The 54580-nt window shown below is 51.4% G+C and carries 63 protein-coding genes and 5 pseudogenes (2 of these 68 only partly in view); 20 read left to right on the top strand and 48 right to left on the bottom strand.

Annotation, left to right across the window (positions count from 1 at the left end):
* The 13 genes in view from ACT3IC_RS22815 to ACT3IC_RS22875 are tightly spaced (at most 58 nt apart) and all read right to left on the bottom strand, a layout consistent with a single transcriptional unit that may run on beyond the window.
* On the bottom strand, nt 1–190 hold the 5' portion of the coding sequence (locus tag ACT3IC_RS22815) for a hypothetical protein (RefSeq protein WP_473479621.1). It extends 107 nt beyond the left edge of the window; only the first 190 of its 297 coding nucleotides appear in the window; the start codon lies at nt 188–190; the stop codon falls past the left edge of the window.
* Complete coding sequence (gene traW / locus ACT3IC_RS22820; RefSeq protein ID WP_473479785.1) at nt 187–807, bottom strand: type-F conjugative transfer system protein TraW; 621 nt, start codon at nt 805–807, stop codon at nt 187–189. Before traW ends, ACT3IC_RS22815 begins: the two co-directional genes overlap by 4 nt.
* An 11-nt stretch (nt 808–818) precedes the next feature.
* Entirely contained in the window at nt 819–1235 is a 417-nt protein-coding gene (trbI, locus tag ACT3IC_RS22825) for a type-F conjugative transfer system protein TrbI (RefSeq protein WP_473479624.1), read from the bottom strand.
* Nucleotides 1232–3832 (bottom strand): type IV secretion system protein TraC, encoded by a 2601-nt coding sequence (traC, locus tag ACT3IC_RS22830; RefSeq protein ID WP_473479627.1) that lies wholly within the window; start codon nt 3830–3832, stop codon nt 1232–1234. The genes trbI and traC overlap by 4 nt, the downstream gene beginning before the upstream one ends.
* Entirely contained in the window at nt 3829–4395 is a 567-nt protein-coding gene (gene traV, locus ACT3IC_RS22835; protein WP_473479629.1) for a type IV conjugative transfer system lipoprotein TraV, read from the bottom strand. The genes traC and traV overlap by 4 nt, the downstream gene beginning before the upstream one ends.
* Nucleotides 4396–4453: 58 nt before the next feature.
* Entirely contained in the window at nt 4454–4849 is a 396-nt protein-coding gene (locus ACT3IC_RS22840) for a hypothetical protein (protein ID WP_473479632.1), read from the bottom strand.
* Between the two features lie 30 nt (nt 4850–4879).
* Nucleotides 4880–5341, bottom strand: coding sequence for a hypothetical protein (locus ACT3IC_RS22845; RefSeq protein WP_473479634.1), 462 nt, complete (start codon nt 5339–5341; stop codon nt 4880–4882).
* Complete coding sequence (locus tag ACT3IC_RS22850) at nt 5335–5775, bottom strand: hypothetical protein (protein WP_473479636.1); 441 nt, start codon at nt 5773–5775, stop codon at nt 5335–5337. Before ACT3IC_RS22850 ends, ACT3IC_RS22845 begins: the two co-directional genes overlap by 7 nt.
* A 10-nt stretch (nt 5776–5785) precedes the next feature.
* Nucleotides 5786–7189: an F-type conjugal transfer pilus assembly protein TraB gene (gene traB, locus ACT3IC_RS22855; protein ID WP_473479639.1), complete on the bottom strand. Its 1404-nt coding sequence runs from the start codon at nt 7187–7189 to the stop codon at nt 5786–5788.
* On the bottom strand, nt 7186–7926 hold the full coding sequence (gene traK / locus ACT3IC_RS22860; RefSeq protein ID WP_473479642.1) for a type-F conjugative transfer system secretin TraK: 741 nt from the start codon (nt 7924–7926) through the stop codon (nt 7186–7188). Before traK ends, traB begins: the two co-directional genes overlap by 4 nt.
* Nucleotides 7927–7937: 11 nt before the next feature.
* A complete protein-coding gene (locus tag ACT3IC_RS22865; protein WP_473479644.1) occupies nt 7938–8522 on the bottom strand; it encodes a TraE/TraK family type IV conjugative transfer system protein in 585 nt (194 codons plus the stop codon).
* Nucleotides 8523–8527: 5 nt separating this feature from the next.
* The gene (traL, locus tag ACT3IC_RS22870; protein ID WP_106995147.1) at nt 8528–8830 is read right to left on the bottom strand and encodes a type IV conjugative transfer system protein TraL; all 303 of its coding nucleotides are present in this window, start codon (nt 8828–8830) and stop codon (nt 8528–8530) included.
* Nucleotides 8831–8832: 2 nt separating this feature from the next.
* A complete protein-coding gene (locus ACT3IC_RS22875; RefSeq protein WP_473479647.1) occupies nt 8833–9186 on the bottom strand; it encodes a type IV conjugative transfer system pilin TraA in 354 nt (117 codons plus the stop codon).
* A gap of 196 nt (nt 9187–9382) precedes the next feature.
* Here ACT3IC_RS22875 and ACT3IC_RS22880 point away from each other — a divergent pair, with 196 nt between their 5' ends.
* A complete protein-coding gene (locus tag ACT3IC_RS22880) occupies nt 9383–10024 on the top strand; it encodes an Arc family DNA-binding protein (protein WP_473479650.1) in 642 nt (213 codons plus the stop codon).
* Nucleotides 10025–10062: 38 nt separating this feature from the next.
* On the opposite strand, the gene ACT3IC_RS22885 is transcribed toward ACT3IC_RS22880, so the two are convergent.
* Nucleotides 10063–10449: a relaxosome protein TraM gene (locus tag ACT3IC_RS22885; protein WP_148569912.1), complete on the bottom strand. Its 387-nt coding sequence runs from the start codon at nt 10447–10449 to the stop codon at nt 10063–10065.
* Between the two features lie 611 nt (nt 10450–11060).
* Between ACT3IC_RS22885 and ACT3IC_RS22890 the strand changes: the two genes are divergently transcribed.
* The gene (locus tag ACT3IC_RS22890; protein WP_473479653.1) at nt 11061–11600 is read left to right on the top strand and encodes a lytic transglycosylase domain-containing protein; all 540 of its coding nucleotides are present in this window, start codon (nt 11061–11063) and stop codon (nt 11598–11600) included.
* Between the two features lie 27 nt (nt 11601–11627).
* On the opposite strand, the gene ACT3IC_RS22895 is transcribed toward ACT3IC_RS22890, so the two are convergent.
* On the bottom strand, nt 11628–12449 hold the full coding sequence (locus tag ACT3IC_RS22895; protein WP_394854202.1) for a DUF932 domain-containing protein: 822 nt from the start codon (nt 12447–12449) through the stop codon (nt 11628–11630).
* Nucleotides 12450–12460: 11 nt separating this feature from the next.
* Nucleotides 12461–12898, bottom strand: coding sequence for a hypothetical protein (locus tag ACT3IC_RS22900; RefSeq protein ID WP_473479656.1), 438 nt, complete (start codon nt 12896–12898; stop codon nt 12461–12463).
* 420 nt (nt 12899–13318) lie between these two features.
* Here ACT3IC_RS22900 and ACT3IC_RS22905 point away from each other — a divergent pair, with 420 nt between their 5' ends.
* The gene (locus tag ACT3IC_RS22905) at nt 13319–13522 is read left to right on the top strand and encodes a hypothetical protein (protein ID WP_473479658.1); all 204 of its coding nucleotides are present in this window, start codon (nt 13319–13321) and stop codon (nt 13520–13522) included.
* A 7-nt stretch (nt 13523–13529) separates the two neighbouring features.
* Here ACT3IC_RS22905 and ACT3IC_RS22910 read toward each other — a convergent pair whose 3' ends face one another.
* The 5 genes from ACT3IC_RS22910 to ACT3IC_RS22930 all read right to left on the bottom strand — a co-directional run bounded on the left by ACT3IC_RS22910 (nt 13530) and on the right by ACT3IC_RS22930 (nt 15903).
* On the bottom strand, nt 13530–13868 hold the full coding sequence (locus tag ACT3IC_RS22910) for a hypothetical protein (RefSeq protein ID WP_473479660.1): 339 nt from the start codon (nt 13866–13868) through the stop codon (nt 13530–13532).
* A 42-nt stretch (nt 13869–13910) separates the two neighbouring features.
* Entirely contained in the window at nt 13911–14711 is an 801-nt protein-coding gene (locus ACT3IC_RS22915; protein WP_473479663.1) for an N-6 DNA methylase, read from the bottom strand.
* A 39-nt stretch (nt 14712–14750) separates the two neighbouring features.
* A complete protein-coding gene (locus tag ACT3IC_RS22920; RefSeq protein WP_104652329.1) occupies nt 14751–14897 on the bottom strand; it encodes a succinate dehydrogenase flavoprotein subunit in 147 nt (48 codons plus the stop codon).
* Nucleotides 14898–14984: 87 nt separating this feature from the next.
* The gene (locus ACT3IC_RS22925) at nt 14985–15446 is read right to left on the bottom strand and encodes a hypothetical protein (RefSeq protein ID WP_473479666.1); all 462 of its coding nucleotides are present in this window, start codon (nt 15444–15446) and stop codon (nt 14985–14987) included.
* A 64-nt stretch (nt 15447–15510) separates the two neighbouring features.
* A complete protein-coding gene (locus tag ACT3IC_RS22930; protein WP_473479668.1) occupies nt 15511–15903 on the bottom strand; it encodes a hypothetical protein in 393 nt (130 codons plus the stop codon).
* Between the two features lie 548 nt (nt 15904–16451).
* On the opposite strand from ACT3IC_RS22930, the gene ACT3IC_RS22935 reads away from it, so the two are divergent.
* Nucleotides 16452–16694: a DUF2767 family protein gene (locus ACT3IC_RS22935; protein WP_473479671.1), complete on the top strand. Its 243-nt coding sequence runs from the start codon at nt 16452–16454 to the stop codon at nt 16692–16694.
* A gap of 272 nt (nt 16695–16966) precedes the next feature.
* On the opposite strand, the gene ACT3IC_RS22940 is transcribed toward ACT3IC_RS22935, so the two are convergent.
* The 12 genes and pseudogenes from ACT3IC_RS22940 to ACT3IC_RS22995 form a co-directional block, all read right to left on the bottom strand.
* Complete coding sequence (locus tag ACT3IC_RS22940; RefSeq protein ID WP_225988692.1) at nt 16967–17089, bottom strand: Hok/Gef family protein; 123 nt, start codon at nt 17087–17089, stop codon at nt 16967–16969.
* A pseudogene (locus ACT3IC_RS22945) lies at nt 17037–17186 on the bottom strand (DUF5431 family protein); the annotation flags it as partial. The pseudogene ACT3IC_RS22945 and the gene ACT3IC_RS22940, both read right to left, overlap by 53 nt.
* 196 nt (nt 17187–17382) lie before the next feature.
* A complete protein-coding gene (locus ACT3IC_RS22950; RefSeq protein ID WP_473479673.1) occupies nt 17383–18114 on the bottom strand; it encodes a plasmid SOS inhibition protein A in 732 nt (243 codons plus the stop codon).
* Complete coding sequence (gene psiB / locus ACT3IC_RS22955) at nt 18111–18545, bottom strand: conjugation system SOS inhibitor PsiB (protein WP_473479676.1); 435 nt, start codon at nt 18543–18545, stop codon at nt 18111–18113. The genes ACT3IC_RS22950 and psiB overlap by 4 nt, the downstream gene beginning before the upstream one ends.
* Nucleotides 18546–18582: 37 nt before the next feature.
* Nucleotides 18583–20595: a ParB/RepB/Spo0J family partition protein gene (locus ACT3IC_RS22960; RefSeq protein ID WP_473479678.1), complete on the bottom strand. Its 2013-nt coding sequence runs from the start codon at nt 20593–20595 to the stop codon at nt 18583–18585.
* Nucleotides 20596–20662: 67 nt separating this feature from the next.
* Nucleotides 20663–21028 carry a hypothetical protein gene (locus ACT3IC_RS22965; protein ID WP_473479681.1) on the bottom strand — a complete coding sequence of 122 codons (366 nt, stop codon included), beginning with the start codon at nt 21026–21028 and terminating at the stop codon, nt 20663–20665.
* 61 nt (nt 21029–21089) lie between these two features.
* Nucleotides 21090–21308: a hypothetical protein gene (locus ACT3IC_RS22970; protein ID WP_473479788.1), complete on the bottom strand. Its 219-nt coding sequence runs from the start codon at nt 21306–21308 to the stop codon at nt 21090–21092.
* 769 nt (nt 21309–22077) lie between these two features.
* Nucleotides 22078–22275 (bottom strand): hypothetical protein, encoded by a 198-nt coding sequence (locus ACT3IC_RS22975; RefSeq protein ID WP_473479684.1) that lies wholly within the window; start codon nt 22273–22275, stop codon nt 22078–22080.
* Between the two features lie 53 nt (nt 22276–22328).
* Nucleotides 22329–22760: an antirestriction protein gene (locus tag ACT3IC_RS22980; RefSeq protein WP_234115809.1), complete on the bottom strand. Its 432-nt coding sequence runs from the start codon at nt 22758–22760 to the stop codon at nt 22329–22331.
* Between the two features lie 356 nt (nt 22761–23116).
* Nucleotides 23117–23539 (bottom strand): DUF1380 family protein, encoded by a 423-nt coding sequence (locus ACT3IC_RS22985; protein WP_473479687.1) that lies wholly within the window; start codon nt 23537–23539, stop codon nt 23117–23119.
* A gap of 51 nt (nt 23540–23590) precedes the next feature.
* Nucleotides 23591–23812, bottom strand: coding sequence for a hypothetical protein (locus ACT3IC_RS22990; protein ID WP_148569892.1), 222 nt, complete (start codon nt 23810–23812; stop codon nt 23591–23593).
* Nucleotides 23809–24501 carry a DNA methylase gene (locus ACT3IC_RS22995; protein WP_181726290.1) on the bottom strand — a complete coding sequence of 231 codons (693 nt, stop codon included), beginning with the start codon at nt 24499–24501 and terminating at the stop codon, nt 23809–23811. Before ACT3IC_RS22995 ends, ACT3IC_RS22990 begins: the two co-directional genes overlap by 4 nt.
* Between ACT3IC_RS22995 and ACT3IC_RS23000 the strand changes: the two genes are divergently transcribed.
* From ACT3IC_RS23000 to ACT3IC_RS23020, 5 genes and pseudogenes are all read left to right on the top strand, one after another.
* Nucleotides 24500–24631 carry a hypothetical protein gene (locus ACT3IC_RS23000; protein ID WP_262364825.1) on the top strand — a complete coding sequence of 44 codons (132 nt, stop codon included), beginning with the start codon at nt 24500–24502 and terminating at the stop codon, nt 24629–24631. The genes ACT3IC_RS22995 and ACT3IC_RS23000 overlap by 2 nt on opposite strands.
* A 424-nt stretch (nt 24632–25055) precedes the next feature.
* Entirely contained in the window at nt 25056–25955 is a 900-nt protein-coding gene (locus tag ACT3IC_RS23005; protein ID WP_473479691.1) for a hypothetical protein, read from the top strand.
* Between the two features lie 320 nt (nt 25956–26275).
* Nucleotides 26276–27253: a bacteriophage abortive infection AbiH family protein gene (locus ACT3IC_RS23010; RefSeq protein ID WP_473479693.1), complete on the top strand. Its 978-nt coding sequence runs from the start codon at nt 26276–26278 to the stop codon at nt 27251–27253.
* A 226-nt stretch (nt 27254–27479) separates the two neighbouring features.
* Entirely contained in the window at nt 27480–28976 is a 1497-nt protein-coding gene (locus tag ACT3IC_RS23015; RefSeq protein ID WP_473479696.1) for a YaaC family protein, read from the top strand.
* A 308-nt stretch (nt 28977–29284) separates the two neighbouring features.
* Nucleotides 29285–30444: pseudogene (locus ACT3IC_RS23020) on the top strand (IS30 family transposase).
* A gap of 154 nt (nt 30445–30598) precedes the next feature.
* Here ACT3IC_RS23020 and nikR read toward each other — a convergent pair.
* The 4 genes and pseudogenes from nikR to ACT3IC_RS23040 form a co-directional block, all read right to left on the bottom strand.
* A pseudogene (gene nikR, locus ACT3IC_RS23025) lies at nt 30599–30832 on the bottom strand (nickel-responsive transcriptional regulator NikR); the annotation flags it as partial.
* A 185-nt stretch (nt 30833–31017) separates the two neighbouring features.
* Nucleotides 31018–32241, bottom strand: a complete 1224-nt coding sequence (gene zigA, locus ACT3IC_RS23030; protein ID WP_473479699.1) for a zinc metallochaperone GTPase ZigA — start codon at nt 32239–32241, stop codon at nt 31018–31020.
* Between the two features lie 416 nt (nt 32242–32657).
* Nucleotides 32658–32888: a hypothetical protein gene (locus ACT3IC_RS23035; RefSeq protein WP_473479702.1), complete on the bottom strand. Its 231-nt coding sequence runs from the start codon at nt 32886–32888 to the stop codon at nt 32658–32660.
* A gap of 187 nt (nt 32889–33075) precedes the next feature.
* Nucleotides 33076–33276, bottom strand: a pseudogene (locus tag ACT3IC_RS23040) (ABC transporter permease subunit); the annotation flags it as partial.
* 1063 nt (nt 33277–34339) lie between these two features.
* Here ACT3IC_RS23040 and ACT3IC_RS23045 point away from each other — a divergent pair.
* From ACT3IC_RS23045 to ACT3IC_RS23055, 3 genes are read left to right on the top strand one after another with little or no spacing between them, the layout of a single operon-like run.
* On the top strand, nt 34340–34999 hold the full coding sequence (locus tag ACT3IC_RS23045; RefSeq protein WP_473479704.1) for a metal ABC transporter ATP-binding protein: 660 nt from the start codon (nt 34340–34342) through the stop codon (nt 34997–34999).
* Nucleotides 34996–35871, top strand: coding sequence for a metal ABC transporter permease (locus ACT3IC_RS23050; RefSeq protein ID WP_473479706.1), 876 nt, complete (start codon nt 34996–34998; stop codon nt 35869–35871). The genes ACT3IC_RS23045 and ACT3IC_RS23050 overlap by 4 nt, the downstream gene beginning before the upstream one ends.
* Nucleotides 35871–36749 (top strand): metal ABC transporter substrate-binding protein, encoded by an 879-nt coding sequence (locus tag ACT3IC_RS23055; RefSeq protein WP_473479708.1) that lies wholly within the window; start codon nt 35871–35873, stop codon nt 36747–36749. Before ACT3IC_RS23050 ends, ACT3IC_RS23055 begins: the two co-directional genes overlap by 1 nt.
* 222 nt (nt 36750–36971) lie before the next feature.
* Here the strand turns inward: ACT3IC_RS23055 and ACT3IC_RS23060 are convergent, their stop codons facing one another.
* The 5 genes from ACT3IC_RS23060 to ACT3IC_RS23080 all read right to left on the bottom strand — a co-directional run bounded on the left by ACT3IC_RS23060 (nt 36972) and on the right by ACT3IC_RS23080 (nt 39585).
* Nucleotides 36972–37487: a hypothetical protein gene (locus ACT3IC_RS23060; RefSeq protein ID WP_473479710.1), complete on the bottom strand. Its 516-nt coding sequence runs from the start codon at nt 37485–37487 to the stop codon at nt 36972–36974.
* A gap of 231 nt (nt 37488–37718) precedes the next feature.
* On the bottom strand, nt 37719–37922 hold the full coding sequence (locus tag ACT3IC_RS23065; RefSeq protein ID WP_148569878.1) for a hypothetical protein: 204 nt from the start codon (nt 37920–37922) through the stop codon (nt 37719–37721).
* 27 nt (nt 37923–37949) lie between these two features.
* Nucleotides 37950–38213 carry a hypothetical protein gene (locus ACT3IC_RS23070; protein ID WP_148569877.1) on the bottom strand — a complete coding sequence of 88 codons (264 nt, stop codon included), beginning with the start codon at nt 38211–38213 and terminating at the stop codon, nt 37950–37952.
* Between the two features lie 12 nt (nt 38214–38225).
* Nucleotides 38226–38624: a plasmid partitioning/stability family protein gene (locus tag ACT3IC_RS23075; RefSeq protein WP_375148022.1), complete on the bottom strand. Its 399-nt coding sequence runs from the start codon at nt 38622–38624 to the stop codon at nt 38226–38228.
* A gap of 4 nt (nt 38625–38628) precedes the next feature.
* Nucleotides 38629–39585 (bottom strand): plasmid segregation protein ParM, encoded by a 957-nt coding sequence (locus ACT3IC_RS23080; protein WP_473479714.1) that lies wholly within the window; start codon nt 39583–39585, stop codon nt 38629–38631.
* A gap of 239 nt (nt 39586–39824) precedes the next feature.
* On the opposite strand from ACT3IC_RS23080, the gene umuD reads away from it, so the two are divergent.
* Nucleotides 39825–40256, top strand: a complete 432-nt coding sequence (gene umuD / locus ACT3IC_RS23085; RefSeq protein ID WP_473479716.1) for a translesion error-prone DNA polymerase V autoproteolytic subunit — start codon at nt 39825–39827, stop codon at nt 40254–40256.
* On the top strand, nt 40256–41527 hold the full coding sequence (locus ACT3IC_RS23090; protein WP_473479717.1) for a Y-family DNA polymerase: 1272 nt from the start codon (nt 40256–40258) through the stop codon (nt 41525–41527). Before umuD ends, ACT3IC_RS23090 begins: the two co-directional genes overlap by 1 nt.
* Nucleotides 41528–41871: 344 nt before the next feature.
* Here ACT3IC_RS23090 and ACT3IC_RS23095 read toward each other — a convergent pair whose 3' ends face one another.
* From ACT3IC_RS23095 to ACT3IC_RS23105, 3 genes are all read right to left on the bottom strand, one after another.
* The gene (locus ACT3IC_RS23095; RefSeq protein WP_473479720.1) at nt 41872–42831 is read right to left on the bottom strand and encodes a ParB/RepB/Spo0J family plasmid partition protein; all 960 of its coding nucleotides are present in this window, start codon (nt 42829–42831) and stop codon (nt 41872–41874) included.
* The gene (sopA, locus tag ACT3IC_RS23100; RefSeq protein WP_473479722.1) at nt 42831–43997 is read right to left on the bottom strand and encodes a plasmid-partitioning protein SopA; all 1167 of its coding nucleotides are present in this window, start codon (nt 43995–43997) and stop codon (nt 42831–42833) included. Before sopA ends, ACT3IC_RS23095 begins: the two co-directional genes overlap by 1 nt.
* A 694-nt stretch (nt 43998–44691) precedes the next feature.
* Nucleotides 44692–45552, bottom strand: coding sequence for a RepB family plasmid replication initiator protein (locus ACT3IC_RS23105; RefSeq protein ID WP_148569870.1), 861 nt, complete (start codon nt 45550–45552; stop codon nt 44692–44694).
* 538 nt (nt 45553–46090) lie between these two features.
* On the opposite strand from ACT3IC_RS23105, the pseudogene ACT3IC_RS23110 reads away from it, so the two are divergent.
* Nucleotides 46091–47211, top strand: a pseudogene (locus ACT3IC_RS23110) (IS3 family transposase).
* A 183-nt stretch (nt 47212–47394) separates the two neighbouring features.
* Here ACT3IC_RS23110 and ACT3IC_RS23115 read toward each other — a convergent pair.
* Nucleotides 47395–48171, bottom strand: a complete 777-nt coding sequence (locus tag ACT3IC_RS23115; RefSeq protein ID WP_473479725.1) for a MipA/OmpV family protein — start codon at nt 48169–48171, stop codon at nt 47395–47397.
* Between the two features lie 103 nt (nt 48172–48274).
* Here ACT3IC_RS23115 and ACT3IC_RS23120 point away from each other — a divergent pair, with 103 nt between their 5' ends.
* The 3 genes from ACT3IC_RS23120 to ACT3IC_RS23130 all read left to right on the top strand — a co-directional run bounded on the left by ACT3IC_RS23120 (nt 48275) and on the right by ACT3IC_RS23130 (nt 50386).
* Nucleotides 48275–48961: a response regulator gene (locus ACT3IC_RS23120; protein ID WP_473479790.1), complete on the top strand. Its 687-nt coding sequence runs from the start codon at nt 48275–48277 to the stop codon at nt 48959–48961.
* Nucleotides 48958–50145: a sensor histidine kinase gene (locus ACT3IC_RS23125; RefSeq protein WP_473479727.1), complete on the top strand. Its 1188-nt coding sequence runs from the start codon at nt 48958–48960 to the stop codon at nt 50143–50145. Before ACT3IC_RS23120 ends, ACT3IC_RS23125 begins: the two co-directional genes overlap by 4 nt.
* Nucleotides 50146–50233: 88 nt before the next feature.
* Nucleotides 50234–50386, top strand: coding sequence for a hypothetical protein (locus ACT3IC_RS23130; protein ID WP_473479729.1), 153 nt, complete (start codon nt 50234–50236; stop codon nt 50384–50386).
* Between the two features lie 23 nt (nt 50387–50409).
* Here the strand turns inward: ACT3IC_RS23130 and ACT3IC_RS23135 are convergent, their stop codons facing one another.
* Together ACT3IC_RS23135 and ACT3IC_RS23140 are read right to left on the bottom strand one after the other, a co-directional pair.
* A complete protein-coding gene (locus tag ACT3IC_RS23135; RefSeq protein WP_473479731.1) occupies nt 50410–51300 on the bottom strand; it encodes a GNAT family protein in 891 nt (296 codons plus the stop codon).
* Nucleotides 51301–51328: 28 nt separating this feature from the next.
* Nucleotides 51329–52747 carry an efflux transporter outer membrane subunit gene (locus tag ACT3IC_RS23140; protein ID WP_473479734.1) on the bottom strand — a complete coding sequence of 473 codons (1419 nt, stop codon included), beginning with the start codon at nt 52745–52747 and terminating at the stop codon, nt 51329–51331.
* A gap of 228 nt (nt 52748–52975) precedes the next feature.
* On the opposite strand from ACT3IC_RS23140, the gene ACT3IC_RS23145 reads away from it, so the two are divergent.
* On the top strand, nt 52976–54079 hold the full coding sequence (locus tag ACT3IC_RS23145) for an efflux RND transporter periplasmic adaptor subunit (RefSeq protein ID WP_473479737.1): 1104 nt from the start codon (nt 52976–52978) through the stop codon (nt 54077–54079).
* Nucleotides 54076–54580, top strand: partial view of an efflux RND transporter permease subunit gene (locus ACT3IC_RS23150; protein ID WP_473479740.1) — the 5' end (the start) only. It continues 2558 nt past the right edge of the window; 505 of the gene's 3063 nt are visible here — the first part of the coding sequence; its start codon is at nt 54076–54078; its stop codon lies beyond the right edge, outside the window. Before ACT3IC_RS23145 ends, ACT3IC_RS23150 begins: the two co-directional genes overlap by 4 nt.

Genomic DNA, 54580 nt, shown 5'->3' on the forward strand with positions numbered 1-54580 from the left:
CACTGAGCCACCGGAACCAGGCCTGGGTGGCGAACACCGGATTCCATGATTCAATCTCCGGATACAGCGCTTTCAGTCTTTCCGCCGTCCCCCGTCGGGTAATTCTGTTACCGGGTTTTCGCTTCTGGTCATTGCCAGGGGCGGCGTTGCGCATTTCGGGGAACAGGTCACCCAACGTTGTTGATGTCATTTTTTCGCTCCTGATACCGGAATTTCTTCTACTTTCAGCACGCGTCCGTCGCGGGAGATACGGGCGGGGATATGTTCAAAGCCAAACTTGCGGGTCAGCACACCGGCCTGATCAAAGAAGATGCGCTCATCCAGTGCATCGCTGACGTCTTTGATATTGCCGTTCACCAGGATCACCTTAAAATTCGTCTGGCCGGCGATCTGCTTCTTCACCCACGCCAGCTGCTGTTTATCATCGCCATCGATAAAGATGAGCACCTGGCTGTAAGGCACTTTGTCCAGCGGGTTCACCTGGTCACCCTTACGGGCAATCAGGTTGCCTTTCGTATCGGTGATCGTTTCCCTGACCGTAAAGGTCGGGTCAAACGAAAACCCACGGTAGTCTGTCGCGAGCGACAGGCCTTCCACCGGGGCCGGGCGGACGGCATGCTTTTTTACCCGCTCCGTTGCCTCTTCCCTGAGCCTGTCCAGTTCACCGGACTGTTCCATGCCCTTCAGGCGGTTCTGGATAAATAACAGCATGTCCTGCTCGGCGGGTTCAAAGACGTTGCCCCAGGTACCCAAATCTTTCGCCCCACTGCTGACAGACAGCGTCAGCAGCGCAAGGGCAGTCAGCATCCGTTGTGCTTTCACTGCCCCTCCTTCACCCGCCGGGCGATATCCTGCTGAATCTCTGCCGTGATATCCGTCTGGGGACTCATGACCGCCGGTTTCACCAGGATGATGGCGTTATGTGCGGACTGCCACGCGTCCAGACTGTCCGTCAGCGCCGCATTAAAACGTGTCGTCAGCAGCCTGGCCTTGCTCTCATCCATCTGCAGCTGAGCCGACTGCTGCATAAACAGGTCTACCGTGCCCTTCATGTCGAACACCACCATCTCCTGTGTGGTGTTTTTCATCACCACGCAGGCGATCCCGGTCAGGACTATCTGGGATACCAGCACATATGCGGCCATCTTTATCCCTCTGGACGGCAGTCTGCGGGTCAGTTTCACAGCCGCCTTACCGGCTGTTTCGTCGTATTGTTTCTGGTCGTTGTCTGTCATGCCGCTTTCACCCACTCTTCCAGTTCACGAAGCTCATCACCGAACTTCTTCTCAGCCAGCAGATACGCGGCCTCCTCTGACGTGGCACCGGCCTTCTGCGCGTTCTGCATGTAAGCGAAGTCCTCACCACGCGAACTGAACATGGCGCGAGTAATGGGGTCGACAAACAGGCGGTGGAACGAGCTGAACTCACCGGCACTGATCAGCAGGGAGCTGTAACCGGTCTGCAGGGCGGGCTGGAAGCCACGGATAACCTCTTTTTCCATGTCCGAGAACTGATCCGGGTTGTCGGAGAGGTACTGCTTGAACGCCCTCGCATCCTGCAACAGCGTGATTTTGGTTGAGCTGTTGTTCCAGGCGGCTTCCGCTTCCTTACTGGCGGTGAAGTCCTTGATACCCTGGGTGATCGTGATAAACGAGCCGCGGTGGCGGCGTACGGTGCGGTAGCCGGTTTCGATAAAGCGGGCGGCGTGCGGGTTGGAGCCGCCGAGCAGTCGCCAGGCCTCGTCGATAATGCAGACTTTCTTCAGGTCACGCGGGCTGTGGTACATCTTTTCCTGAATCGCCAGGATGAGCGAGAACAGGATGGAGGACAGCAGCTTCGGTTTATCCTCAAGGCTCAGCAGCTCCAGCACCGCAAAGCGCGTTTCGCCATCAAGCGTCGGATTGTCCGCGTTGAAATATTCGCCGTCCGGACCCCAGGTGCAGTAGGTTTCCAGCAGCATGGCGAGTTCCGCCAGGCGGCTGATGATGGTCGGCTTGTCGGAAAACGCGCCATTCACATCCGGATGGGTCAGGTAGTTGTGAACGTCATCAATGCGCGCGCCCTGTTGCTTTTTATCCCAGGCATCCATCACCGCCTTCTGCAGGATGGCCTCACACACCCCGTCAAGCGGCTCAGTGGGGCTGGCCAGCACCGTCAGCAGGCGAACAATCCCCTCAGCGGAGTGCTTGATGTCTTTGACGTTGGCGAACGGGTTAAACCGCAGCTTCGCCCCGTCAAGGTACACACCGCCGGCCTGCTGACAGTAGTTCTTGTAGCTGTCGCCCATGTCGATAACCCAGGCGAAACCGCCGGCGTTCAGCACGTCGCGCAGAATGCCCTGCGTCAGGAATGACTTACCGGCCCCGGAGGTCCCGGTCACCGCAATATTGAAGTTGGTACTGCCGTTCTCTTCCCCGAACATATCAAAGAAGGCCACCTGGTTGCGGTAGGTTGGCAGCGGCATACCCACGTGCGACAGCTGGCGCTCAGCCACCACCGGCATCAGGTTTACGGCATTCCACGATTTGCAGCGCAGCGTCGCGCCGGTCATTTTCATGTCCTCCCACATCCCCTCCTGCATCATAAACGGGAAGCCGGCCAGCCAGTTGCGCATCTGCTGGTACTGCACAGTCACCATCTCCAGATCGTTCTTACGGAACACGTTCACGGCGGCCAGTTCACAGGCCTGCGCGTCCGTATTGTTATCGGGGGTGAACAGCGTGAGATTAAGGTAGGTCCGGCAGAAAGCGATCTCATTGCTGGACAGCTGTTCGCGGTTGCGCCGCCACTCATCCGCTGCACGTTTGGTGCCCGGGAACAGCTGGCCGTAAGCTGATGCGGCCTTCTTGGATAAATCCATGTCCTTGCGCAGCGCCTCGTTCTGCGTGGCGGTCTGCTCCTCAAGCTCCGTGGTCCAGGTGAGCATAAACGGACAGGGGATACCCAGATCCGGGAAGCGCAGGTTCTGCAGGTTATCGGCCCCCTGCCACAGGGCAAAGCGCCGGGGGTTCTTATTGAGCTGCATATTGATCACCCGGCAGGCTGAAGCAGGCAGTCGCGCCCCTCCGGCATCAATACTTTCAGGCAGTTCAAGGCGAATATGCGACGGACGCACCCGCACGTCGATGGACGGGTCGACAACCTGGCGGTTGAGCTTTTCGTCCTCGTTATACTCACCGCTGGACATCATGACCTGGTCCTGACGGTAGTTCAGCATTTCGCGCATGGCGGACAGGAAGGCGTTAACGTCCGTGTTCATGGAGTCGATACGTGCTGCGCTGAGTGACACGCGGATGGTGTTACGCACCTGCACCAGGTCATCCATGATCTGCTGGGTAAAGCGCTTCGCGGGCTTACCGTACACAATAAAGATGCGGTAGTTTCGCAGATACAGCGGATATTCGCGCTCGTTGGCCAGTCCCTTCAGCGCCGAGCGCTCCCAGAACGCCCGGGTGATTTTATTAAGGTGATCGGCCATCCCGCCTTTCCACATGTCGGTGCTGACGCCACGGGAAATTCGCTCCCCGACACACTTACTGGCCAGCAGAATGACGCTGACCGGCGTTTTGCGCGGCAGCTTCTTGCGCAGCATATCGTCGAGGGCGGCGATCACCTGCTCGTTCGCCCCCGGCAGCGGCGCGGCTTCCAGAATAAACCCGGCGGTACCGGCATTCACGAACAGCTCGTTGGCCTCATCGTAATAGCGGTACGGCAGGGCGGCGACCAGGGACGGATAACCCCATGTCTGCTGAAGGTTAGCCCGGGCCACTGCGGCCCCGTCCTCCTGCTTCCTGCTTCTGACCAGATCCATCAGGCTGTCGACGACGTTCATTCCCCGCCCTCCCCGATCACGCGATAGCTCTCATCCCAGTGGGATTTGTTGCGGACAAACTCGACCACTGAAGGCTGGTGAAAGTTGTCATCGGTGTCCACCCAGGGGGCGATCCACAGGCGCTGGGTTGCATCCGGAATACGTTCGGCTGTTACGCGGCCCGCCGTGTTGGCCTGTGTTACTGCTGTCACCGGGGTGACATAGCCAGACGTGACCCGTGGTGTGCCGGTAAGGCCCGCATCACCGGAAGATACAGTGGTCAGAGGGCGCGGTGCGATCGGCTTCGCGGATGGGGTTCCGGTTGCTGCGACAGAAACAGGACGCCACGGATTAACAACGGGAGCCGTGTTACGCAGTGCCGGCAGGGTTTCACCCGCAGGCTTTTTTGCCGCTTTCTCTGCTGTCAGGTCATCCAGACTTTTACCCTGTGCAGCCAGCTTGTTGGCTTCACCGGTCGTCAGGCACTGGTCGGTCGTGGTCTTGTTGCAGTCGAAATCAGAATTCATACCGGCGCAGCCGGTCAGCGCGCTGCACAGCAGTGCAGCGCCCATCAGGGTTTTCATGGGGTAACTCCGGTTTTAATTTAAGGGGTATTCAGGGAGGGGTAATGCTCAATACGGATTAACTGTCGATGCAATGCACAACAGTGAAAAGTGCCTGCAAAAAAGTGCTTCCGAGCACGCCGACAAAAAATAAGTCCAGCGTCAGAAAGTTCAGGTTCATCTGGATGAAGCCATAAACACTGGACAGTATCAGCATCACGACCCACGGGATGACTGAACCGAACATAAGGAACAACTCATCGTCTTTTTCAAAGGCAGAGCCACTAAAGACCACGAGGAACACGCTTAAGAGCAGGAATACTCTCCAGTAGACCCAGCCTTTATCACCCAGGCCTTTAAGATTGAGTGTTGCCCACACGGTTAGCTCGATGGTGAATACCAGTGCAGGAATAAGGGCATGGCGATAGTTATACAGGATTTGCTTCAGTGACAATTTTCTGACAGTCGTTGTCATTTCATCTCTCCAGCGCTAAACATACGTAAGTCACTCAACCGACCTCACAGCGCCTGACTGCTGGCGAGTGGCTAACGGCCTGGAGTGCTGCTCCCGGTTCAGATAAATGTCCCCTCTGGCTTGCGAAAGGTTTTCTTCCTGCCACAAGCGCTGGTCGTCACCCTTGCCCTCTAAATTGCCTTCCTGTCTTAAGATGACAAAGGCATCCACGATCCTCCCGAGGTAGTCATCAACAGAATATGCATAGCCCCGTGCCGGGCTGTCATAGTTCTGCGTTAAGGGCATATAGGCATCGTGGAGAAAATGTCTGAACTCCTGTTGCGCCTTCCAGGCCGGATAGTTCCCGGCATAGAAATAAATATCGTTAACAAATTTCGTGTAAGAATTAAGAACCTGTTTCAGTTTCGTGTGTTCTTCACGCGCCCTTTCCAGTTCGTCCTGAGTCACGCCTCCCAGGGCGTTAATCAGTAATCGTCTGACCCGGTTCAACACAGCTCCCCCCTTAACTGTTCAACCTGAATGGCTGGCCCTGCGCTGGTTTCAGCATCCAGCCATGCCCGCAAATCGTCCTGCCGCAGCTCGCCGTTTGACAGGATGTTCATGCATAAACGGTGATACGCCCCGGTGTCCTGCGGCCGGTAGACCTTTAGCTTTTTGCCGATGACCACTGGCCAGTCGGTAGATGAAAGCAAAGCCATTGCGAATGCCGCGAGTCCAACCAGTAGCGTAATGAGCCCGAAAATAAACAACGCCTTCTGGTTAGCCGACAGCTCAGCGAAGAAGACAAGCCAGGCACCGGCCAGTATCATTCCCCCGCTGAAATACCGGCTGTATACCCCGCCCTGTTCACTCCCGGACCAGGTGCGCCAGTCATTCTGAATCGCCTGCAGCAGCGCCCTGTTTTCAGGGCTGTCTGTCACACTCATCTGATGCTCCTCAATTGATGGTATCCCCGAGGCGCAGCTGGCTGGCCTGACGCAGGACGTCATCCGGGTTGATATTGCCGACGGAGGTGGTGCTGGTTGTGGTCTGGCTGACGGGCTCCGGGCCGACAGCGTTCTGCGCGGCGGTACCGGCTTTCTGCAGTTCCTCTTTCGCCTTTTCTTCCTCAGCATCTTCCAGCGTTTCAAGGCGGAACCCTTCCTGGAACACCACTGTGACGCGGTTGCCCGCACCAATATCAATCACCGGATGGTATTGCTCAGCGCGCTTAATCCAGTACTGGCTGAGGGTGTCAGCCGCCTTGCTTGCTCCGCCCCCGAGACCCTGTTTGAACACATCACCGGCGCTGACGTCTGCCGTGGCACCCAGCCCGACGGAAGGTGTGGCAGCAGACTTGATGCCTTCCCCGAAGCCGGACAGCAGGCCGGCGGCACCGGCATAGCCGACAATCATACCGTTACGCATGACAGGCTTCCCACGAATGCCCCCTTTACCCTGGTAGCTGACGTGGCCGTTGAACGCCATGTCGACGTGCTTGCCGTTCTTCAGCACGCAGCTGATGGTTTTCGTGCGTACCTCACCGCGTTCACTGGAAATATCACCCCAGATTTCACCCACCACAAAGCAGCCTTCTGCGCTGTACTCTTTGTCGTTTGGCATCTGGATACTCCCCAGCAGGCGGAACGTCACCGGGCGGGTATTCTGCTTGCCGGTGACGCTGGCGTTGGCGTCCGCCCCTTCAATCATGATGGCGTCAGAGAAGGAGCCGGAAGGTATCCAGGGTAACTTCGTGGGTTTCTTTTTGAGTCTGTCGTAGCTGAACGTGGCGGTTGTCAGCCCTCCGGTCATGCGCTGCCCGCTTCCCCCCGGATAGAACGCTGTGCCCTGCCCCCTGTTCAGCGTACCAGTGGCGGCCGGTGTGCCTGCGGGAGTGACGGTGTATGCATCGGGCCGGGCCTGGCCGGCAGCAACCGGTCCCGGCAGAGGTATGCCACCAGGACCGGCAGGTGGTGTCTGCTGGCCGGATGATGACGTGCCCGGGGAGGTTCTCTGCAGCTGGTCAGTCAGGCGCTGAATTTCCGCATCCTTGTCTGCCAGCTTTTGTTCGGTGGTGAGTTTGTTCTGGTTGACCTGCTGTGAAAGCATGCTCAGTTGAGACTCAAGCGCGGATGTTTTTGCCTGCTGCTGCGCCAGCGCGGACTCCGCGACCTGCTCATTAAACGCGGCGGTAACAACGCCCGCCATGTTGGGGGCGGCAACGGGTGCGGCCTGCTTCTTCTGTTCCTGGTGGTGTCCGTACCACATCACTCCACCGGCAGTGGCGGCCCCGGTAAGGATAAGGCCCGCCAGAATGGCGAGCTGGGTACGGCGGGTTTTCAGGTTTTCATTCAGACTCATGAGTGTGGTGCTCCGTCATCTGAGAAGACAATCCAGGCATACCCTTCTCCACCCGCGTACAGCTGGTTTTGCGAAAGCATGACTGCCCTGACGCCCCTGAGCCAGAAATCGCGTTCGCGCAGGCTCCGGGTCACGTTGCCAGGGTTGGTCATGCGAAAGCGCACCACCCGCAGATGGTGACCCACAAACTGGCGTTCCGGCGTGAGGCGAACACTGGTCGCAGGTGAGTAGGCTTTCATACGGCTGACCGGGTATTCCGTATAGTCATCCGGGACCTGGCCATTGGCGACGCTACGGGCCAGGGAAACCAGCGTTTTTTCGTAGGTCTGCCCTTCTTCCCAGGTTTTCGCGTCGTCGTTCTTACGCACGGGAGGCGATAAAGGCGTAAAACGCAGCGTTTTGCCATTCCCTGGCTGGGGCCTGACATTCAGGCTGAGTGATGAACCGTGATCGGTCTGGATAAACAGTGTGAAGTTCTGCCCGACAAGTGGGGACAGAATGAGGGCACCCTCTTCGGTGGTGCTCTGGTCATAGGCACCGGAGGGTCCGCTGATGCTGGTAATCAGTTCCCCGTCGACAACGACTTTATTGGGACTGTTATTGCTGAGACTGACATTAAAGGCGGCATCATTCTCAAACGGGATGGCAGCAGGTGCAGAAGCGGCCCGAAGGCCGCTGGTAAAAAGTCCTGTTGCCAGTAACACAGCAGCAGCTGCCGGTGAAATGCGGTGATTCATGGGCAGTCCTGTCAGTTAGTGGTGGTGACCTGTTGCAGCTCCGAGAAGTCCAGAAGGTTAACCTGGCCGTTCTCGTAGCGTATTTTGAGTCGGTAGCGTTTGTCCTGGTCGGCCAGTGAAGTGGTAATGGCTCCGTTGGTGGTGGACGATTTCAGCGTACCGCTGAACTCGACCACACCAGGCTCTGCCATTACACGGATTTCACGGGTATCGAACCGGGTGGTAATGCCTCCTTTTTTGATGCGCTCTGCTTCAATATCCAGTGCCTTTTTGAGGGGGTCACGTTCAGCGGAAGGGACAAACCCGAGCAGCATCTTCTGGTTGTTGTCGATGTTTTCCGGACTCACATTCAGCCGCCAGTAAATAAAGGAGGAGGCAAACATGGTCATGCCGGAAGCATCGGCACCCGAAGAGTCGGAAGCGAAAGGCTGGTTATATGACATCGGGGTGGTAATGGTCTTCTGGGTGGTGGCGAAATACCATGCCAGAGACCCCGTCAGTACATTTCCCGCCCCCAGAAGAAAGACTAAGGAGGAGAGCCCAATAAACGCATAACTGAGTTGTTTATCGCGCTCACCTTTAACCTGTAACTTCATGGTATTTACGACCTCCAGTGTCGGAAACTGGAATCAGGTATCTGGCGAAAGGCGACTTTAAATAACAGAGTTGGAAGATACCAGTAGCAAAAATTCAGCAACCAGTATGACCCCTGCCCTTTTTTCAGATACCTGACCAGGGCCCACAGCAGGCCCGCAATTATGGTTAACTCAGTAGACATATCATTGAGTACACCGAGCAAAATCAGTGGCGCCACAATAATAAGTTCATCGAGAGGCAAGCCTAAATAACGGTCCTGCTGATTGAGCGTTTCCGGGAAGTAGTATTTATCTTCTTCCCCGCTCATTATTAGCTCGCAATGCCAAAGGCAACGCGAGTAAAGATAATTGCCATAACAATACCGACAAACACCAGAGGAGAGCGGGCTTTAATATAAATAAACAGGCCCATGATGATTTCAGCAATATAGAACCACTTCACCAGGGAAGAACCGGAACCGAAAGTATTGTTCACGGTGGTGTTCTGGGTTGCCAGTAAATCCGTTCCCGCAGCCAGGATCGGGTGAGCGACCATAAGTGAAATTAAAACCAGACCGCCACTTTTGACGAATTTCTTTAACTGGCGATTTTCGCGCGCCTTGCGGAATAAAGACGCTACCGCCCGTCCCTTCACGATGTTAAGGGCATTACCTTTGATGAACATGCTTGTTTTCTCCGAAGTAAACAAAAGTGATCTGCGCAAGTGTTTGTTTACGCAGGCGTTATTGTCCCATGACCTCAAAAAAAAAAAACTGTGACGCATGTCACACTTTTGGATATCTTTCGGATTTATCTGAATATATAAGTGAGTAGTCTTGTTTTTCCTGAAGGCGGTGGGTTTGCAATGGGGATCTATAGCTATGAAAGTTAAAGAGAAAATGTGGGAAGGTCGTGGCCGTCCCCGCAAGTTTCAACCGGGCGAGGCGGTGGAATGGCGGTTACGTGCGCCGGATAATTTGCTGATGGAACTTAGAATATGTGCCCGGGCTGGTAAAAGAAGTGTCAATGAGGAAATTATTGCCCGCCTTTTATTGTCCCTTAATTACCACCCTGATGTGCCATTAATAAAAACGGCGGACGCTGAAAAACTGATTTCTCTGGCAGTGAAATTTGAGTTATGGCTTGAGCAATTGCTTGATACCGGCGGGGGTGATAAGGACGGTAAAAATATATCTTCAGTGCATGAGGAGGTGCTCTGGATGTGGCGAGAGGGTGAGAGAGTTTTACTTCCGGGAAAAACGACAGGTTACAGCATGCGTATTCCTGAAAATCTTGCGGATGAGGTCAGGGTAATGGCCAGGGTGCATCACCGCAGTCTGAATGACGAAATGCTGACAAGGTTGATGAATACGCTGGGTTATTTCACCGCCCGCGTTCTTGACCAGAACGAGGATGCGCAGGCCCTGAAAGTGCTGTGTATGGAGTTTGAGGTCTTCTTAAAAGAAAAAATATCTGACGCGGAGAAAGGCGGGCTTCCGTGGGATAAAGACAGCCCTCAGTGATCGATGGCGGCCGGACTGATTCGGCCGCATGTATTTTTCTACTTAGATACAAAATGCTGATTACCTGCATTATCCTCTGCATCGTTGATGGCGCTGATACTCTGATTAATCAGCTCATCCAGTGACCCTCTGTATTGCTCACCTTTTACAGAAACAAAAATTTCAGACACAAGAGCGGTTAAAATCATAATTCCTTCCCGGGATCCGGATACTTTTTGTATCAGGTCCCGACGGAACCCCTCAAGGTCAAAGACTGATGCTTCATCTTTTGATTTGTAGACCATCAGTCCCAGGCGAACAAGTTCATTAACCATAGAAGAAAAGTTCATGTCTGAGGATGTAGCCCCCTTCTGAATCTCAATATCGAGAATATCCTGTATTTCGCGATCTATCTTATCTTTGAAGTAGATGTTCTTGCGTGGCATCTTATTTTCCTGTGGTTTTCACGCAGTGCCTGATGCAGCACTGTAAGGTTATAATTTGTAAGTCAGCTGCTGTGCCTTATCAGTCCATTGAAAACAACAGAGCTAAAATAATGTGTGTTAATCCGGCACTGCTGTGTGTGCTAATCCAGCACCATGAGGTGTGGGGATGCAGCACTGTTACGTGTGGGGATCCGGCACTGTTGCATTTTAAGTTACTCTAATTATTAATTACACACAATCCCCACACTTTGCAGTGCCGTTGCAGGCACTGTTATGTGTGTTAATCCGGCACTGCAATGTGTGGGGTATAACACACCTTTTAGCCTCATACACTCAATCCCCGCATTATTGGTTAGTTTATGCCACTGAATTTAAAGATAAAATCTGCAAGACAAAGTCTTGCGTGGGGTGTGATGTTTTAAATGGTTAGTAAAGAGCGGCTCTGATATACCTGCTCCGGTCTGGTTTTGTTTATTGTGGGAGGTTGGTAAACATGTCACTAAAAGCGCTTCCGCGCGTTTGTAGGGAATTAACTTGATTCCGGTGATCTGCCGGGGTATTTTTTAGAACACCTTCCACAGCGCCTTATATAAAGCTTAACAGGCATAAACATGAAAATATTGTTGTTCCCCTCAGTCCTGCTGATGATGTCATTGTCTGCGGGTGCGGCTCCTCAGATGTGCTTTGACCAGGCAGGCAAGGATTACCAGATTGACCCGCTGTTGCTGATGTCAATTTCTATTAAAGAAAGCAGACTGAAACCAAAGGCAATCAATGGATCGAATCGCAACGGCACAGAAGATGTCTGCGGTATGCAGGTAAACAGCTCCCATTACGGGAAGCTTAAAGATTTTAATATTAACCGGGAAAGGCTTTTAAATGATCCGTGTATTTGTGTTTACACGGGCGCATGGGTTCTGGCGCATAACTTCCAGTCTTACGGTAAAAACTGGGACAGCGTGGGAATGTATAACACCGGTCCGAACAAAAGGATGATTGATCGCCGTCGTGCGTATGCCCGTGATATCAAAAATATATATCGGGTGTTACTGGCCAGAAAAGATATTCTTGCACAGCGTGCCGGGAGTTCGGGAGAGATGGTCAACGGTGCCGGGGTACAGACTGATTCGCCTTCGATATTGGCACAATAAAAAGCCGCTCATCAGAGCGGCATATTTTCAGGCCTTCAGCTTTGCAAATTCTTCCGCCATTTTCCACAGCGCCTGATTCAGTTTAATATCACCATCAATGCCGGTGACTTCTCGCGTTCTGGTGCGCGATCCTTTCGCTGTCTTACCGGAAATCCCGCCCTTGATCACGTTTTCCTGAATACGGTTAAACGTGGTCCATAAATCGGGGCTTTTGTCTTCCCAGCGACGGGACTGTAATAACTGGTCAGGAGTGACAGGGGAATGACCGCCATCATATTTGTATTCCAGCGCAGCGGCGCTTAAAAGACGCTGTTCCGGCTCCGACAGCTGGATGCCTTTCATCAGGTCAATATTTCCAGAGACTGTATCGAAGGTTTCCAGAACGGTATAAGCACCCTCAATAACCTGCCCCACAATATCCCCTTTGTGAGGGACTTTAATCTCGCCAAAATTTTTCCAGGCGACCAGACCATTTGTGCATATCTGACGGAACATGCCGGGGATCATTTTGTAACTGCTGGAGCCATCATGGCTGTTCAGCAGAATAATTTCCGGGACTTCTTTACCCGCGATTTGATCGTGGCGACGCAGGCGTAATAAGTGTTTGGTGAACTCACGCTTTTCAACATCGCGGGTTCGTGACTGCGTGGCATAATAAGGCTGAAAACCTTCTTCACGCAGGCGATCCAGAATTTCAATGGTCGGGATATAGGTATAGCGATCTGAGCGTGATTCATGTTTCTCGGCAGAAAAAGCGCTCGGCACAATACGCTGTAATTCGTCATTGGTCAGCGGGCGGTTCTGGCGAATTGAGGTTGGTGCGCGGTAACGGTTTGCAAAGCTGATCATAATATTCCCCTTTAATTAGATTTGACTGAAGTTAAAACACGAAAGAAATTTTCTTGCGGCAGCGTAATAGCGACCGGCCAGCTGTCCACAATCCAGATCGAAACACGTTCATCGCTGTATTTATTCAGCATGATCATTTCAAGGCCGCATGCTGGCGGTGTGAAAACGGCTGGCTGCGGTTCGCCTTCGGTTGCTGCCAGTACCCAGCAAAACAGCTCGGTAAACTGGGCAACGGAAAGGGTTGAATCACATCTTCCGGAAGATTCTTGAGCGGCGGTTTTGACGTTGACGTTTCGTGTGTGCATCCTGGTTTTCTCCTGTGGTGATGGTTGTCCATCTCCCTGGTGAGTTCTCTCGCGGCAGAGGGCAAAGGAGCGACGGCGAAGGGCGGAAGGAAAGGGGCGACGGCGGAAAGTTTTTGCCCGCAAAAAGTTTCTGACGGCGTGCATTTCACCCCTTGGATGACGACCCGACGGTGCTACGACCAGCCCTCCGCGGGAGGACACACAGGGTGATGGCCTCACCGGGGGAACAGGATGCACGCACCCGACACGTCGGAACGGCGTGGCGGCATCAGAGCGACGGCATCAGCCGGCGCGGTGGAGGCGACGCGACCGGCACGGTCGCCGTGAGCCGGGATGTTGACCTTCGCCATCAGACCCTAGCGAAGCCCGAAACCCGCAGGGGTTCGGCGGAGACCGGACGGTGCGCAGCAGCGGCCCTGGCGGAGTGGGGCTCGACGACTGAACCGCGCAGCGGGTCAGGAGCCGAAGGGGGCCATTGCCCCGCCCTTTATGATTGTGCAGCCCCTAACCTTGTTCTGGTCCAGCAACAGCACGGTTCAGGCCAGCAGGAAAATGGATGGAGTGATGGCGCAAAACTACCTGACGCGAGTGGAGCGGTTGCGGATGAGCGGCGCGGGCGCCGCAGGCGCGTCCGCCTTCTCTGCCCCGAAGGGGCTTATCTTTTCGCCCGTTATCCACTGGCACGTTGCACAGAACGGCCTGAAAGCTGTGGATAAACAAAGGGGAAGCACGCCCCGTGCCTCCCCCGTTCATTTGCCTGTATTTTAATCAGCGTTTACCAGCTGATTTCCCCGTCATCTTCGCCGCTTTCCTGTTCAAAGTGCATTCTGGCCATCTGCAGCGCGGCGTTGAAACGCGCTTCACCTGTTCCGCCCGTCCCGCACTGCTCACACAGGTGCAGCATGTCGCCCAGAAGATCCGTCAGCACCGTGTCCAGTGACTCGCCGTCATCATCAAGCCCGGTCAGGCGTGCAAACTGCCAGAGCGCCACCGCTGCCAGCGCGGCGCGATCGTCATTGCTGCGGATTGGCACCGGACTCAATGCCCCATCGACCTGCGCCGCCATTGCCTTCAGCACGGTGGCCGGAACCATATTCAGCTCGTTATCGTTCATTCTGTTCTCCTCCGGGCAGGCCCTGCCTGCCCTCTCTTATGTTCAGGCGGCCGCTCTGGCCATAAACTTACGCATGGCATCGATGCGGCTACGGAACGCGAGCCGATCCGCCCAGTTGTTCAGGTAATACACGGGGGTGTAGCGCACGCAATTCACCTGGAGCGTCAGCGTATTGCCGGTGATCACCTCTGCCGGAATACCGAGTAGGCTCAGCTGAACAAAGGCAATATCCGCCACCATCGGATCGATATCGGTACAGCGCGAGTAAAGATGTTCTGAGGGGTTCAGACCGGCCTCAAGCATGCACTGCGCCCAGGCGATGACCATCCCTGCCCCGCCGCAGGCGGGCTCGTCCACAGTCACCCAGCCCTGACGCGCCACAACGTCAGGCACATCCTGTGACAGCATTTTTGCCATCATCAGCTGGAGATCATACGGGGTGAAAAACTGTGCCATTTCAGCCGCGCCCAGCTCGAGCTCCATCAGCAGGGAGCCCAGAAAATCCTGAAATTTGCCCTCAAGCGCCGTGACCATCAGACAGAACAGCTGTTTAAAGTCGCTGAGGTCGCCGGGTTTGTAGCGTTCGCAGATGCGGCGGCTTTCTTCGATGTTCTCCGGCGTGCGGATTCGGGCCATATCCAGCTCGCGGGCGGCCAGTGAGATGAAGTCCCGGAACACCTCCAGACGGCGCATAGACGGCGCGGCATGACGGAACACGCTGATAAACTGCCTGCGTGCCTCCTCCGGCATGATCATGCGCGGCGGGCTGGCTGGCTCCGGTACCGGTACCGGTACGGCGGCGGGTTCGGTCATAAACAGGGTTTCAAAATCGAGTTGTGACATGGTTTTCCTTACCGGCCGCCCGTGGGCGGCCGTCTCCTGTTATGCCAGACCCAGACCGGCGTACACCGTGGTCATAAACTCCTGCCACTGGCCGAAGCGCAGCGCGGGCATGTGGGCACGTTTACCGGCACGAATGGCATTTACAAACGCCTCCGCCTGTGCGACAGTTTGCGGGTCAAATTTCATGATCAAACTCCTTACGTTGGTTGTGATTGCCGGTTCACCGTTGGCGCGGCTACCCGGCGTTGAGAAAGCAGGGGCAACCCTGCTTTTTTAATGCCCGGTATCTGGCATATCCCCCAGGCAGAAAAGGTTAATCACTTCGCCAATCAGCGCCCTGTGCGTCAGGGTGTGCAGGTCGTGGCATTCGAAGAAACGCTCCCCGTAACGCACAAAAATCGCGGTCACGTCCCCGCCCGTGAACTCCATTGACTTGAACGATTCCCCGCCATAACCCCGACACCAGTCCATCGGTGGCAGCATCTCCAGCTGGCTGACGTAATGATCTTCCGTGGTTTCTTTCCACGGGCGACGATATCCGGCGTTTTGCAATTCCAGTGCGTCTGCTTCGGTCACCAGAATCGTATCGGGGTAAATACGGCGCACAGCGTCCAGCGAGGCCGCCCCGTTTTCCGTCACCCATTCACCGTTCTGCTGTTTTGCCCAGGCATAGAGGGTATTATGGGACGGGACATAAAAGGCCATTGAGGCTGCGGTCGGGGTAGTAACGTTCATCTGATTGACTCCTGAATATTGTCTGTTTCTGCCATATAACCCGGCAGCGGTGCTGCCGGACTGATTAACCGTGAAGCCAGCAGGGTTCGCCGCTGTTGTTCTGGCATCCGGGACATGCCGCCGTCTCAGCAAACTCTGCCGCCGTACCCCAGCCGTCTTTCCACGCGCTGACCAGTTCAGGCACGTCGGTGATCATGTGCGGGGGTGTGGTCTCGCCTGCCCTGAAATCGTGGTAGCCCTCAAACTGCGCCTCGATCTGCGCGTCTGACATCTCGCACTCTGCCTTTGCCTTGTCGATGGCCAGCATCACCCGCGCCATACCCCACTTAATGCGTAACGCCAGCCCCGGAAACGGCGGCAACCTGTCCGGCAGGGTCACGGCGTTAACGGTGTTTTCCCCCATCTTCCTGGAAGATTCTTGAGCGGCGGTTCTGACGTTGACGTTTCGTGTGTGCATCCTGGTTTTCTCCTGTGGTGATGGTTGTCCATCTCCCTGGTGAGTTCTCTCGCGGCAGGGGCCGAGGAGCAACGGCGAAGGGCGGAAGGAAAGGGGCGCAGACAAAAGTTTTTGCGGGCCTTCGCAAAAAGTTTTGGCGGAGTTCATTTCACCCCTTGGATGACGACCCGACGGTGCTACGACAAGCCCTCCGCGTGAGGACACACAGGGGGATGGCCTCACCGGGGGAACAGGATGCACACACCCGACACGTCGGAACGGCGTGGCGACATTAAAGCGGCGGCATCAGCCGGCGCGGTGGAGGCGACGCGACCGGCCCGGTCGCTGTGAGCCGGGGGGTTGACCTTCGCCATCAGACCCTAGCGAAGCCCGAACCCCGAAGGGATTCGGCGGAGACTGGCCGGTGCGCAGCAGCGGCCCTGGCGGAGTGGGGCTCGACGACTGAACCGCGCAGCGGGTCAGGAGCCGAAGGGGGCCACAGGGTGTGGACCTGTGGTCTTTGATATATGCTGAATCAGAGCGAATAATGCACAGAGAGAACGTCCATCATGCCAGAACTGAAAAACGGGACGGATGACAATAAAAGTGTTCTTTATGATGAAGCCTGCCGGATCATCGGACAGTGCTGTCTGATGCTGGCCAGTAACGGCGCTGAAACGCATCGTGACCAGCTGGTTTATCAGCTGAAAAGGCTTCACTGGAAATTCATGGTTGAAACTGATGTTTCGCACACCGGCATACTGTTTGCCATCGAGCAGCTCGCAACAGCGCGAGACGACAAATTCGGATGAACGATACCGGTTCATGGCATCTCACATTAACAGCATTTTGTATTTCATTTGTAATACGGCGGGGGAAGAGAGCGGGCGCGCCGGAGGCGCTGCCGCCCTGCCCCGTTCCCCTGAAGGGGAACTGCCCTTGCGGTTTGTTCATGCGAGCGGTCGCGACCGTAAGGAAAAAGGGGCTACCGGCGAACCGGCAACCCCTTCATAAAGGCGCTTGTGGTCAGACTGGACGACACCAGAAGCCCTGAAAAGGCGGGGTTTCCCCCGCCTCCAGGTTGCTACTTACCGTTGGATTCGTAAGCCAGCACTGCAGCGACCTCCCTGTTTCCGTCCTTCAGCCGGAATTCGCATAAGCGATCCCGGGTCAGGCATGTGAATATCAAGAGCGTTAAACACACGATTAATACGCACCAGATCAGGGCGTTTCGCGGCAGTTTCATGGATTACTCCTCCTTGCATTAAGCACGGTAAGAGCCCATACTGATGTTGTCGAGACATACAGTGGGCCTCGTGGTTTGGTTAATGAAAATTAACTTTACTACGGGGCTTTCTGCCTTCTGCCTCACAACAACCATAACAAACCCATAACGTCATGAGGCAAAAAGCCTCAAGCGCCGTCGCCATTATACCCCGATGCCTGTTTTCTGCCCAGGAATAACCGCCTGAAAACTGTATAAATCCTCACCCTTTCCCTTCAGTCAGTGACAACCTTATGACGCAGTTTATTCGGTATCTGCCAGCGCTCAGCGGCGCTGATATGCTCCGGCGTATCCCGGACGATATACGCAACTTCATACATCACGGCATAAAGTGGTTCCTGGCTCAGGCGCAGCCAGTGCAACGCCTTCAGCGACGCGAACCGCGTCTGCCAGCGCCAGAACGCAGGCTCCAGCTCCCCCGCGTCTAACTCGTCGCTCCAGCGGGTGTACCATGTGCAGACGGTTTCGGGTGACTGGAAGTTCAGATCCAGTTCGGCCTGTGCGAGCAGGTTCCGGCGCAGCCGCCACTGCTGATCGACTTCCCGTGCTTCGCGGCGCAGCTGCCGGGTGGTGCTGATTTTCGCCCTGTGCAGTCGCCTGTCCGTCCGGGTGTGCATGACCTCCGGGAACAGCTCGGCCTGAACATCCGGCGTCAGCGGCAGCGGACAGGCTTCACCGCCTGTGGCGATCATAATCTCCAGCGCTTCCTCAACCTGTTTCAGGTTCGAATGGCGGTTCTTTGGCACCCAGTTCAGCCCCGGGATCTGACGGGCCACCGTGGCATTCAGGCGACCGCTGCCCGTCAGCACGCGAAGAAAGGTGCGCACATATGGCATGGCGGGCAGACGTGTGCCGCGTTCCCGGGATGACTCGACTAAACTGATGGCCTGAATCGCCGCCTGACGGGCAGGTTTCAGGGAAACGAGCGCATGTGAGGACGGGATCATGCTGTCACCTCCCCACTCATCAGGTTAACCACGGTGCTGGCGGTGCAGTTGAACCGTCGCAGACCTGCCATCTGTGCAATCAGCTGACTGACACGATCGGGCTGGAGCGTTTTGTTCTGGTACAGGGTGCGCACGACTTCACCGCCGGAAGAGAGCAGCACCAGAAGCCAGTACGGCGATACTTCGCCAGGACTGCACACACACAGGTGCCAGGCATCACTGTCATCAGCACTGAAACGGCACTGTACAGGGAAAAAGCCGCCAAACTCGCTGCGGTACTCGGCGCAGACACGCCAGCCCTCTGGTATTGTCAGCAGACCGATCACGGCATCGCTGAGGGCACGGCGCACGTCCTCGCCCTGCTGGCGGATAAACTCAAAATCAGATTCGGTCAGGGTATTAATTCGGGTCAGGTCATAATGCATTGTCATGTTTTTTCCCGCCGCCTGGAGGCGGCGGTCTCCGGTATCAGGCTGCGTGGTCAGTGGTTTCAGTAACGGTTTGGGCGGCTTCATCGGCCTGTTCAGCTGGCGCGGAACGCACCATCCAGTCAGGCACCCAGCCCACTGCACTGAGATCTTTCGCTGCTGCCTGCGCCGCATCGCGGCGCTTGAGTTTCACAACCTCGCCAGCCCGGTCTGCCATCCCGGCATCTTCGTATGCCCGGCCAATCTGGATGATTTTCAGCTTGCCGAAGTAGTTCTCTGCATCCGGTTGCCACCAGTTACGCAGGTCAAAGTCCAGTGCAGCCTCCAGTCCATCAAGCTCACTTTTTTCGGTACGGTTATACAGCCGTTCCTGAAGGCCATTAATCCCGTGGGCGGCACAGAAGCCCAACAGCGCATTGACCTGCTCCGCAGGCCATGTCAGCAGCCAGGTGAAATCCAGATGCCAGTTTTCCGGCAACGTCGCCTGAATGGCTTCACGCTGTGCTTTCAGCGACATCAGGGCTTTACCCTCTTCCCCTGACGGAGCCAGCGAGGCAAGGAGGTGCTGATTCGTGGTAACGGAGGCTTTCAGGGGTTCCCGGCGATGTCCGTAATTGCGATCAAACATAGAGAGGCACAGCGTCCATGTCAGCAGGGCCACTGATACATCCGGTCGCCCTGCCAGCTCGGCCTGAACCGCGAGCGTACGCTCGGCAGACATGGCCTTCACCAGTGTCGCGGGATAAGCGTCAGCGGGAATCTCCGGCGTGGTATAGGTGATCACGTTGTTCGCGTTTTCGTGCGCCTGTCGGGCCTCTTCCTCCTGCTGGCGATCCTCCTCAGTCAGCCTACGGATCCCCGGCTGAACCTGAAAATCACTGCCATTCCATGACACCCAGATACCGTGTGCAGCGCGGAACTCTGGTGTGGCTTCGCGGTACGTGGCTTCACAGTAAATATCATCAATCATCTGCTGTAATTCGTATTCGTCTTCATAAGCCGCACAGCCATCCATCGCATCCTCAAGCTCACGGACCCGCTGCTGTTCATCGTCCGTCAGGACACCCTGCGGCATGGCGAAACGGTACTGCTCCTTGTCCTCACCGTGGCCACGCAGCTCTGTCATGCGGAACTCTGCCCAGCCCCAGCCCTGCTCCTTTTTTAACCGGGCCGCAAGGACGGTCAGTTTGCCATCCAGAAGCGATCTGACCAGCGCAGCATCCACAAAGGTGCTGTCCTTATCGCTGAACAGATCTGCGGTCAGTTCACCGCCTGCTGCGGTGTAAGCGTCCTCACCAACAAAAACGAACATCGGGTGGCTGATGGGCATTTTGTCGTCTGTCGCCATTTTGCGCAGGGTGTGGGCGACCGGGGCACGACCGTTCCACTGCGCCTTAGCATCCTCCCAGACCTGCATCTGTCGTTCGTGGGAATCGGCAAGCGTCAGCGCCTCGCACTGCTCAAGCTCCAGTTCATCCCGCGCCAGCGCATCCAGCAGGGCCGGGGCAAGGTTCGCCAGCTTCAGGCATCGCTGGACATGGCGCGGATGGAAGCCCATCAGTGCGCCGATCTGCGAAGGCGTTTTGCCGTCCTGCTGAAGAGTACGAAAACCAATAATCTGCTCGGCAGGATGCATGTTCTTGCGTCTGCCGTTCTCGATCATCGAGGCCGCTACTGCCAGCTCTACGGGCAGGATTTTCACCGGAACAAAAGGCGTGTCAGCATCAACCACACCGCGTAATACCAGAATACCGGTTCCCCGGCGGCGACCTTCCCCGCCCACGATGCCGATGGTGCCGTCAGGCTGATCCACACCGATCAGATTCTGAAGAATACCCACAGCCTCAATGCTGTTGGCCATCTCTTCCACTTCCCCCTCGGTATGCGCAATGATGCGCGTGTTCAGTTCTGAGCGTGTCAGACGGGAGAAAGGGAAGATTTGCACAGGCGTGTCCGCGAGGAGTTGCACGAGCTTCTGCTCCGTGGTCTGCGCGGTTTTAGCAGCTGATTTTTTGCTGCGCGGTGTTTTTGCCGTAGAATTGCTGGCGACCATTATTTTTACCTCTTCGTTTAAGTGATGGTTTGCCGTGGCCGGATTGCCCTCCGGTCACGGCTTCCGGTTAATCGGTGATGCGTTCAGGGTGCGCAGCCAGTGCTGCAAAAGACGGATAGCTGTCGAGAACCTTCATCATGGCTTTCGCGCTCTCGAGCATGGCGATATCTGCGGCTGACGCGCGGTTTTCACAGACCGCGATCGTTGCCAGTACGCCGGATTTCATGTCAGAAAAACGCTCATACATACGGTTGCTGAAGAGGACGCGCTGGCCCTCTGCCATGACCTGCCAGTTGTTGCAGTCGTTAAAACGGGTGTCCACGTTGTCGAACTCCACCACATGGGTGTCGGTGGCCTGAATGCGCAGCAGCTTCACCATGTCGCGGCTCTCTCCGACTTTTTTACCCGTCAGGGCAGTTTTCAGGTTCTGCATTTTTTCTCCTTTCTGGTGGTTAAGGCCGGATCCCCGGCCCGGTAAATACCGCGCGTACGGACTACTTCACGCCGGGGCGACGGAACATATCGGCAAGAATATTTCGCCGGGTATAAGGTGCCCCCGCCGCTTTCAAATCTTCCAGAACGTTCCATGCGTAGCTGACCTGCGTCCCGTGAACAGCGATAAGGCGGGCTGTCTGAGGCTCAGGAAAAGACAAAACCCATCTTCCGGAAGATTCTTGAGCGGCGGTTCTGACGTTGACGTTTCGTGTGTGCATCCTGGTTTTCTCCTGTGGTGATGGTTGTCCATCTCCCTGGTGAGTTCTCTCGCGGCAGAGGGCAAGGAGCGACGGCGAAGGGCGGAAGGAAAGGGGCGCAGACAAAAGTTTTTGCGGTCCTTCGCAAAAAGTTTTGGCGGCGTTCATTTCACCCCTTGGATGACGACCCGACGGTGCTACGACCAGCCCCCGCGGGAGGACACACAGGGGGATGGCCTCACCGGGGGAACAGGATGCACGCACCCGACACGTCGGAACGGCGTGGCGGCATCAGAGCGACGGCATCAGCCGGCGCGGTGGAGGTGACGCGACCGGCACGGTCGCTGTGAGCCGGGATGTTGACCTTCGCCATCAGACCCTAGCGAAGCCCGAAACCCGCAGGGGTTCGGCGGAGACTGGTCGGTGCGCAGCAGCGGCCCTGGCGGAGTGGGGCTCGACGACTGAACCGCGCAGCGGGTCAGGAGCCGAAGGGGGCCATGTGTAATATTCCGGAGAATTTGCTGATCGGGTTTCACTGCCCGGGCCTGCCCGTTAACCCGGGCAAACTGATCCTGCTGGCCATCGCACCCTGCAGATCAGCAAACAATTTTACTTCCGGTAGATTCGGTGTGTTTTTTACTCTGACATGTTTTACCCGCATGAGTCTGATGCTGTTCCGGACTCCGGGCGAAGGTGCAGCGCCGCAGGCGCTGACCTTATCGCCGTCAGCCCGCAGGGATGACAGGGTTTTCAGCGCGCGAACAGGCGGAGCCGTAGCCCCGCCCAGCTGTTACTGTTTGTCGCCCTGCCCGTCCTGAAGAATAAAATGGCCGCATAAGTATACGGAACACTGGCGGGTTGCGGATTCACACAATTCTTCCACCACTTTTGCGGTAGTAACCGGGCTGAGTCCCAAATCACGTCGTCTGGTGTTGATCAGGGCTTTGTACTGGCGCAGGATATTGCGTGTTTCGGCTGATAATTGCATTACGTCTCTCCTCTTCTTTCTGGATACCAGGCGGCAACGCCGCCCGCGGTCATTCAGTCCAGGGCACGCCAGATGGTTGCGCTTTCCGGGTGAGTGTCAGCAAACGCCATCAGTTGATCATGGCGGCGGCAAAAGTGGCGACACAGTTCTTCGTGGTCATGGTTGCTGTGGTGCCAGCTCCGGTGATTAAGAACCAGCGCAGTGAGGATGATCCCCGCCACTTCCCCGCTGACGGTCTGCTCAAACCAATTTTCAGCATTGCAAAACGTCAGGCTCTCCATGTCGGGCGCCATAAATCCGCCCCCGTCCGGCAGACGATAAAACTGCCAGAATCCCCCCACATAGTCGGGGCAATAGCGTCTGGCATAGGCATAGATGGATGCCTCGGACGTTATAAAATCGCCGCCAAACACATCCGGTAAGAAAGTCAGACGCTGCGCGCCCTCAAGACGAACGGCATCACAACGGGTCAGGGTCTGGTTCATACATTCTCCACAGTTAACATATTCTCGGTTCCGGCATCGCCGTGACGACACAGAAGACCGGCGAAAAGCGGAGGACGCAGGGGCGACGCCGCAAGCCGCAGCGCAAAGCCTTCACGGGCTGAATGCACCGTGAAGGGTGCGAACGGGTGAGGACGGCGGCGAAGCGAACCCTTGTGGCCGATGCGGCCGGGCTACAGTGAAGTCACGGCGCATGCCGTCACCGCACAGAGCTTCAGGGGAGGTTTACTGTCCCGACGTGGCCCGGCGGGCTGCGGCGGATAAAAGCGGAAGGTACTGACTTCCTTTTTCGCAGTGGATGGCCACTGGCAAGCCGGGGGCATTCCCCCGGCTCACTATCAGGCAGCAAGCGCCTCTTTAAGCTGGTACACGTCGTTTCTCGCCTCCTGTACGGCCTGCGGCTCGGGCCAGCCCGCCTCCCATGCCTGACCCGCCCGGTGCTCCAGCTCACACTCATAGTCCTGCAACACGCGTGTGAGCAGGGCCGCTGGCACGCTTACCTGCCGGTTTGCTTCTTCCCGGTGTTGCGTGAGCATGTCGTTCACGCTGGCCTGTGTGACGCCCTTAATCTGGTACACAGCCATATGCGTGTCGCCGATCGCTTTCATTATCCTGCGAGCCTCCTCTTCAGTCGGGAACTGGTTGTGTTTCCGGCACGCCGCTAATACCGCGTCCGTTGTCCAGACCAGCAGGGTCAGCGGTTCATTGACGGCGAACATGTTTTCAAGCTTCACACAGAGTTCTTCACGGGTTCCGTACATGATTTTCTCTCTTATCGGGTTAGCAGGCCGGGCACCGCCCGGCCGGGTCAGTCAGTCCTGAAAGGTTTCGTCCAGCACCAGGGCTTCGCGGTACGCTTCCAGTAAAAGGGTGTTTATCCGGCGCAGGGTCTGCGCGGCCATACGTTCAGCCAGCGTGGCCGCATCGTGCCTGTGCTGAGATTCGAGGCGGTTCAGCAGCATCCGCACATCACACATGGCATTGCTGAGGGTGGCGACGTCCGTGCGCAGATCCTCAAGTCCCGCATAGTTCATGCTGCCTCCGGATAGTCGGGATAAAAGGCCCCATCATTTGCGGCCGGCATTCTTCTCGACCTTTCAACCTGCGCCAGGCGACGAACGCCGGCGGCGTGGTACTCTTCAAGCATCTCGATCCCGATATAGCGCCGGCTGGTTTCGGCGGCCGCCACGCAGGTGGAGCCGGAACCGGCGAACGGATCCAGAACAATGGCACCCGGTCGGGTCAGGGATTCAATAAGCGGGCGCAGGCTCTGCACCGGCTTTTCAGTCGGGTGGTGACGGTTGCCCGTATATTTCCAGGGGATCACGTCCGGGATGGGACGGTCCGGCGTCTGTGGCCGGCCCTTCGCCAGCAGGTAGGCACTTTCGTGGGCATAGCCTACAAATGTTGATTTCGACGTATAGGATTTGGCAAAAACGATATGCCCCACAATCCGGAAGCCCGCCGTTTTCCAGGCATTAAGAAACAAATCTGCCCGGTTCCAGGCGTAGAAGCTCACCATCAGGCTGTCGTTTTTCAGGACGCGATACATCTCATGACAGGCCGGTTGCAGCCATTCCGGCGTGTTGTCGCCGGCAAGGGTACGCCCGGTGCGATCCTTATAGCCGACCAGGTACGGCGGATCGGTCAGAATAAAATCCACTGCACGCGACGGAAAACGGGACATGACCTGCACGCAGTCACCCAGGATAAAACGGGACATGGCACTCTCCTCTCTGATATACGGCACCCTGTTGCGCCGTGCCGCCACAAAAACCCGGCGTAAAGCGGAGGGCGCAGGGGCGATGCCGCAGGCCGCAGCGCAAGCCTTTCACGGGCTGAATGCGCCGTGAAAGGTGCGAACGGGTGAGGACAGAGACGAAGTGAACCCTTGCGACCGTAGCGGCCGGGTTAGCGTGAAGGCACGGCGTTGAATATGCCGCTGGCAGACAGCAGGAAGACGGAAGGGACCAGCATCCTTTATTTGGTCACAGTCTGCTATGTGCCAGAAGCGGACATTGCTGACGTTATCGAACATTAGGCCGGATAGCTAAGCTTGTGGCCCTCTTAGGGCAATGCTTACATTTCAATAATTGAGTATGATTATGAGATGATAGTGGTTTATTGTTAAATGGTGATCGGGACGGTAGGCAATTGCATTCGAGGATTTTATACTAGCCACAAGCTTTTATTAATTGAATACATTGAAAGCTGAATAGATCTAGGGCTTAGAAGAAAGCACAACTAAAAACTGACGCTTATCTTTATGGGGGAACAATGAGCGGTATTCGTATAACACAGGCTATTGACAACAATCAGATTTTAATAGACGTAATTGCTTTTAATTCTAGTGTTAATCCCTATCCACTCAAATGCCCTGATCCAAATTGCTCTGCTCATTTGGTATATGTCAAAAGCCATATTCGTAGGAATATTAACAAAACGCTGCATATTCCTGCTTTCTTTAGGCTGGAAAGAAAATTCACGCATGACGAATTTTGTCAGTATGGGACTTCAGGCCTAGATACAATTTATGCAGGTGATTCCAGTCATGATATCAGCCGTGCGCTTGCCAAAGGTAATAAAATATTCCGTATACATATACTCGATGTAGATGATATCGATAAATTAAGCAAAAAAGCTGCAGCTGTGCAGGCAAACCCGCCTTTTGATACTACAGACCGCGTTTATTTAAAGAGAGGCCGGAAAGCGCCTTACGTAAAGAACATGGACAGCTTACGGGAAATCTATGAATACGGAAAAGCTAACCCCAACCAGAGAAATACCATAAAAATTGTCACGGGAACAAGTACAGTAACGTGGTCTGATTTTTTCTATGAAACAGCTCAGCTAGATCAGTTATCAACTTACCTTCAGACTGTAAAAATAGCTCAGGTTGCTGTAATCATGAAAGTGCATGTGGCGAGAACACCCTTGGCGAAGTTTAATCATCGACACTTCATTGAAGGTTCGCCCATGAGGCTGAAAGGAGGCCCTAATGTATATCCTACGATTCAATTAGGAAATGTTACTCCGCAATTATTTCCTTTGAGCAGTAACGTTATGGTACTCGGTAAGTTTACTGTTCCAATAAATAGTAAAATGATAATGGATCCCGTATTTGATCGTGAAGTCAGAACCATAGTTTCTAGTGAAGAACAGGTGCTGCTCCTTTGAAATTACCGAAATCTGGTTCGGCTAACTCTGCCCAGTTTGAAAACATAATGCAATGAGCACATTTTCCACTGCTTTTTTTAATCATTTTTGCTTGATTAAAACTGACTTCCGCTCCTCGCTCGCAGCAGACGTGCGGCTCGGTTGTCTGACTGCCCCAAGCCATAAGCGGAAGTTGCTAGTGTAAGACTATGTTGATAAACGGGGAGCAGGTCACTAGTCTAGGTAAGAATGCTGAGTCAGTAATGCAAAAATCCGGTAAAATGCAAAAGCAATAATAATAAATAGCGAAACCCCTTGCTTACAGAAAGGATGATCGACAGATGAGACTGTACGTAACTGGAAACGGATTTGATTTACATCATGGACTTGATACCAGTTATTTTTCTTTCGGCTATTTTCTTCGAGCACACCAATGCGAGTCGTACAATAACTTGGTTGAGTTTGCCGGTTTCACAGACCTGCCTAAAGAACGTGATCAACTGGATAGTGAAGAACACCCTCTATGGTGTGAATTTGAAAGCAATCTGGCAGGATTAAACTCTCAGGCCGTATTGGACGAATTTAAAGATTTTCTTCCTCATCTGAGTGACCCTCATTTCCGTGATAGAGACTGGTATGCATTTGATATTGAAATGCAGCGAATACTTGAAAGCTTAACTAATGGCCTTTTCAGCCAGTTTGCGTCGTTTATTTCCCAGGTTAAGTATCCAGAGCTTACCGCTGATAAAGCACTACAAATATGTAACAACGCTCTGTTTATAAACTTTAATTACACCAGAACTGTTGAGTATTATTACGGCATAAAAAGTAGTCAGATGCTTTACATCCACGGCAATGCATCCTTACCTGGGGATAGGCTTATTCTGGGACATGGAATTGATCCAGTAAATTTCAAAGAGCATCCTAAGGAGCCGCCTACGAACTTAATGGATGAGGAGCTAGAACAGTGGTATCAGAACATGTCTGATAATTACGACTTTGCATATGAAACCGGAAAACAGACGTTGAATCGGTATTTTAACCATTCTTTTAAAAATACAGAGGAAGTGATGTCTGCATGCCAAGCATTTTTTTCACAACTCAACGCGGTAGACGAGGTGATCATTGTTGGACACTCTTTATCAACGGTCGACATGCCTTACTTCACTGCCATTAAACAACACGTCCAGCCTAATTCGACCTGGACGGCGACATGGTATCTTGAAAAAGAACGTCAACAACACTTCCATACGTTGCAGAGCATAGGCATTGAAAATCCCATAATTGTGCCAATCTGTAGCCTACTGGTAGGGTCGTGACTACAACAAAAATAGTGATAACTCAGCTAAACTGGTGCATTAGTATAAGGGCGTTATGTCCGCTTTTGGCTGTGAGTTCAACCGAAGAACGCTTTACATTAATTTTAGAGGGGCAAGTCACCACCGGTTATCTTTCGGCTGTCACGTGGGCTGGTTAGTTTTGACTATCGGCATTTCTTGTGCCCATGATCCAATGATGAATTTTTCTACGAAAAGGAGTGTGATTATGGGAGGAGTTGGTATCGAGTTACGCATGGGGATTTTGCATAGTGCCGCGAAGCAACAAATGCTAGGCCCCCTTTTGTCCCATGGGTGGAATGCTTCGGTCGTAGAAGATTCCAAAGATGGTGAATACTTAGTGATAGACGCCACAAAAGGTGCGAAAAAGCATTCAGTCGCACTAATGTATACGTCAGCAACAGATAATCGACACTACAGGCAGTTGGAAAGTAGGGTCAGTCATATTTTCACAAATGGCCAGCTTTACCATGTTGAGGAGTATACAAGAGGAGTCGCTACTCCAGTGTCTTCTCTGGATGACTTTTTTCCTCTGCTGGTCGAGTGGAATAGCGAATTAGCACCACCAAAACTAAGTAAAAAAACCGCAAACACCCCTGACTCGATAATCAGAATTGTTTCAGAAAATCCTTTGGCCGGTATCTGGGCTCGTCTGAATCAGTTCTCCAGCTCTGAGATAGCTAAAAGGCTGGTTTTAAGGCGAGCCGAGAGAGAAGGAGTTGTGCTGGCAGAAGAGCAGGTTCTTTCTAAAGCGTCCGGCATCGCGTTTGCATTGGGCAACGCTGCTGATTATTACAAAGGCGCGCCGTACGAAAGCTTGAATAAGCGAGTTCTTAGCTTGTACTACGGAACCTTGAGCCTTGCATTTGCAGAGATGCTAGCCGCACCTAATGGGCCCTCCGATCTTGATCAGCTGGAAGGCATGACCAAACAGGGGCATGGGCTGTTTGCTCTGTCATCAGTAACCGGTGATTTCGGAGACCTGAAGGTTGGTGTTCTGGCCTCTGGGTTTTACCCTAATTGGGTGAGTTTTCTGGGATATGACACCGGTTTTTATCCTAAGGCTAAAGCGAAATCCGTGGGCGATTTAGATAATTCGGTTAAGTATCCCTCACAGTCATTTACCGGCATGTCTGTTTTACTATCTGCGATTCCCGAATTGGGGGATCTCTTCACCCAGGTCTACGACGATGAGCCTGCTTGGGTTATTCCGTATTTTGATTCGATCTCTCAAAAAGCTGCTACTCCTTCGAGCAGTTACATAATGCTTAAGGACTTATCTAAAAAGATATCCGAGGCGCGAATTGCTTTGCAGGATTGGCCGCTTTCTGAGTTAACAAAGGTTGAAACTCTCAACGGTGGTGAAGTGTTTCGGGCGCGCGTTGATCATCAGGGGTTGAAGTCTTGGCACGATGCATTGTTATTGCATCGCAGCCCTTATCTAAGCAGCCCCACATTAATCTTGCCGGTATTGGGAGGCGTGCCGGAGTATAGGGTCACCTCCCTTGCAATATTGTATTCATTGTCAATTCTGGTGAGGTACATGCCAAGCGCCTGGAGGCGGGTGGAAGGAGGTGATTGGGACCAGCATTTAAGTGTCATGCGTACCGTACTGGACGTATTTGAGAGGATTCTCCCACAACAATTCCTTGAAAGCATTTCAGGTGAGCGTGTTCATACGAGCTTGCCAGGCTCTCTTATTTAACAAGCTCTTATCCTCGCAGAAGCGCTTAGGGCTTAGTTGTCACCGTACGAATGCTTCTCGCCTATTGCGCCCCTTCTGTCGGGAGCGATAGGCGACTTTTCGACATTGAGAACGGCTAATCAAATTGCACCACTAACCAGACAGCGGATGCCAGCGGTTACTAACAGTTTGTACCACTCAGATCATTGTTAGGCACCATAATGTCCGCTTTTCGCTCATAGCGGACCTGGGATCGCGAACAGTCCGCTTTGTGCTGTGAGTTCAATGGGTCGATGCAACGCTATCCTTAATCGATGGGGGACGTTGCCATGAAACGAAGAACGCGCATTTACTACACGCCAGAACAGAAAGCGATTATCTGGGACAGATATAAGCAAGGTGATTCCCTGCATGATATCGCAAGGATGTTCGACAGATATCATTCTTCTATCATGCCCACTATCCACCAGACTGGTGGATACCGTCCCCCTGTCCGAAAGCGACACCGATTAGCGCTTTCGCTAGACGAAAGAGAAGAGATATCCAGAGGGCTGGTAGCAAAACGCAGCATCAGGGACATCGCGGCCAAATTATCAAGAGCGCCCTCAACGATTAGCCGCGAGGTCAGTAGGCACGGTGGTGCAAAACAATACCGTGCAGCAAAAGCCGATGCTACTGCGTGGGAAAATGCCCTGAGACCAAAACCTTGCAAGCTAATTGAAAGCCCCGCATTGTGTAAAATCATTGCAGAGAAGATGCATCAGGACTGGTCGCCGGAACAGATCGCCGGTTGGCTGAAACGCTGTTATCCGGATAATCAGGAAATGCATGTGTCACACGAAACGATTTATAAAACGCTTTTTATACAACCCGGGGAGCATTAAAAAAAGAGCTGCAGCAATGCCTTAGAAGCGGAAGAGTCGTGCGTAGATCCAGAACGTCATCGCTTAAAGGGAAAGGATTAGGGTCAATACCGAACACGATACCTATCAGCGATAGGCCACCAGAGGCGGCTGACAGAGCCATCCCAGGTCACTGGGAAGGTGACTTGATTCAGGGCTCGAAAAACTCCTATATCATCACCCTCGTAGAACGTCATTCCCGTTTTGTTATGCTGGCGAAGATCAGAGACAACAAGAACATAACAGTTATATCTGCACTCATCAGACAGGCACGGGAATTACCTGCTGAGCTTTATAAAACATTAACTTGGGATCGTGGCGCTGAAATGACCAGCCACACACGATTTACTATAGCGACAGACATTCAGATTTATTTTTGTGATCCTCAATCTCCCTGGCAACGTGGCTCAAATGAAAATACGAACAGATTGCTCAGACAATATTTTCCAAAAGGAACTGACTTATCGGTTCACAGCCAGCAAAGACTTAACAGTGTTGCCAGACAGCTCAACGAAAGGCCGAGAAAAACGCTAGACTATGAATCACCCGCAGAACGGTTCAATAAGTGTGTTGCGTCCATCGGTTGAACTCACAGCCAGAAGCGGACATTCAGACCTTAGGATTCGTAAATTCCTTGAGAATCGGTCTTGGCGTTCCCGTTGACAGAAAATATCTGTAAGGCGATTTCATCCATAGGATCATTACTGCAAAATCTGAAGGTCATTTTATATCGGGTAAGCACTACAAATGGCCGTGGCGCACACCGCGTTGGGAGAGGACATCATCAGCAAAGTGCTGAACATCGCCCATATCACCCTTCAGTACGGTGATTTCCAGGCAGTCATCATGGTTGATGTGTACGTGCAGCGTGGAGACGGACAAATCGTGATGATGCTGCTGGGTGGATACAATCCGGCTGGCCAGATCGCGTTTCTCATGCTCATAGACATAAGACAGCACCGCAAATCCCAGGGTCGTCATCTCATTCAGCTTGGTAAGCTTTACTACGGTAAAGAAAAAGGGCAAGACTGATTTTAATGTCATGCCCTCCGGGACGTAGAAGCGTTTCTGTAATGTCATCCTGATCGCGCGTCGGTTTCACGTTGTACTGCTTGAGGCGATTATTTCGTTACGTCGCTCCTCTAAAGGGTTACTTCAGCTTAATCTTCAAACCAAGATTCAATAGGATCAGGATATTGAGACCAGAGATGTGGGCCTTCCGCCATCTCTTTATCGGTTAACAGCGCTGCACCCAGTTTTGCGCGCAGTACAGCTTCATTCATATCTATTCCGATAAAGACCAACTCCTGGCGGGCATCGCCAATGCCATCGACCCAGTTTGCCTCGATAAACTTCAGCGACTGTTCATCTTCCGGCCAGCGGTCTCTGGGCACGCTTACCCACCACATTCCGCCGAGCCCCTGTCTTGCTACTCCTCCCGCCTGTGACCAGCTCCCGGCGTATTCCGGGCGACTTGCCAGCCAGAAATAACCTTTCGATCTGACTACGCCGCCAAGTTCATTTTCCAAAAAATGGCAGAAGCGTGTGGGATGGAAAGGACGGCGGGCACGGAATACAAAACTCGTAATGCCATATTCCTCGGTTTCGGGTGTGTGCTCGCCACGCAGCTCTTTCAACCATCCAGGGGACTGAGCCGCTTTATCAAAATCGAAAAGTCCGGTATTCAGTACATCGTCAAGAGGAACCTGTCCGAACTGTGAAACAATAATTTTTGCCTGAGGATTGAGAGACACTAAAATAGCCTTCAGGTTCTCTCGCGCAATGTCGCTAATCAGGTCAACTTTATTGAGGATCAGCACATCACAGAATTCGATTTGATCAATCAGCAAGTCGACAACACTACGCTTATCTTCCTCTCCAAGTGACTCTCCCCGAGACTGAATGCTGTCCGTTGAGCCATAGTCTTTCATAAAATTATACGCATCGACAACTGTGACCATGGTATCTAGACGCGCAACAGCAGAGAGACATTTACCTTCATCATCGGCGAAGGTAAATGTCTCTGCGACAGGCAGAGGCTCAGAAATGCCGGTCGATTCAATGACCAATTGATCAAAGCGGCCCTCCTTCGCCAGCCGGTTTACCTCCAGCAGGAGGTCTTCACGCAAGGTGCAGCAGATGCATCCGTTACTCATTTCGACCAGTTTTTCATCCGTACGCGAAAGCTCTGCCCCGCCGTCTCTCACCAGCGCGGCGTCAATATTGACCTCTGACATATCATTGACGATAACGGCGACACGTCTGCCTTCCCGATTATTGAGTATGTGATTGAGCAGGGTCGTTTTCCCGGCCCCAAGGAAACCCGACAGTACAGTGACAGGTAAACGGGGATCTTCAATTACAGCGGCTTTCTTATATGACATTGTTAACATCTCCTACTGCGTTCTCTTTGCATCAATGCACAGGGGCAACGTGCGGTGTGTCTTGTTTCTGAATGGGCTGGACCTCATGCACCAGCCAGTACTGTGATGCCTGGCTCACTACTGTTATGTTATAACATAACGGTAGTGATGTTACTAATTCTCTGCATCAGCAATCTGCGCACTCCCTTGTGCAAAGCAGTTCAAATGACAGAAGGTATGCAGCGTGAAGATGTGTGAATGTAATGTGCGGAAAGCATTTAAGGCGAAAAGTCAGCCCGAATAGGGTTAAATAAAGGACTGCGGGGTAAAGTTGCGTGCAGGTGAAAGACGGCCGCAGGCCATCATACTCGTGACCTGTGGCACGTCAGGAGCGGATTCAGGGCCTGATGCTGATAAACCCAAGCCTGAAGAAGGAATCACAGGTTAGCGGCACGCAATGAGTTACAGAAAGCGCAGTGACAGCCAGCGATCGGAATGATCTTTGTTATGTCAGCATTAGCCACTTCAGAAGGAATAGCGTGTCCGTTGTTTGCGGCCGAACTGACGTTCGCCTTTTGCCCCGCAGGCACGGGTGATACATAAACAAATGCTGCTGCATGGAATGACGTGACCAGCAGCGTTGCCCCGACAATACTTAACACTTTCATTTTTGCCCCCTTGTTTAACTCAACGTTTCAATCAAACTTCGCCCGACGTTGGGCATCAGCATAATTTCGGTGAAAAAGTGTGCAGAGATTATTTCAAAATAATCTCGGGTTAATCCAGATAACAAAATCAGATATTTAAAGGTATTCGACGTAGTAGTTAGAGTGACAGCTACGTATTGAACACGCTTTATTTTTTTAGCCCCGATAGACAGGCCAGACTCACGCCCATCACCGACAAAACAGCAAGGGCGACTGCAGGAGCCAGAACGACCCAACAGGCGCGCTCCAGATAGGGCATTCCTTCCGTAAGCACCCTTCCCCACTCCGGCTCCGGCGGTAATGCGCCCAGCCCGAGAAAACCCAGTGAAGCTAAAGTCAGGGCGATCCCCGTGACCAGGGCAGAGTGGCCCGAAGAAATGCTGACGCTTTTCACATCAAGCACTGGTATTGAATAAGGAAGATTGTTGTACATGTCACTGCATATGCCACTTTAGATACGTGATAACATAACACTTGCTTGCATAATGTTGCAATATCGGAACTAAACGGCATATATCAACCCGGCAATACAACCGAATTTTTCACGGGTGGGTAGAAAAGCCTGGTCTCGAAGCTTCGCTTTACAGCACACATTCCTGGTGAAGAATAAAACCTTACTTGAGGTTGTCAGGGCTGCAACAGCAGTCCTGTGCCAGAAGGGGACGTTAAATTGATCTGACCACATCTCAAATCGCGGTCAAATGTTGATTAAAGGGGTTGGTTTTGCACCGTTTTTAGTTTAGCAATCTCTAACGTAATTTCAGGTAGCCTGCTCTCTGTCCGCTTAATCCTGATGGCTTAGAAGCATGGTGCAGAATGCGCTACCGCAACCTGTGACCGGAGAGGCATTACAGATTCCGGCGAGCGAGGCGCCTGAATGGCTGAGATTAAAACTGCTAAAAAAACTGACTTCAATCGTACTGAGTTGATTTGCGGAAATTACTGCCGCCGTAGAGAGTTCAGTTTGAATGCCTGCGCACTTAATGAGGTCACTGCCACGCATGCAACGATAATTTTATGAATTTTCATTTTAGTTATCCGTACGTACAACGATACAACAATGCTTCACTGTGGCCTGTCATCAATGTGTTATTCGCTCGTGGCAAACGTGAGTTTTGAATCATTGACGCTGTGACCCTCGGACATTAACTACCTTGTACAGACCACAGATAAAGTAAAACGAGACGCAACGGAAAAACGAATGAGGAATGTAACATTCCGTCACACATCCTCGTGCTGACTCTTCTTTACAATCAATGCCTGACTGATTTATCGTTATAATATAACATATCAATCAGGGGTCACATGCTTTCTTCAACGCTTTTTTCACTCTCTCTTCTCCTGCGACTGGGCGCGGGCATTCTCATTTTGAGCGTTTTATGGGTTGCCGTTCAGTGGGCGATCGCACTGCCATGATTGTTCTTCAGGCACTCAGCGTCGGTTATAACCATTCTCCCGTGACGCCCATCATCAGTGGACAAATTGTAGTCGGCAGCATGACCGCAATCGTCGGTGAAAATGGGTGCGGCAAATCGACGTTACTCAAAACCTTGGCCGGTTTCCTACCCCCGGTGAATGGCCGCATTATCTGGCCACACGGGCGTCCGGTCACAGGATGGCTTGCCCAGCGTAATACCCTTGAGTCCGACTTCCCGATAGTCGTTCAGGATGTAGTGAGCATGGGGCTTTGGCCGCGAGTGTCACTTTTCCGCAGTATGCGCCGCAGCGAGCGCTTGCGAATTGCGGCCGCACTTGAACGCGTGGGATTGCTGCATCTTGCAAAAAGCCCTGTAGAGACGCTTTCAGGTGGGCAGTTTCAGAGAATGCTCTTTGCCAGAGTCTGGTTACAGCAGGCGCCACTGGTCATGCTGGATGAACCCTTGACCGGGGTGGATGAAAACACCAGTCATGTCCTGATGTCATTGATCGAAGAAATGCATCAACGGGGCCAAACGATTCTGGCCGTACTACACGATGCCCCGAGGGTGCAGCGCTATTTTCCTTCCGTAATGCGTCTGGAAAGCGAGCGCTGCTACTGGCAATCGCAGGCGAACAGGGAGTGTGTGGCATGATGTTACATTTCCTAATTCAGCCTTTTATAGAATATGGTTTTATGCGTCGGGCGCTTGTGGCGTGCCTGGCGCTGTCGCTTAGTACGACCACTCTGGGCGTTTTCTTATTTCTCCGGCGAATGAGCCTGATGGGTGATGCGTTGTCACACGCTATTTTGCCCGGCGTTGCCATGGGCTATCTGCTCAGTGGCATGTCACTGTTTGCAATGGGTGCCGGAGGATTTATCGCCGGTATTGTTGTTGCACTGATAGCCGGATGGGTCAGCAGGCGAACGCCGCTTAAAGAAGATGCCAGCTTTGCCGGATTTTATCTTGGCTCGCTGGCGCTCGGTGTAACGCTGGTGTCGTTACGCGGATCCAGCGTGGACCTGCTGCATCTTCTCTTCGGCTCGATTCTGGCAGTCGATCAGACGTCCCTGATATTCGTCGCAGAGGTAGCGACACTGACCCTGCTTAGTCTGGCGATATGCTACCGGGGGCTGGTGAGCGAGGCGTTTGACAGTACGTGGCTTGAGGTCAATAAAAAGCGCCTGCCCACGCTGTTTCACACGCTGTTTCTGGGTCTTCTGGTTCTCAATCTGGTGGCGGGTTTTCAGGTTCTCGGCACGCTGATGGTTGTCGGTGTGATGATGCTGCCAGCGGTTGCAGCACGATGCTGGATGCAAACTTTACCTGGAATGCTACTGCTGGCAGGTGTGGTGGGTATCCTGTGCTCGTGGCTTGGACTCAGTGTTTCCTGGGCCATCGCATTACCCGCAGGGCCATCAATCGTGCTCTGCGCCAGTCTCTTTTTCTTTTTTTCTGTTTTATTTGGCGGGCGTAGCAGGCTGGCTGTCACTCTGTTACGCCCAGTTTTTGGTAAGGGGAAATAATGAAACGTACAGCACTTTTTCTGGCACTCAGTATGGGGTTCATGGCGCACAGCGTCAGCGCGAAAACCGTTAATGTGGTCACCAGCTTTTCTATTCTTGGCGATATGGTGCAACAAGTGGGAGGGAAGCATGTTAGCGTGAAAACGCTTGTCGGGCCTGACGGCGATCCGCATACCTTTGAGCCATCACCGCAGGATAGCGCCGCTATCGCCAACGCGGATGTTGTAGTGGTCAACGGCCTGGGGCTGGAAGGCTGGCTGGACAGGCTCATTAAGGCGTCAGGCTTCAAAGGCCAACTGGTCGTCGCCTCTGAGGGTGTTAAAACGTATACTATGGACGAAGATGGTGAAACCGTGGTTGATCCTCATGCCTGGAACAGCGCGGCGAATGGCGCACAGTATACACAGAACATCGTGAAGGGGCTTATCAATGCTGATCCTGAAGATAAGGAGGCATTAAGAAAATCCGGCGAGGACTATATTGCGCAGTTGAAAACACTTGATGACTGGGCGAAAAAACGTTTCAGTGGCATTCCTGAAACAAAACGCATTGTCCTGACCAGCCACGACGCGTTTGGTTACTTTAGCCGCGCATATAACGTTCGTTTCCTGGCGGCGCAGGGCCTTTCCTCTGAAAGCGAAGCCAGTGCAAAAGACGTTGCAGAGTTAATTGAACAGATTAAAGCGGATCATGTAACCATCTGGTTTATGGAAAATCAGCTAGACCCGCGTCTGGTTAAACAAATCGCCAGTGCAACCGGTGCGAAGCCTGGTGGTGAGTTATACCCTGAAGCGCTCTCTCCAAAAGGTGGCCCGGCGGATACTTATACGAAAGCGTTCAGACATAATGTTGATACCATCGCTGACAGTATGAAGTAACGATTTAAGTCGGGGATTACTCTGTGTGATGGCTGAACGGAGACGTGCCAGTACAGGTCTCCGTTCAAAATTATTATCTGTATCCCCGAGACGGATATCTCAATTTTGTTTCTACAGAGCTTGTCAAAGCTGATTTCAGAGGTCCGGGGAAAATATCAAATGTCCGCTTTATGCCAGTAGCAGAGTCTTAGAATTTTCAGAACAGTGAAGAAAGGGAAAAACTCATACCTCATTCATGTTGAGTATGCGGATATGATGCGCAGCTCCTGCAAAAATGACCGTACATCTGCCTTTGTATCGGGTATTCCCACAACCTCCCTGCAGATTATGTGCTCCCATAATACCGCAGCGGGAAAACAGAAAATCAATTAAGTCGCTGTTTTCACCTATTTTTCCGGAAATAACAGCCCATCGGGTTAGCAGGTGAGTTCCCCAGTTACGGTCCTCTGTTGGAAGTTCAAAGGCCAGTTCAACTGGCAGGGTGTCCCTCAAGCGTTCCAGGATTTTTGGCTGCGAAGAAAGAGAAGCATCCAGGTCTGCCACTGGCAAATGATCAGGGAATTCGCAGGTATAGACTCTGGGACTATGAACAGGAAGACGCGATATCATATGAGCGTGGTAATCGGCACCGTCAAAGTTATCAATAAACCAGAACGCCAATCCTGTACCTTCACCTGTACCAAAAAACTGGGGGTCAAAACTGTCAAATAACGCAAGTGAACCGTGATAAATTCTCACAATAGCTCCTGTCTGCTACCCGTAAATCAGATCTTTATTAATCTCGTTGATTACTGTTTTGACTCCTTTATGTATGCAGGAATCCGCAGCATAAGGCATTAATCAGAGAAATTTTTCTTGAGGTTAAATTGTGATTTACATCACAATTTAAAGCTCTATAATCGCCGAAAAAATGAGCATTTATTTGACGGCAGGGATGAGGTGTCTTCCTGCCGTTTTTTTATGCCGCTTTTATCGCGCGGGCGCTGCACCAATACGACGCAGCGCGTCCTGCACTTCATGTAATCCAAAAATATCATCCGGAGGCGGGGTTTTTCCGGCCAGCTGGCAGAACGTAAAGGCGGCATTGGATGCTGTTAACCGCTCGCGGTGCAGCGCCTGCAGGGCCACCACAACCAGCGTTCGGTCTTCATCTTTCAGTTCTTCGAGTCGCATACTGTTTCCTGTAGGTTGATGTTCATATCATGACCGTCCCTTTGCCGTTTTATTGTCAAAGGCCAGGATAACTCCGAGGCACATCAGACAGGCGTAGGCTATCTGCAGCACAATGGTCACCGGCAGGGGCATCGCATCGACGAGTAATAACGGGACGACCAACGCCACGCCCAGCAGGATCATACCCCTGCCGGTCTTTTTGACGAGGTCCGCCCACTGGTCCTCTGGAACGTTTCTGGCACGCAGAACATGGCAGATCATGCGTTCAGCATGGTGCTTTACGAGTGACATAATGGAGTTACCTTATTTATCCTTCGCGCCACCAAACATGGCCCGGGCATTGCTCAGGGTTTCATTGTCATCTTCCGGGGGCGCGGGCGGTGCACTGCCCTGCACTTTTGCTGGCGTCTGCGCTGCCGGTCGGCGGTTGCCGAACGCTTTCATTTCTTCCGGGAAAACCGCCTGCATAAGCAGAACCATCTCCTCGAACGTGGTCGATTCATTCAGCTGGGCTGCCAGCAGATGCGGCAGCCTTTCATCCTGTTTTCTCAGGGCAAAGCCGGACAGAAGCGCAGCACGCCAGACGTTCCCCCGCTCCCCCTGGGGCAGCCTGTCTGTTTCATCGCAGACGTAGCGCTCAGCAGCGTTGCTTTCGGGGTTCAGGTAAAACGTAATTTTTCTACGGGTGTCCGGTTTATCCATCTCATTAACCAATTGCGAACATGCCATTGACCAGGTCAAACTGGGGATCTTCGCTCAGGTAAAACCTGTCATCGCGCACCCCACAAAATTGTCTGACCGCACTGGCGATGAGTTCGGCACCGCCACCAATTACCATAACATGAGAATAACTTTCAAAGCTCTTCACGGCATCGATCACCCGGTTCACAAGACGGTGATGTGAATCGCGAAGCGCTTCCTGCACGACGGCCAGTCTGGAGGCATCGTTAATGCGCTGCCGCATAAAATTCTCGTCTTCGCGGTGGATGATGAGTTCATCAGCAAGATAGCTGCTGCCCCGCGTTCTGGCCACTGCCATCGCCGCCCTGACGTCCTGCGTCATCAGTGATACACCCAGGCCGGAGTCGCCAAAGATACGCGAAATCCCCCGCATTTTGGCCCTGACATGTGAAATATCGAGCGTGGTGCCTCCCAGGTCAACAATGAGCAGTGAGTCAAGGTCTTCCAGTTTGCTCACCACATCAAAGCCTGCCGGAATGGACTCAGGCATGACGCGCACACTGCGAACGGTGAAGGTCAGTCCGTCATTCAGGGTGACCGGCCGCATCAGGTTTTCCTCTTTGCGCCGGATATTCTCAGCGCAGGGTTGATTGTCACGGTTGTAATACTCCGCGAGCGGCAGCGTCACGACAATGTCGACCTCCCGGGGTTCAAGTCCGGTCTGCAGCAGCGCATGGTGGACGGCAATGACGTTCACATCACTGTACTGCCATGCAATGTTGGTCGTGACCAGCGCATCGGCGCTGATGGGATCGAAGGTGTAGTGCTCTCCATTGAGCGAATAGTTAAAAACGCGCTGGCCACCAAAGCAAACCGCCCACTCACGCTTGAAACTGTTCGGACTGATCGCCCGATGAACTTTTTCTCCGTCCTGCCACATCAGCTTAATGTTGGTTGATCCATCATCGATGAAAATTTTCATATAACCTCACGGTAATTTCAAATACAAAATTAGGTTTTTATTTGAGAAGTATAAGAGAACAATTTGGAATTTACACAGTGCGATGGGATTTATCAAGAATAATTTAGAGAAAAATTAGAGAACAATTAGGGTTGAATGTGGGACGTGTTAAAAAAGGGCATTCTGCGCTCGAAGTTGATCGCTTACGGTAAAAATACTACTGTATATAAAAACAGTATAATTAAGGTCGTGAGGGATACATGAAGTTACAGTTGCTTAGGCCGGGGAAAGAGATTCCGCCGCAAACGCACCCTTCTTTTTCAGATCTGGCCAGCTGCGGATTTCCCAGCCCTGCCCAGGATTACGTTGAGTCAGATCTGGATTTGCATGACTACTGCATTCGTCATCCGAGTGCGACCTACTATCTGCGCGCGAGCGGCGACAGCATGTCAGATGGTAGCCTGTTTAACGGGGATCTTCTGGTCGTCGACTGCGCGGAAAAACCTCAGCACGGCGATATTGTTGTGGCCAGCCTGCAGGGTGAATTTACCGTTAAGCGCCTGCTGCTGAGGCCGAGACTGATTCTGCAGCCTATGAACGCCGGCTGGGCACCTATCTACCCCGACCCCAATGAGCTGGAAATTTTTGGCGTGGTGACCCACATCATCCACCGGACACGGGAGATGTACTGATGTTTGCCCTCGCTGATGTGAACAGCTTCTACGCCAGCTGTGAGCGGGTATTTCGCCCAGACCTGAAGGGTAAGCCTGTTGTGGTGCTCAGCAATAACGACGGCTGCGTAATCGCCCGCAGCGCGGAGAGTAAAAAATACGTACGTATGGGTACCCCATGGTTCCAGATGAAAAACGAATGCTATCCTGAGAAAATTTACGCGTTCTCGAGTAATTACGAGCTTTACGCTTCAATGTCGGCCCGCGTAATGAGCTGTGTCGAGGAACTGGCACCTCCCGTAGAACAATACTCAATTGATGAAATGTTATTATATATCAATGGCATACATAAATATAATAACCTGGAAGATTTCGGTCGGCAACTGCGTGGGCACGTTTATGACTGCACCCGGCTGACGATCGGCGTCGGTATGGGTCCCACTAAAACGCTGGCCAAATCTGCTCAGTGGGCCTCAAAGGAATGGAAACAGTTCAGGGGCGTACTGGCCCTGACCCCGGGTAATCCGGCCAGAACGCGGAAATTGCTCTCCCTGCAGCCTGTGGAAGAGATCTGGGGCGTCGGCAACCGTATTGCGAAAAAGCTGCATGTTCTGGGAATCAGGACGGCGCTGGATCTGGCTCTGACGAACCCGACCTTTGTGCGTAAAAATTTCTCTGTTGTGCTGGAAAGAACGGTACGTGAGCTGAACGGTGAGAGCTGTATAGCCCTCGAGGAAGCCCCTCCCACCAAACAGCAGATTGTCTGCAGTCGCAGTTTTGGCGAGAAAATCACGAAAGCGGATTCGCTCCGCCAGGCCATTTGCCAGTATGCGGAACGGGCGGCGGAGAAGCTCCGGGGGGAACACCAGTTCTGCCGGCATATTTCTGTCTTTATCAAAACGTCTCCGTTCACCGTTAAAGAGCCTTACTACGGCAACGTGGCCACGGAGAAACTGCTTACGCCCACTCAGGATACCCGGGACATCATTGCGGCCGCCACAACGGCGCTGGAGCGTATCTGGAAGGATGGCCACCGGTATGCCAAAGCCGGTGTGATGCTGAATGACTTCACAAGTTCCGGCGTGTCGCAGCTGCAGCTGTTCGACGAACGTCCGCCCCGACCTCATAGCGCAGAACTGATGAAGGTTCTCGATGGTATTAATCATTCTGGCCTGGGCCATGTCTGGTTTGCCGGACGAGGCATTGCACCATCCTGGCAAATGAAACGCGATATGCTGTCCCCTGCGTATACCACTCGCTGGAAAGATATCCCTATAGCGAGGATTAGTTAAAACCTGCTTTTCAGAAAGAGCCAGTAGTGCTCGCCGCAGCCGAACGACAGGGCGAAGCCCGCGAGTGAGCGAGGAAGCACCAAAGAGACGAACTAACAAACATTAATTACGCGCCTTAGCTAGAAAGTACCCCTACAAAGGCTTGACTGACTATAGGTTGGTACCACGATCCCAGTTGAGTGGTTAGGACCACAGTCCCAGTTGAGTGGTTGGGACCACGGTCCCAGTTGAGTAGTTGGGACCACGGTCCCAGTTGAGTAGTTGGGACCACGGTCCCAGTGAATGATTGTGACCACGGTCATGAGGATCGTAAATTAGAAGGATAGTTATGAATAATTACTTTTTTACTTAATAGCCAAATGCTCAAGCATTTCTTCAAACTTCCCAATGTCTTTTTCTGAAAGCTTAGAGCGATCTAGGCTAATGATTAATTTATTGCCTTTATACTGCGCTGATGCTCCCGGAATGAAAACGCGCTTTTCAGGGGTCTGATTTAATTTTTTGCTGGGATCTTTTAGTAAGGATGTAAGAAAATGGATTATTTCATCAGCCTCAAGTACCACACCTGCCTTTCTTTTTTCTGAAAGTTCGTAAGCCCCTTCGAGTAAACGAGCCTCGTTCTCAGCAAAAATTTTCTGTAAATTTTCACCAGCTCTGGCAGAAAGCTCGCCTGGATGAGAGAAAAGGGCGATGACATCTCTTGGTAACTTAGAGGAACTGATGCATCTGGTTATGATTTTCCTTGAAATATTTTCAGCGTCAGCCAGAGCAGAAATATTCCCATTAAATTCATTTTCTAATCGCTGAGAATATCGCTTACCTCTTTCATAAGCACTTGTCGGTCTATAATCGTTTCCAAGCTTGCATAAAGCATCCATCTGTTCGTCATCAAGGGCACCGACGAGTATGCGATACTCAGTTGATGTAAGAATGGCAGACATGCGACGGCGGCTACCATCGGCAACCTCTATATGTCCCTCGACCTTACGACCAAAAGCCGGATTTTGTTGGCCAGTTAGTAAGAACGATGGTATGAGATCGTCCAATGCCTCCTCTGTTAAAAATGCCTGATCACGTTCATTACCAGCCCAGACCTTTGTAGAGTTTGCTACATCTACACCTGGTATAGTTTCAAGAACAAATTTTACATCTCGGCCACACACGGGAAGGGTAATATTATTACCTTTTGCCATAGCGCCCACTCGAGCAATGAGCGTATCAACCATAGGAGCAGCTGGAGCTGTTGCAGTAGTTGCAGGAGCGACTGAAGGATTAGATTTAGGAATAATAGGTGCACGTTTCATTAACGGATCTCCCAACGTGGTTTAATGAGACGATCAAATATTTCATTACAAACTGGCTCCCAAATTGCGAGTGCATTCCTCCATGCTCCAGTAGAAGAACGCTGATCTATGGCTTGTTCGAACACTGTTCTCATTCGGATCTGTCCTTTACCCACTTCATCCGTTTCACGTACTACGTTCTTAAGAACCATGCTTCCCCATGCATCCCTAATTTGCTCTTCCATCCAGGGCGACTGGGAACCATTATTATTGTTATATTTAGTAAGCAAGATTCTGACATCTGGCTCGAAGCCCTTGAGGTCCACGTTCTTCAGCAGATCCCTGAGCATGTCGAAAAACTGAAGAGCAGAGGTATAGTCAAAGAGTTCAGCGGGAGTAGGGACTAACAATACGTCAGCAGCACAAACAACGTTGATTGTGCCGATACCAAGGTTAGGAGCACTATCAATGACAACCACATCATAATCATGCGCAACCGTTTCGATGGCTAGTCTTAGCATCATATGAGGGTCTGTCGGCAGCTTACCATCGTCGTAACGCCCCATAAGCTCAGTTTCAATACGATGCAATGCGAGACACGAAGGAATAATATCCAGACCAGGCCAGCAGGTTGGTTTTATGGCATATAAAGCATCATCTCGTTCACCGAGATAGAAGGGGAGGAGCGTATCTTCAGAGTGAATATGTAAATCGGGAACCCAACCGTGATACATCGATGCCGTACCTTGCGGATCGTTACCTTCAACTAACAGTACACGAAGTCCTTTCAAAGCCAGATCCTGAGCAAGATGAACGGAGACAGATGTTTTATAAACCCCACCTTTGTGAGCTGCAACACCAATAACCGGAGGCAGGCTTTCATCAGGACGACGGAGACGCGTACCAAACACATCTCGCATATGATTTATTTGCTCAATGGTATAGCCAACGCGCTGCTCTACGCGCCCTCGTAATTCCATATCTGGATGAGGCAATCGCCCTGCTTTTTCAGCATCACGAATAGCCTGGGATGACACACCGATCAGATCGGCAGCTTCACCAACTCGCCACCGCCGGGTGATTTTTCTTGCTTCAGGGCTATCATCATTAAATTGAGCGATTGCAATGGCTTTCGTCATTTCATGGCCAGCGGCAATGCATTGGTTTAGCGTATCCATTAATCCCATTAGAAGTTCCTTTAAATTAACTTTGCATCATTCTATTTAATCTTGAGAAAACAAGCAAAGCAACACAAAACATGCAAACCAACTGGAAAAGTGCAAAGCACCTCAAATTTTGCAAAGTTGATAACTTATTAACAGCATCCTTCAAAAGAATGAGGTGAATACGATGGTTTTACGATCAGGGGGCAATAGTTAACCATCCACCCCCTCAAAAGACAGGGCATCTTTGGTACGTTCAGATTAGCCTTTTCATAAGTTCGACATACGATGTATCAAATAATTAGCACTCACTGCCTTAAAAAGACGAGGTATCCCGGGGGTCAATTGTTAAGTCCCATTTCTTGGTATGCATCAGACCAGATGTGAGATATTTTTCTGATCACTTATACGTACCGAGAAGCGCGTTCTGTGAACGCCTTAATCATAAAGGTGGGTCATAGCATGCATAAGGTGTGTTGTAACACGCTATGAAAAAAGATCGTTAAAAGATCTCAAAAAGGTGGGTTGGAACATGATAAAGGTGGGCAGCGATATGAAAAAGGTGTGTCACAGCATGTAGAGATATCCCAGCAGCTCAAAAATCAGCCTAATAATAATACGCTTAGATGCAACAGTGCCACGAAACCATGTTATGACACACCTAAAATCATGGTGCGACCCGCCAATTCTGAATATCCTGCATAATGCGACCCACCTTCTATGATGCCAATTCTTTAAGTTTTTTGTTTCGTTTATGAATCAGCACCGTTAGAGTTCGCCCATCTTTCACAATAGAATATTCAATGTAGCCAATATCTTGTAGTTGCTTAAGTGCAGCCTTGATCAGCCGGTTCTGCTCCTTTACTGGAGAGGTCAGATTTAAACGCTCGATGATGCGATCAAACCGGATTGGGGCAGGGTTATCAGGCAGACTGGCGATATAGGTATAGAGCGTCTGAGCAACCTCTTTACCTTTAAGCATATGATAAGGACGTTTGCGCAGAAGGATGTTGTAGTCGATCTGATACAGCTCATGCAAACGCTCATCGGCTTGAAGCGTGATCGTATCGGATTCTCTGGTGTACTTACCGCTCTTAAGAAGCTGAGTGAAAAATTTATCTCCAGTTTTCTTGCTGTTAAACTGAACTGTCTTGGTACCGATCCTGGTAAGTGCATCGAAGATGGTGTCACGCAGGCGCTTGTTAAACTGACGAGAGTCGTACTGACACAACGCGGCGAACTCAGTGAAAGGCAGCTCGATAGTGTTCGATTTCAAACCGTATTTACTGAAGGCACCAATAATGCCCATCCAGACACTAAAGTCCGTTGATATGTTAAGTCGCTCACCAAAGATCCTGACTTCGTCATAACCTTCCTTACGGGCGAATTCAAGCTGAGAAAATGACGAAGAAACATCAATACCGGACTTCTGGCCCTTGGGTATTGCTCTGCTGCCAGGAACAAAGACACCCAGGCGCAGTAGAATAGCTGGTTGAACTGAAGAATTACTTGTGACTGTTAATTGATGTACCTCTCCTTCATTTGTTATTTGAGAAGGGATAAAATTGTTATCAGTCATAGAGTTATGCCACTAAAGTAGGAATCCATTCAAGGTTATCCACAAAGAGTGGATAGTTCGGTATTTCACATGCTACGACACACCATTTTGCATGTTATGACACACCATGAGCATGATGTCACCCACTTTGATCATGGTATGGCACACTAATTACATGTTGCGACACACTTATTGCATAATGTGACACACCCAAATCTTCTGCATGCCTTGTCTGGCGTGGCCTGTAGCGATCTGGGATCTGTTTGGAACTGTATGGATCCATTTAGGATCTTCAATAGGATCGTATTATTGGATCTAGCTATGTATATGTTGATAACTTTTTAAAATTAGAGAAGATGAAATAGAATAGATAGCATCTTGCCACTAACAGTCTTCACTTTGCAGATAGACATAAATTACATGTTATGACCCACTATATAGAAATGTGGGCTACAAATAATTGGCTTGGCTCAATCACGATGACCTGCTGACCTGCACCCCGTTGATTAATACACCGCGATGTTAGTAATGCCTTCATAAGCCACATGAGGACATCCCCATGAAGAAGCGTTTTTCCGACGAACAGATCGTCAGTATCCTCCGCGAGGCTGAAGCCGGGGTTTCTGCCCGTGAGCTCTGCCGTAAGCACGCCATTTCCGACGCCACCTTTTATACCTAGCGTAAGAAGTATGGCGGCATGGAGGTTCCCGAGGTTAAGCGCCTGAAGTCGCTTGAGGAAGAGAACGCCAGACTCAGGAAGCTGCTTGCCGAAGCCATGCTGGATAAGGAGGCACTTCAGGTGGCACTGGGGCGAAAGTACTGACGACAGACCAGAAGCGGGAAGCCGTTGAGTTTATGTGTGATGCGACCGGTCTGTCGCAACGTCGTGCCTGCAGGCTTACAGGTTTGTCCCTGTCGACCTGCCGCTATGAGGCTCAGCGTCCGGCGGCTGATGCGCATTTATCAGGGCGCATCACTGAGCTGGCACTGGAGCGCAGGCGTTCTGGCTACCGCCGCATCTGGCAGTTACTGCGCCGTGAAGGCCTTCATGTTAATCACAAGCGCGTGTACCGCCTTTATGATCTGAGCGGGCTGGGCGTAAAACGCAGGCGACGTCGCAAAGGGCTGGCAACAGAACGTCTGCCGCTGCTCCGCCCGGCGGCGCCCAACCTGACCTGGTCGATGGATTTTGTCATGGACGCACTGGCCACCGGTCGCAGGATCAAGTGCCTGACCTGTGTGGACGACTTCACGAAGGAGTGTCTGACAATTATCATCGCATTCGGCATTTCAGGCGTTCAGGTCACGCGAATTCTGGACAGCATTGCACTGTTCCGGGGCTATCCGGCGACGATAAGGACTGACCAGGGGCCGGAGTTCACCTGCCGCGCACTGGATCAATGGGCTTTTGAGCAGGGTGTTGAGTTGCGCTTAATCCAGCCGGGCGAGCCAACGCAGAACGGATTTATTGAGAGCTTTAACGGACGATTTCGCGATGAATGTCTGAATGAGCACTGGTTCAGCGATATCGTTCATGCAAGGAGAATCATTAATAACTGGCGGCAGGATTATAACGAGTGTCGTCCACATTCAGCACTGAATTATCAGACGCCATCAGAGTTTGCTGCACGGTGGCGGAATGGAAAATGTGAAGGTAAACAAACTGTCATTACTAACTGACGGTTGTATCTAATACTGGGGGCAGGTCAGTTGTGTCTATTTTTTATAACACCTCCTGTTTGTGTGAATATAACTTATAGTTAAGATACAAACTACAAACTACAAACTACAAACTACAAACTACAAACTACAACACCCGCCAATGTATAGCAGATGTTGTTTCCATGTGTTACGGTGTGACTATCAAAATGTATAAAATGCACCAATAGTGAAAGCCAGATAGTCATCTTTTTTTACGATGGGGCTTTTGCTTACGCGGTTAGCCAGTGTTGTGTAACGCAGGTCTGCATAGCCAGACCAGTTATCATCAAATGTGTGTTGCCATTTGATACCGTAATCGACACTTGTTAACCCCGAGTCGGAGTTAAAATGTTTAAATCCTGTATTAGCGCTTTGATTTTCGTTCACTCCGAACCAGATATTATTGTATCGTGAATCACCATAATTTCGAATAATACTTACGGTAAGTGTGTCGCTGACATCATTAAATAACACAACATTGAGGCCAATATTATACAGAACTCCCTGACTTTCAGTCAGGGGGGCAATAATATTGCTTTCAAAACCAATTCCTGGTGTCATCCACCAACCCAACGTTGTCGTTGAGTTCAGTGCTGTTTTTATTTTACCCATTCCTTTGAGATGTCTGGAACCATCCTGTAGCCAGTAACCGTCATCATCCTTCCGACCCCATGTATATCCTAGTGCCTGTTCCAGGTAAAAACCATTATCAAAGAAATATGTAAATCCTGCTCCTTTTTCTGAACTTAGAAACCATGTGCCGTCAGTCCATTCAAAATAAGGCACTACCGTAGATTTATATTTATTGGACCCCATATATTGAGGAGCATATTTAGCTCCTATGCCAACGGATACCTCAGATTTATGAACATCAGAAGAGGCGTAGGTTGCAAGCGGCATTGACAATATTACCGCCAGTAACGTATTTAATTCCTTCATAAAACTCCCGGAATGAATTATGCTTCTTTACAGGCTAGGAAGTATGTCGACAAATAATCAAGAACCCTGCAAGGGTTTATCAAGGTTTAATCAAGGTGCTTATGTGAAACGTGTCTTAATCATTGAAGACGATCTGGATGCTGCGAATGTACTTGAGGCATATCTAAAAAGAGATCAGTTCCATACCTCGATTGCCAGTGACGGGCAACGCGGTCTGGATCTGGTCTTCAGCTGGAAGCCCGATATCATTCTCCTTGATGTTATGTTGCCATCTATGAGTGGTACTGATGTCCTGCTTGGGATACGACGGCGCAGCGATATTCCAGTGATCATGATCACCGCTATCAGTGACGGGGCGGATAAAATCAGTGCGCTTCGTTACGGTGCCGATGATTATGTTGTTAAACCTTATAATCCTGGAGAAGTCGTCGCACGCGTTCATGCTGTCCTGCGTCGTTATGCCGGGCAACGTAGCGGAGATGTCCTCCAGTTCAGAAATATAAAAGCCGATATGGACTCCATGATAGTCGTCGTGGAAAAAGAAGGCGGCCCCCCTCAGTCACTTGAGCTGACCCCGACAGAACTGGCTCTCCTGATGACGTTCCTGAAGTCGCCATCTAAAGCCTTTACACGCCAGGCGTTACTCGAAGCCTGCCTTCCGGAAAGCGATGCTCTTGAGAGGGTGGTTGATACGCATATCTATAATTTGCGTAAAAAGCTCGAAGCTGCGGGTCAGCCTGATCTTCTTATTAATGTCAGGGGCATAGGTTACAGGTTTGCTAACTCATGAACATAAAATTTCGTATTCAGAAAAGTGAAAATAGTTCTCTGTGGAACTGGATATGCCGCAAGGTTATTTCGCTGGCAGTAGGCAGCATAATCCTGATTTCTTTCTGCATGTGGCTGCGCTTTTACATTGATAACAAGTGGCACGAGTACAGGATGCCAGTTGAGGTCAGGGCAGAGCTTACTGAGTTAATTAAAAATCCCGAACTGAATATTAATCGCTATCACGCGATCATTGATCGATGGTATGGCGTGGATTACTGGCAGCCAGGAATAGGCATCACTGACTGGCTAATTTTGGCTGTGCTCATCCTTATCGTCATGCCCATCATTTTCACACTGATGCTGAGAACAGCACGCCCTTTGTCGAAGCAAATAAGCGCACTTGCTAATGCAGCTAAATCTGTCGCTCAGGGTAGTTTCGGCGCAAATGTAAAAATCCCGGATAATCTTCCTCTGGAATTACGTAGTCTCAGCGAAAATTTTAATGGGATGTCGATGCAGCTTGAGCGTTATGAAAAGGATCTTAAAAAATCACATGTGGCCATGGCTCATGAACTTCGTTCTCCGTTGACCGCAGCAACAGGAAGACTCCAGGGTATAATTGATGGTGTATTTGAGCCCAGCGAAACCCAGCTGAAAATGGTCATGCAGCAACTTAATGAACTAAACCGGCTGGTTGAAGACCTGCATTTGTTGAAACTTGCTGATGCCGGGCAGTTAAATCTGAGTATGATCCCCGTCGGCCTTAATGAGATTGTCAGGGAAAAAATTGCATGGATTACACCTTCAGCAGAGAAGGCTGGCGTATCCATCAGACATAATCAGAACATGATGTTGAGCGGAATAGCAGACCCCTATCGTTTAGGGCAGGTTTTCCTGATACTGATGGATAATGCATTACGCTATGCAGCTGATGGTGGCGTACTTGATATCAGTTACGATGCCACCCCGGGAACCGTTTCGGTTATTTTCAGGGACAAGGGGCCTGCCGTTCCGGATGAACTGCTTGAAGATATTTTCACACCATTTGTACGCGAAGAGGTTTCACGCTCCAGGCATTCCGGAGGCTCTGGTCTGGGACTCTCTATTGCCCGTGCGATATGTGAAGCGCATGGAGGACAACTGACGGTTGCGAAAAATAAAAAAGGTGGACTTACCTTCAGTGTATCGTTGAGAAAAACTTAATATTTTTGTCTGTTGATGATCCCTTTACACTAGGTCAACAGAATCTTGATAATCCGCTGGTTAAATATTTGGTAAACGGGAGTTTACCATGTTGGCATTCCTTGAATGCGTCAGTGCGGCAGTTCATGAAATTGATGGGCAAAACGCCTGTATAATATCAGGCGCAATTTTTGGATTTTTAATTGAGCTAGTAATCGTTGCTTTCTGGGAGGCAAAATCGAACCGTGTCAAAAGAAAATAAACCGGCAGATGAGTTATTACCACTTAAAGGCTGATAACTTTCCCTGTCCTCGCAGTGTCGGCCCACCTTAATTTATATTCCCAGTCTTTCTCATAAAGTCCTATTGAAAACACCATTTCTTTATCCTGCGTGATGCACAAGTCACGCGCATCTGAAATATTGGCCCACATTAACATACTGCCCGGGCTGAATTCTGAATATTTAGGGTCAATACCACCATTTGGTACGTCAAAATACACCATGCTATCACTGTTCGCACTGAGTACCAAATCAATAGCGCAAGGCGAATTTGCATAAAACAATACGTTACCGAAAATCAGATGCGGCACGGCGGATAGCAACTCTTCAATCTTTTCTTCCTCATAGCAGCGAACAGAATCAGCAAACCGCAGCTTGAAAAGACGCACATACAGACTGGCTATCTCTTTAGGTGACATATCTGACAAACGATAACATTTCCCCCCCATGCCCATAAACTTCCTTAATTCTCCGTTTCGCTTCTTGATGGTTTTACCTGAAAATGAAGTTTTAACCCGGCATATACTGCGCTTCGTTCTATAGAAAAATGCAGAATTAAGAATGTTATTACGGTGGTGTGATGACAGACGGTTTGTCTTATCTGGGAGCCAGATTTTTTGATCTGTCGATACAGGTAGCATGACTTCATCGAAGGAAACTGGATAATCCCGCCATACATTCAAACCCACTACATTACTATCAACAACGAAATAGGCAGCGACAATCTCACCGTTTCTACAATATTGCCAGAATGAAAATCCTCGCTGACCTTTCCTCATAAAGAATTCAACAATATCAGGATGCATATTAACGCTGCCACCAAACCTCTGGTATGTTTCAGCGTAAACGTCATAGCTACAGGGTTTCCACCCTGATATTAAATGTTTAAGACCCATGATAATAACCTGATGTAAATATTAATAGTTAAATTGAATTATCGCCGCCCAGGATGGTAAATACTTTCACCCCCTGGATAAGGTATTTAAGATGGGCATTAGCATATTGCTTACGAACAGCAAGTAGCTCATTGTTTTTTTCCAGAAGAGTTGCGTTGCTTATTTGACCGGCGTTCCGCGTTGCTTCAGCCATTCGGTATTGTTCTTTGACAGTATCCAGGATACCAGATGTCTGGATGGTTTGCTTTTTGAGGGATGCCTGACCTGCAAGCGCATCAGATGCATCCCTGAACGCCTGTTGTATGGCTTTCTGATAATTGACGATCTCAATTTTCTTATTCAGCTCGGCCAGGCTGAGATTGGCCTGGTTCTTACCCCCGTCAAAAATGGGAAGATAGAGCGAGGGAACAAAGCTCCAGTTAGCAGTGCCACCCGAAAGCAATTTACCCAAATCAGCCGTGGATGATCCACCTTCAGCGGTGACAGAAATCGACGGGAAAAATGCCGCTCTTGCCGCGCCTATACTGGCATTGGCAGCTTTCAGCTGGAACTCAGCGGCAATAATATCGGGACGTTTGAGCAGAACCTCTGATGGCATTCCTGCTTTTACTAACGGAAAAGCCCAGTCATGCTCAGGTGACACATCCAGCAGAGAGGCAGGTAGCGGGTTACCGACAAGCAACTGAAGCGAGTTTAAATCCTGTTGCGCCTGCAACTCTGCCTGATTCAGTTCTGACTGTGCGTCGTTTACCGCGCTATCAGCATCCATAACAGCATTTTTAGTCATGTCTCCGGCATTAAAGGCTTGCAGTTGCATATGCCGGAGCTGCCGGACATTGTCCAGCTTCTGACGGGCAATACTGATGTTTTCCTGGTCGGTGATATAGATCAGGTAGGCACTGACCACCTGCTCAATGAGGCTGATCTTCAGGGCTCTTGATGAGGCTCCTGCTGCAAAGTATTCATTGAGGGATGCTTCCCTGAGGCTTTGCAAACGCCCCCAGAAGTCCATCTCCCAGGAAGCTGAGACCAGTTTAACGTCGTATTGATGATACGTTACCGAGCCGGTATCAACGGTATCAAAGATCCCTGCAGGTTCATGAGCAGCGGTTGTTTCTGCGGTCAGGCTGACTGCTGGCATCCAGGAGAGTCTTTCAACCCCGTACTGCACACCTGATTTTTTCAGATTCAGAGCGGAGAGTTCGAGATCCTTGTTGTTCTCAATGGTCAGTTTTATCAGTTGCTGCAGCTTACTGTCTTTGAAAAAAGGCCCGTTTACTGCCGATTTATGCACACCTCCCACAAATGTGTCTTTATAAGACCAGACTAATGGCACGGAGGCTTCCGGTCTCTGATATTGCGGCACCATTGTGCAGGCTGAAAGTAGCAAAGAGGTCATCATCGCAATGGCTGACACACGAAGTTTTATTGATACCGGAAACAACATTTTTACTCCCGTTGCCTGTTAAGTTTTTGCAGACCTCCAGGTGCGCCCGCCAGGATAATTATCCCGAACTCTGTCAATGAACAATCAAGGGCAATACAAGGAGGATGCAATACATCCCAGTTTTTTCGGGAAAAGAGCGAGGATTGAACATTTCTTGATAATCCCTGAAATGTTCCTTGTTCTTTATGCAGTTAGATGCGGGCATTGAATTTACTGAGATCCCGCGTAATGGCATACCCAAAACAATTTTTAAAAAGTTGTCACCTGTTCCTGAGTCGATCCCCGACAGTATTGTTAGTTTGCATGACAATGATCCTCGCCGGATGCGATGAGGCCGTTCATGAAACGTCTCACCCGCGTCAGGTCCGCACCTGGGTGGCATCGCAACAGCATCTGCCCGCTTCTTCATGGACCGGAATTATTGAGCCTGCGGCTGAAGTGAGTTTGCAGTTCCGTCTGGATGGCAGGCTCGCCACCCGTCCCGTTGATGTAGGTAGCCGGGTTAAAAAGGGGCAAGTTGTTGCCACGCTTTCAGGTTCGCAAAGTAAAGAGGATATGGCGGCTGCACTTGCGGAGTATCAGGAAGCGCTGGCGGCTGAGCATAAAGGAAGACTGGAGCTGGAGAGGATACAAAAGCTCTATACCATTGGCACTGCGTCGCGCGCGCAACTTGAGGATGCCAGGGCAACGATGGCGACGCTGACGGCTCGAAAAGTCCGGGCTCAGGCACAAAAATCGGGTGCGCTGAATGAATCGGGTTTCAGTTCCCTGACGTCTCCTTTTGATGGTGTAATCACCCTGTATACACCCTCTGTAGGACAGAATGTCACCGCAGGCCAGGATGTCATCAAAATTGCCTCTGCTACTGCGGAGGTTCAATTTAGCGTTCCCGTTCAAACAAGTTCCCGCCTGCATACCGGCGATCCTCTGTTGGTTAATACAGAGCAGGGGGATGTTAAAGCACATGTGCGCTATATATCTCCCAGACTGGATGACATCACACGTACCAGTCTGGTGCGTGCGACTCTGGAAGCCACAGACGCTAAAAATGTATTCGGTCGGGCTGTAACTGTCGGGCTGAAGTCCTCAGACAAACTATATTTCCCGGTACCGGCACCATCTCTCACTCGCTCAGGCAACCATCCTGCCGTTTTTGTTGTTAAACCCGGAACCAGTAATCTTGAATTACGGTCGGTTGTGATCGAACGCTATACCTCAGACAAAGCCTGGGTGTCCAGTGGGCTGACTGTGGGTGAACGCGTAGTATCAGCAGGTACCAATACGCTAGAAAATGGCGAAATAGTGGCGGTTGTACCCGGAGAGACGAAATGAATACCGGCAAATTTAATCTCTCTTCATGGGCAATAGCACACCAACAACTGGTCAGCTTCCTGCTGCTTATCATTATGATCGGTGGATATCTTTCTTTCACCTCTTTATCACGCGATGAAGATCCCGCTTTCACTATCAAGACCGCCGTCATCAGCGCGCAATGGCCCGGAGCAACACCGGAGGATATGGTCAATCTGGTGACTGAACCTATTGAAAAATCCGTGCAGGAGCTGCCATGGTTTGACAGCGTAGAAAGTCAGACAAGAAATGGTTCTACCGAAGTTACGCTAAACCTCCGGGATGATACACCGCCTGAGCAAGTTAAGCCTGTCTGGCAGCAGTTGAGGAAGAAAATGCAGGACATAGCTGCACAGCTTCCTGATCAGGTTACCCCTCCTGTCGTTAATGATGAATATGATGCCACTTACGGCACGATTTTTGGGATCACTGCAGACGGTTTCACGCTTACCGAAACGCGGGACATGGTTGATAATATCCAGC

It is taken from the genome of Leclercia sp. GHBNCSD, from assembly GCF_055805075.1.

Bases quoted from the DNA above. Each gene is read 5' to 3' on its own strand.
- zigA (WP_473479699.1), bottom strand. From the start codon at position 32,241: ATGTCATATAAGAAAGCCGCTGTAATTGAAGATCCCCGTTTACCTGTC.
- ACT3IC_RS22865 (WP_473479644.1), bottom strand. From the start codon at position 8,522: ATGAAGTTACAGGTTAAAGGTGAGCGCGATAAACAACTCAGTTATGCG.
- ACT3IC_RS22930 (WP_473479668.1), bottom strand. From the start codon at position 15,903: ATGCACACACGAAACGTCAACGTCAGAACCGCCGCTCAAGAATCTTCC.
- ACT3IC_RS23125 (WP_473479727.1), top strand. From the start codon at position 48,958: ATGAACATAAAATTTCGTATTCAGAAAAGTGAAAATAGTTCTCTGTGG.
- ACT3IC_RS22960 (WP_473479678.1), bottom strand. From the start codon at position 20,595: ATGGTCGCCAGCAATTCTACGGCAAAAACACCGCGCAGCAAAAAATCA.
- ACT3IC_RS22875 (WP_473479647.1), bottom strand. From the start codon at position 9,186: ATGTTCATCAAAGGTAATGCCCTTAACATCGTGAAGGGACGGGCGGTA.
- ACT3IC_RS22885 (WP_148569912.1), bottom strand. From the start codon at position 10,449: ATGCCACGCAAGAACATCTACTTCAAAGATAAGATAGATCGCGAAATA.
- ACT3IC_RS22980 (WP_234115809.1), bottom strand. From the start codon at position 22,760: ATGAACCAGACCCTGACCCGTTGTGATGCCGTTCGTCTTGAGGGCGCG.
- ACT3IC_RS22935 (WP_473479671.1), top strand. From the start codon at position 16,452: ATGCCAGAACTGAAAAACGGGACGGATGACAATAAAAGTGTTCTTTAT.
- ACT3IC_RS22895 (WP_394854202.1), bottom strand. From the start codon at position 12,449: ATGATCAGCTTTGCAAACCGTTACCGCGCACCAACCTCAATTCGCCAG.
- ACT3IC_RS23015 (WP_473479696.1), top strand. From the start codon at position 27,480: ATGGGAGGAGTTGGTATCGAGTTACGCATGGGGATTTTGCATAGTGCC.
- traW (WP_473479785.1), bottom strand. From the start codon at position 807: ATGCTGACTGCCCTTGCGCTGCTGACGCTGTCTGTCAGCAGTGGGGCG.
- ACT3IC_RS23140 (WP_473479734.1), bottom strand. From the start codon at position 52,747: ATGTTGTTTCCGGTATCAATAAAACTTCGTGTGTCAGCCATTGCGATG.
- traB (WP_473479639.1), bottom strand. From the start codon at position 7,189: ATGAGTCTGAATGAAAACCTGAAAACCCGCCGTACCCAGCTCGCCATT.
- ACT3IC_RS22990 (WP_148569892.1), bottom strand. From the start codon at position 23,812: ATGAACTATGCGGGACTTGAGGATCTGCGCACGGACGTCGCCACCCTC.
- ACT3IC_RS23070 (WP_148569877.1), bottom strand. From the start codon at position 38,213: ATGTCACTCGTAAAGCACCATGCTGAACGCATGATCTGCCATGTTCTG.
- ACT3IC_RS23130 (WP_473479729.1), top strand. From the start codon at position 50,234: ATGTTGGCATTCCTTGAATGCGTCAGTGCGGCAGTTCATGAAATTGAT.
- ACT3IC_RS23105 (WP_148569870.1), bottom strand. From the start codon at position 45,552: ATGACTGATAACAATTTTATCCCTTCTCAAATAACAAATGAAGGAGAG.
- ACT3IC_RS22905 (WP_473479658.1), top strand. From the start codon at position 13,319: ATGGCGCAAAACTACCTGACGCGAGTGGAGCGGTTGCGGATGAGCGGC.
- umuD (WP_473479716.1), top strand. From the start codon at position 39,825: ATGAAGTTACAGTTGCTTAGGCCGGGGAAAGAGATTCCGCCGCAAACG.
- ACT3IC_RS22950 (WP_473479673.1), bottom strand. From the start codon at position 18,114: ATGATCCCGTCCTCACATGCGCTCGTTTCCCTGAAACCTGCCCGTCAG.
- ACT3IC_RS22975 (WP_473479684.1), bottom strand. From the start codon at position 22,275: ATGCAATTATCAGCCGAAACACGCAATATCCTGCGCCAGTACAAAGCC.
- ACT3IC_RS22970 (WP_473479788.1), bottom strand. From the start codon at position 21,308: ATGCACACACGAAACGTCAACGTCAGAACCGCCGCTCAAGAATCTTCC.
- sopA (WP_473479722.1), bottom strand. From the start codon at position 43,997: ATGGGATTAATGGATACGCTAAACCAATGCATTGCCGCTGGCCATGAA.
- ACT3IC_RS22910 (WP_473479660.1), bottom strand. From the start codon at position 13,868: ATGAACGATAACGAGCTGAATATGGTTCCGGCCACCGTGCTGAAGGCA.
- ACT3IC_RS22995 (WP_181726290.1), bottom strand. From the start codon at position 24,501: ATGTCCCGTTTTATCCTGGGTGACTGCGTGCAGGTCATGTCCCGTTTT.
- ACT3IC_RS22915 (WP_473479663.1), bottom strand. From the start codon at position 14,711: ATGTCACAACTCGATTTTGAAACCCTGTTTATGACCGAACCCGCCGCC.
- ACT3IC_RS23010 (WP_473479693.1), top strand. From the start codon at position 26,276: ATGAGACTGTACGTAACTGGAAACGGATTTGATTTACATCATGGACTT.
- ACT3IC_RS23080 (WP_473479714.1), bottom strand. From the start codon at position 39,585: ATGAAAATTTTCATCGATGATGGATCAACCAACATTAAGCTGATGTGG.
- ACT3IC_RS22920 (WP_104652329.1), bottom strand. From the start codon at position 14,897: ATGAAATTTGACCCGCAAACTGTCGCACAGGCGGAGGCGTTTGTAAAT.
- traL (WP_106995147.1), bottom strand. From the start codon at position 8,830: ATGAGCGGGGAAGAAGATAAATACTACTTCCCGGAAACGCTCAATCAG.
- ACT3IC_RS23035 (WP_473479702.1), bottom strand. From the start codon at position 32,888: ATGAAAGTGTTAAGTATTGTCGGGGCAACGCTGCTGGTCACGTCATTC.
- ACT3IC_RS23135 (WP_473479731.1), bottom strand. From the start codon at position 51,300: ATGGGTCTTAAACATTTAATATCAGGGTGGAAACCCTGTAGCTATGAC.
- ACT3IC_RS22900 (WP_473479656.1), bottom strand. From the start codon at position 12,898: ATGCACGCCGTCAGAAACTTTTTGCGGGCAAAAACTTTCCGCCGTCGC.
- ACT3IC_RS23000 (WP_262364825.1), top strand. From the start codon at position 24,500: ATGGCACTCTCCTCTCTGATATACGGCACCCTGTTGCGCCGTGCCGCC.
- ACT3IC_RS23145 (WP_473479737.1), top strand. From the start codon at position 52,976: ATGGCATACCCAAAACAATTTTTAAAAAGTTGTCACCTGTTCCTGAGT.
- ACT3IC_RS22890 (WP_473479653.1), top strand. From the start codon at position 11,061: ATGAAAATATTGTTGTTCCCCTCAGTCCTGCTGATGATGTCATTGTCT.
- trbI (WP_473479624.1), bottom strand. From the start codon at position 1,235: ATGACAGACAACGACCAGAAACAATACGACGAAACAGCCGGTAAGGCG.
- ACT3IC_RS22965 (WP_473479681.1), bottom strand. From the start codon at position 21,028: ATGCAGAACCTGAAAACTGCCCTGACGGGTAAAAAAGTCGGAGAGAGC.
- ACT3IC_RS23090 (WP_473479717.1), top strand. From the start codon at position 40,256: ATGTTTGCCCTCGCTGATGTGAACAGCTTCTACGCCAGCTGTGAGCGG.
- ACT3IC_RS22840 (WP_473479632.1), bottom strand. From the start codon at position 4,849: ATGACAACGACTGTCAGAAAATTGTCACTGAAGCAAATCCTGTATAAC.
- ACT3IC_RS23065 (WP_148569878.1), bottom strand. From the start codon at position 37,922: ATGCGACTCGAAGAACTGAAAGATGAAGACCGAACGCTGGTTGTGGTG.
- ACT3IC_RS22925 (WP_473479666.1), bottom strand. From the start codon at position 15,446: ATGAACGTTACTACCCCGACCGCAGCCTCAATGGCCTTTTATGTCCCG.
- ACT3IC_RS23045 (WP_473479704.1), top strand. From the start codon at position 34,340: ATGATTGTTCTTCAGGCACTCAGCGTCGGTTATAACCATTCTCCCGTG.
- ACT3IC_RS23095 (WP_473479720.1), bottom strand. From the start codon at position 42,831: ATGAAACGTGCACCTATTATTCCTAAATCTAATCCTTCAGTCGCTCCT.
- ACT3IC_RS23005 (WP_473479691.1), top strand. From the start codon at position 25,056: ATGAGCGGTATTCGTATAACACAGGCTATTGACAACAATCAGATTTTA.
- ACT3IC_RS22850 (WP_473479636.1), bottom strand. From the start codon at position 5,775: ATGAGTGTGACAGACAGCCCTGAAAACAGGGCGCTGCTGCAGGCGATT.
- traK (WP_473479642.1), bottom strand. From the start codon at position 7,926: ATGAATCACCGCATTTCACCGGCAGCTGCTGCTGTGTTACTGGCAACA.
- ACT3IC_RS23055 (WP_473479708.1), top strand. From the start codon at position 35,871: ATGAAACGTACAGCACTTTTTCTGGCACTCAGTATGGGGTTCATGGCG.
- ACT3IC_RS22880 (WP_473479650.1), top strand. From the start codon at position 9,383: ATGAAAGTTAAAGAGAAAATGTGGGAAGGTCGTGGCCGTCCCCGCAAG.
- traC (WP_473479627.1), bottom strand. From the start codon at position 3,832: ATGAACGTCGTCGACAGCCTGATGGATCTGGTCAGAAGCAGGAAGCAG.
- psiB (WP_473479676.1), bottom strand. From the start codon at position 18,545: ATGACAATGCATTATGACCTGACCCGAATTAATACCCTGACCGAATCT.
- ACT3IC_RS23050 (WP_473479706.1), top strand. From the start codon at position 34,996: ATGATGTTACATTTCCTAATTCAGCCTTTTATAGAATATGGTTTTATG.
- traV (WP_473479629.1), bottom strand. From the start codon at position 4,395: ATGAAAACCCTGATGGGCGCTGCACTGCTGTGCAGCGCGCTGACCGGC.
- ACT3IC_RS23075 (WP_375148022.1), bottom strand. From the start codon at position 38,624: ATGGATAAACCGGACACCCGTAGAAAAATTACGTTTTACCTGAACCCC.
- ACT3IC_RS22985 (WP_473479687.1), bottom strand. From the start codon at position 23,539: ATGTACGGAACCCGTGAAGAACTCTGTGTGAAGCTTGAAAACATGTTC.
- ACT3IC_RS23115 (WP_473479725.1), bottom strand. From the start codon at position 48,171: ATGAAGGAATTAAATACGTTACTGGCGGTAATATTGTCAATGCCGCTT.